This window comes from Castellaniella sp. WN (assembly GCF_054457555.1).
Genome location: NZ_JBTKZC010000002.1, coordinates 565,950 through 617,330, shown reverse-complemented (window position 1 = coordinate 617,330; position 51,381 = coordinate 565,950). Strand labels below are relative to the sequence as shown.

Annotated in this window: 64 protein-coding genes, 1 tRNA gene, 1 riboswitch and 1 other annotated feature (2 of these 67 running past the window's edge); of the genes, 54 read left to right on the top strand and 11 right to left on the bottom strand. The window is 62.7% G+C overall.

The genetic code is table 11. The features are described from left to right. From ACTPOE_RS16810 to ACTPOE_RS16665, 30 genes are all read left to right on the top strand, one after another. A protein-coding gene (locus ACTPOE_RS16810) for a DNA methyltransferase (protein ID WP_458873361.1) crosses the window boundary here: on the top strand, positions 1-2,166 show its 3' portion. The gene continues 348 nt to the left of window position 1, outside the view; only the last 2,166 of its 2,514 coding nucleotides appear in the window; the start codon falls outside the window, past its left edge; the stop codon is at positions 2,164-2,166. Next, positions 2,163-2,690 (top strand): hypothetical protein, encoded by a 528-nt coding sequence (locus tag ACTPOE_RS16805; protein ID WP_458873360.1) that lies wholly within the window; start codon positions 2,163-2,165, stop codon positions 2,688-2,690. Before ACTPOE_RS16810 ends, ACTPOE_RS16805 begins: the two co-directional genes overlap by 4 nt. Further along, positions 2,690-3,367, top strand: coding sequence for an endonuclease domain-containing protein (locus ACTPOE_RS16800; protein WP_458873359.1), 678 nt, complete (start codon positions 2,690-2,692; stop codon positions 3,365-3,367). The genes ACTPOE_RS16805 and ACTPOE_RS16800 overlap by 1 nt, the downstream gene beginning before the upstream one ends. Then, the gene (locus ACTPOE_RS16795) at positions 3,367-4,173 is read left to right on the top strand and encodes a hypothetical protein (RefSeq protein ID WP_458873358.1); all 807 of its coding nucleotides are present in this window, start codon (positions 3,367-3,369) and stop codon (positions 4,171-4,173) included. The genes ACTPOE_RS16800 and ACTPOE_RS16795 overlap by 1 nt, the downstream gene beginning before the upstream one ends. Beyond that, positions 4,170-5,534, top strand: a complete 1,365-nt coding sequence (locus tag ACTPOE_RS16790; RefSeq protein WP_458873357.1) for a replicative DNA helicase — start codon at positions 4,170-4,172, stop codon at positions 5,532-5,534. The genes ACTPOE_RS16795 and ACTPOE_RS16790 overlap by 4 nt, the downstream gene beginning before the upstream one ends. Further along, positions 5,527-5,769, top strand: a complete 243-nt coding sequence (locus tag ACTPOE_RS16785) for a hypothetical protein (RefSeq protein WP_458873356.1) — start codon at positions 5,527-5,529, stop codon at positions 5,767-5,769. Before ACTPOE_RS16790 ends, ACTPOE_RS16785 begins: the two co-directional genes overlap by 8 nt. Then, positions 5,766-6,143 (top strand): hypothetical protein, encoded by a 378-nt coding sequence (locus ACTPOE_RS16780; protein ID WP_458873355.1) that lies wholly within the window; start codon positions 5,766-5,768, stop codon positions 6,141-6,143. The genes ACTPOE_RS16785 and ACTPOE_RS16780 overlap by 4 nt, the downstream gene beginning before the upstream one ends. Continuing rightward, positions 6,140-6,490: a hypothetical protein gene (locus ACTPOE_RS16775; protein ID WP_458873354.1), complete on the top strand. Its 351-nt coding sequence runs from the start codon at positions 6,140-6,142 to the stop codon at positions 6,488-6,490. Before ACTPOE_RS16780 ends, ACTPOE_RS16775 begins: the two co-directional genes overlap by 4 nt. Further along, positions 6,490-6,948: a hypothetical protein gene (locus ACTPOE_RS16770; protein ID WP_458873353.1), complete on the top strand. Its 459-nt coding sequence runs from the start codon at positions 6,490-6,492 to the stop codon at positions 6,946-6,948. The genes ACTPOE_RS16775 and ACTPOE_RS16770 overlap by 1 nt, the downstream gene beginning before the upstream one ends. A gap of 566 nt (positions 6,949-7,514) precedes the next feature. Beyond that, a complete protein-coding gene (locus ACTPOE_RS16765) occupies positions 7,515-7,685 on the top strand; it encodes a hypothetical protein (RefSeq protein ID WP_458873352.1) in 171 nt (56 codons plus the stop codon). 340 nt (positions 7,686-8,025) lie between these two features. Further along, positions 8,026-8,457, top strand: coding sequence for a terminase small subunit-like protein (locus ACTPOE_RS16760; RefSeq protein WP_458873351.1), 432 nt, complete (start codon positions 8,026-8,028; stop codon positions 8,455-8,457). Next, positions 8,454-9,788 carry a terminase large subunit domain-containing protein gene (locus ACTPOE_RS16755; RefSeq protein ID WP_458873350.1) on the top strand — a complete coding sequence of 445 codons (1,335 nt, stop codon included), beginning with the start codon at positions 8,454-8,456 and terminating at the stop codon, positions 9,786-9,788. The genes ACTPOE_RS16760 and ACTPOE_RS16755 overlap by 4 nt, the downstream gene beginning before the upstream one ends. Beyond that, the gene (locus ACTPOE_RS16750; protein WP_458873349.1) at positions 9,788-11,155 is read left to right on the top strand and encodes a DUF4055 domain-containing protein; all 1,368 of its coding nucleotides are present in this window, start codon (positions 9,788-9,790) and stop codon (positions 11,153-11,155) included. Before ACTPOE_RS16755 ends, ACTPOE_RS16750 begins: the two co-directional genes overlap by 1 nt. Beyond that, positions 11,155-12,231: a hypothetical protein gene (locus ACTPOE_RS16745; RefSeq protein ID WP_458873348.1), complete on the top strand. Its 1,077-nt coding sequence runs from the start codon at positions 11,155-11,157 to the stop codon at positions 12,229-12,231. The genes ACTPOE_RS16750 and ACTPOE_RS16745 overlap by 1 nt, the downstream gene beginning before the upstream one ends. Before the next feature lie 4 nt (positions 12,232-12,235). Next, a complete protein-coding gene (locus ACTPOE_RS16740) occupies positions 12,236-12,493 on the top strand; it encodes a hypothetical protein (RefSeq protein WP_458873347.1) in 258 nt (85 codons plus the stop codon). Between the two features lie 297 nt (positions 12,494-12,790). Continuing rightward, on the top strand, positions 12,791-13,570 hold the full coding sequence (locus ACTPOE_RS16735; RefSeq protein WP_458873346.1) for a hypothetical protein: 780 nt from the start codon (positions 12,791-12,793) through the stop codon (positions 13,568-13,570). Between the two features lie 23 nt (positions 13,571-13,593). Further along, on the top strand, positions 13,594-14,586 hold the full coding sequence (locus ACTPOE_RS16730) for a major capsid protein (protein WP_458873345.1): 993 nt from the start codon (positions 13,594-13,596) through the stop codon (positions 14,584-14,586). Then, entirely contained in the window at positions 14,586-15,620 is a 1,035-nt protein-coding gene (locus ACTPOE_RS16725; RefSeq protein ID WP_458873344.1) for a hypothetical protein, read from the top strand. The genes ACTPOE_RS16730 and ACTPOE_RS16725 overlap by 1 nt, the downstream gene beginning before the upstream one ends. A gap of 3 nt (positions 15,621-15,623) precedes the next feature. Further along, positions 15,624-16,040, top strand: coding sequence for a DnaT-like ssDNA-binding protein (locus ACTPOE_RS16720; protein ID WP_458873343.1), 417 nt, complete (start codon positions 15,624-15,626; stop codon positions 16,038-16,040). Continuing rightward, positions 16,040-16,255, top strand: a complete 216-nt coding sequence (locus ACTPOE_RS16715) for a hypothetical protein (protein ID WP_458873342.1) — start codon at positions 16,040-16,042, stop codon at positions 16,253-16,255. Before ACTPOE_RS16720 ends, ACTPOE_RS16715 begins: the two co-directional genes overlap by 1 nt. Next, entirely contained in the window at positions 16,252-16,626 is a 375-nt protein-coding gene (locus ACTPOE_RS16710) for a ParB N-terminal domain-containing protein (protein ID WP_458873341.1), read from the top strand. Before ACTPOE_RS16715 ends, ACTPOE_RS16710 begins: the two co-directional genes overlap by 4 nt. A 1-nt stretch (position 16,627) precedes the next feature. Further along, on the top strand, positions 16,628-17,002 hold the full coding sequence (locus ACTPOE_RS16705) for a hypothetical protein (protein ID WP_458873340.1): 375 nt from the start codon (positions 16,628-16,630) through the stop codon (positions 17,000-17,002). Continuing rightward, on the top strand, positions 16,999-17,400 hold the full coding sequence (locus tag ACTPOE_RS16700) for an HK97 gp10 family phage protein (protein WP_458873339.1): 402 nt from the start codon (positions 16,999-17,001) through the stop codon (positions 17,398-17,400). Before ACTPOE_RS16705 ends, ACTPOE_RS16700 begins: the two co-directional genes overlap by 4 nt. Then, entirely contained in the window at positions 17,397-17,807 is a 411-nt protein-coding gene (locus ACTPOE_RS16695; protein WP_458873338.1) for a phage tail terminator-like protein, read from the top strand. The genes ACTPOE_RS16700 and ACTPOE_RS16695 overlap by 4 nt, the downstream gene beginning before the upstream one ends. Before the next feature lie 140 nt (positions 17,808-17,947). Continuing rightward, positions 17,948-18,673, top strand: coding sequence for a KilA-N domain-containing protein (locus tag ACTPOE_RS16690; protein ID WP_458873337.1), 726 nt, complete (start codon positions 17,948-17,950; stop codon positions 18,671-18,673). Beyond that, positions 18,673-19,125: a hypothetical protein gene (locus ACTPOE_RS16685; RefSeq protein ID WP_458873336.1), complete on the top strand. Its 453-nt coding sequence runs from the start codon at positions 18,673-18,675 to the stop codon at positions 19,123-19,125. Before ACTPOE_RS16690 ends, ACTPOE_RS16685 begins: the two co-directional genes overlap by 1 nt. A gap of 65 nt (positions 19,126-19,190) precedes the next feature. Continuing rightward, positions 19,191-19,850, top strand: a complete 660-nt coding sequence (locus ACTPOE_RS16680) for a phage tail tube protein (protein ID WP_458873335.1) — start codon at positions 19,191-19,193, stop codon at positions 19,848-19,850. A 9-nt stretch (positions 19,851-19,859) separates the two neighbouring features. After that, on the top strand, positions 19,860-20,168 hold the full coding sequence (locus ACTPOE_RS16675; protein WP_458873334.1) for a phage tail assembly chaperone: 309 nt from the start codon (positions 19,860-19,862) through the stop codon (positions 20,166-20,168). Beyond that, positions 20,165-20,473, top strand: a complete 309-nt coding sequence (locus ACTPOE_RS16670) for a DUF1799 domain-containing protein (protein ID WP_458873521.1) — start codon at positions 20,165-20,167, stop codon at positions 20,471-20,473. The genes ACTPOE_RS16675 and ACTPOE_RS16670 overlap by 4 nt, the downstream gene beginning before the upstream one ends. A 40-nt stretch (positions 20,474-20,513) precedes the next feature. Next, positions 20,514-20,831, top strand: a complete 318-nt coding sequence (locus ACTPOE_RS16665; RefSeq protein WP_458873333.1) for a hypothetical protein — start codon at positions 20,514-20,516, stop codon at positions 20,829-20,831. 13 nt (positions 20,832-20,844) lie between these two features. Here ACTPOE_RS16665 and ACTPOE_RS16660 read toward each other — a convergent pair whose 3' ends face one another. After that, a complete protein-coding gene (locus tag ACTPOE_RS16660; RefSeq protein ID WP_458873332.1) occupies positions 20,845-21,444 on the bottom strand; it encodes an Arc family DNA-binding protein in 600 nt (199 codons plus the stop codon). 147 nt (positions 21,445-21,591) lie between these two features. Between ACTPOE_RS16660 and ACTPOE_RS16655 the strand changes: the two genes are divergently transcribed. From ACTPOE_RS16655 to ACTPOE_RS16640, 4 genes are read left to right on the top strand one after another with little or no spacing between them, the layout of a single operon-like run. After that, the gene (locus ACTPOE_RS16655) at positions 21,592-22,356 is read left to right on the top strand and encodes a BRO-N domain-containing protein (protein WP_458873331.1); all 765 of its coding nucleotides are present in this window, start codon (positions 21,592-21,594) and stop codon (positions 22,354-22,356) included. After that, positions 22,356-22,565 (top strand): Arc family DNA-binding protein, encoded by a 210-nt coding sequence (locus ACTPOE_RS16650; RefSeq protein ID WP_458873330.1) that lies wholly within the window; start codon positions 22,356-22,358, stop codon positions 22,563-22,565. The genes ACTPOE_RS16655 and ACTPOE_RS16650 overlap by 1 nt, the downstream gene beginning before the upstream one ends. 26 nt (positions 22,566-22,591) lie before the next feature. After that, complete coding sequence (locus tag ACTPOE_RS16645) at positions 22,592-23,299, top strand: hypothetical protein (protein WP_458873329.1); 708 nt, start codon at positions 22,592-22,594, stop codon at positions 23,297-23,299. Next, positions 23,296-24,087, top strand: a complete 792-nt coding sequence (locus ACTPOE_RS16640) for a phage antirepressor KilAC domain-containing protein (protein ID WP_458873328.1) — start codon at positions 23,296-23,298, stop codon at positions 24,085-24,087. The genes ACTPOE_RS16645 and ACTPOE_RS16640 overlap by 4 nt, the downstream gene beginning before the upstream one ends. A 144-nt stretch (positions 24,088-24,231) precedes the next feature. Here ACTPOE_RS16640 and ACTPOE_RS16635 read toward each other — a convergent pair whose 3' ends face one another. After that, complete coding sequence (locus ACTPOE_RS16635; RefSeq protein ID WP_458873327.1) at positions 24,232-24,405, bottom strand: hypothetical protein; 174 nt, start codon at positions 24,403-24,405, stop codon at positions 24,232-24,234. A 128-nt stretch (positions 24,406-24,533) separates the two neighbouring features. Between ACTPOE_RS16635 and ACTPOE_RS16630 the strand changes: the two genes are divergently transcribed. From ACTPOE_RS16630 to ACTPOE_RS16605, 6 genes are read left to right on the top strand one after another with little or no spacing between them, the layout of a single operon-like run. Continuing rightward, positions 24,534-26,963, top strand: a complete 2,430-nt coding sequence (locus tag ACTPOE_RS16630; RefSeq protein WP_458873326.1) for a phage tail tape measure protein — start codon at positions 24,534-24,536, stop codon at positions 26,961-26,963. Beyond that, a complete protein-coding gene (locus ACTPOE_RS16625) occupies positions 26,963-27,316 on the top strand; it encodes a hypothetical protein (RefSeq protein ID WP_458873325.1) in 354 nt (117 codons plus the stop codon). Before ACTPOE_RS16630 ends, ACTPOE_RS16625 begins: the two co-directional genes overlap by 1 nt. A 39-nt stretch (positions 27,317-27,355) precedes the next feature. Next, the gene (locus ACTPOE_RS16620) at positions 27,356-27,832 is read left to right on the top strand and encodes a DUF1833 family protein (protein ID WP_458873324.1); all 477 of its coding nucleotides are present in this window, start codon (positions 27,356-27,358) and stop codon (positions 27,830-27,832) included. Positions 27,833-27,891: 59 nt separating this feature from the next. Next, the gene (locus ACTPOE_RS16615; RefSeq protein ID WP_458873323.1) at positions 27,892-28,227 is read left to right on the top strand and encodes a hypothetical protein; all 336 of its coding nucleotides are present in this window, start codon (positions 27,892-27,894) and stop codon (positions 28,225-28,227) included. Then, a complete protein-coding gene (locus ACTPOE_RS16610) occupies positions 28,209-31,811 on the top strand; it encodes a TipJ family phage tail tip protein (RefSeq protein ID WP_458873322.1) in 3,603 nt (1,200 codons plus the stop codon). Before ACTPOE_RS16615 ends, ACTPOE_RS16610 begins: the two co-directional genes overlap by 19 nt. Before the next feature lie 57 nt (positions 31,812-31,868). Beyond that, complete coding sequence (locus ACTPOE_RS16605) at positions 31,869-32,780, top strand: hypothetical protein (protein ID WP_458873321.1); 912 nt, start codon at positions 31,869-31,871, stop codon at positions 32,778-32,780. A gap of 392 nt (positions 32,781-33,172) precedes the next feature. On the opposite strand, the gene ACTPOE_RS16600 is transcribed toward ACTPOE_RS16605, so the two are convergent. Further along, positions 33,173-34,201 carry an RNA-guided endonuclease InsQ/TnpB family protein gene (locus ACTPOE_RS16600; protein ID WP_458873520.1) on the bottom strand — a complete coding sequence of 343 codons (1,029 nt, stop codon included), beginning with the start codon at positions 34,199-34,201 and terminating at the stop codon, positions 33,173-33,175. 42 nt (positions 34,202-34,243) lie between these two features. Between ACTPOE_RS16600 and ACTPOE_RS16595 the strand changes: the two genes are divergently transcribed. Further along, a protein-coding gene (locus tag ACTPOE_RS16595; RefSeq protein WP_458870381.1) for an IS3 family transposase occupies positions 34,244-35,481 on the top strand; the annotation gives its coding sequence in 2 pieces (ribosomal slippage) (positions 34,244-34,526 and positions 34,526-35,481; 1,239 coding nt in all). Further along, positions 34,525-34,641: a sequence feature (AL1L pseudoknot), on the top strand. It overlaps the preceding gene by 117 nt. Positions 35,482-35,540: 59 nt before the next feature. Here ACTPOE_RS16595 and ACTPOE_RS16590 read toward each other — a convergent pair. Then, a complete protein-coding gene (locus ACTPOE_RS16590; protein WP_458873320.1) occupies positions 35,541-35,672 on the bottom strand; it encodes a ribbon-helix-helix protein, CopG family in 132 nt (43 codons plus the stop codon). A 95-nt stretch (positions 35,673-35,767) separates the two neighbouring features. On the opposite strand from ACTPOE_RS16590, the gene ACTPOE_RS16585 reads away from it, so the two are divergent. The 5 genes from ACTPOE_RS16585 to ACTPOE_RS16565 are packed head-to-tail and all read left to right on the top strand — an operon-like array spanning position 35,768 to position 38,180. Continuing rightward, entirely contained in the window at positions 35,768-36,478 is a 711-nt protein-coding gene (locus ACTPOE_RS16585) for a DUF4376 domain-containing protein (RefSeq protein ID WP_458873319.1), read from the top strand. A gap of 56 nt (positions 36,479-36,534) precedes the next feature. Then, positions 36,535-36,906, top strand: coding sequence for a putative holin (locus tag ACTPOE_RS16580; protein WP_458873318.1), 372 nt, complete (start codon positions 36,535-36,537; stop codon positions 36,904-36,906). A gap of 1 nt (position 36,907) precedes the next feature. Beyond that, positions 36,908-37,168, top strand: coding sequence for a phage holin family protein (locus ACTPOE_RS16575; protein ID WP_417252786.1), 261 nt, complete (start codon positions 36,908-36,910; stop codon positions 37,166-37,168). After that, entirely contained in the window at positions 37,165-37,695 is a 531-nt protein-coding gene (locus ACTPOE_RS16570) for a hypothetical protein (protein WP_458873317.1), read from the top strand. Before ACTPOE_RS16575 ends, ACTPOE_RS16570 begins: the two co-directional genes overlap by 4 nt. After that, entirely contained in the window at positions 37,692-38,180 is a 489-nt protein-coding gene (locus ACTPOE_RS16565) for a hypothetical protein (protein ID WP_458873316.1), read from the top strand. Before ACTPOE_RS16570 ends, ACTPOE_RS16565 begins: the two co-directional genes overlap by 4 nt. Positions 38,181-38,480: 300 nt before the next feature. On the opposite strand, the gene ACTPOE_RS16560 is transcribed toward ACTPOE_RS16565, so the two are convergent. The 3 genes from ACTPOE_RS16560 to ACTPOE_RS16550 all read right to left on the bottom strand — a co-directional run bounded on the left by ACTPOE_RS16560 (position 38,481) and on the right by ACTPOE_RS16550 (position 40,620). Then, on the bottom strand, positions 38,481-38,660 hold the full coding sequence (locus ACTPOE_RS16560) for a hypothetical protein (RefSeq protein WP_458873315.1): 180 nt from the start codon (positions 38,658-38,660) through the stop codon (positions 38,481-38,483). 501 nt (positions 38,661-39,161) lie between these two features. Beyond that, positions 39,162-39,235, bottom strand: a tRNA-Cys gene (locus ACTPOE_RS16555). A 56-nt stretch (positions 39,236-39,291) separates the two neighbouring features. After that, positions 39,292-40,620: a ferredoxin reductase family protein gene (locus tag ACTPOE_RS16550; RefSeq protein WP_458873314.1), complete on the bottom strand. Its 1,329-nt coding sequence runs from the start codon at positions 40,618-40,620 to the stop codon at positions 39,292-39,294. Positions 40,621-40,854: 234 nt separating this feature from the next. Here ACTPOE_RS16550 and ACTPOE_RS16545 point away from each other — a divergent pair, with 234 nt between their 5' ends. The 4 genes from ACTPOE_RS16545 to ACTPOE_RS16530 all read left to right on the top strand — a co-directional run bounded on the left by ACTPOE_RS16545 (position 40,855) and on the right by ACTPOE_RS16530 (position 44,450). Then, positions 40,855-42,066 (top strand): S8 family serine peptidase, encoded by a 1,212-nt coding sequence (locus tag ACTPOE_RS16545; RefSeq protein WP_458873313.1) that lies wholly within the window; start codon positions 40,855-40,857, stop codon positions 42,064-42,066. Between the two features lies 1 nt (position 42,067). Next, positions 42,068-42,295: a hypothetical protein gene (locus tag ACTPOE_RS16540; protein WP_458873312.1), complete on the top strand. Its 228-nt coding sequence runs from the start codon at positions 42,068-42,070 to the stop codon at positions 42,293-42,295. A gap of 107 nt (positions 42,296-42,402) precedes the next feature. Next, entirely contained in the window at positions 42,403-43,542 is a 1,140-nt protein-coding gene (locus tag ACTPOE_RS16535) for a metallophosphoesterase (RefSeq protein ID WP_458873311.1), read from the top strand. Between the two features lie 158 nt (positions 43,543-43,700). Further along, positions 43,701-44,450 carry a sulfite exporter TauE/SafE family protein gene (locus tag ACTPOE_RS16530; RefSeq protein WP_458873310.1) on the top strand — a complete coding sequence of 250 codons (750 nt, stop codon included), beginning with the start codon at positions 43,701-43,703 and terminating at the stop codon, positions 44,448-44,450. Positions 44,451-44,500: 50 nt separating this feature from the next. Here the strand turns inward: ACTPOE_RS16530 and ACTPOE_RS16525 are convergent, their stop codons facing one another. After that, positions 44,501-46,354 (bottom strand): ABC transporter ATP-binding protein, encoded by a 1,854-nt coding sequence (locus tag ACTPOE_RS16525; protein ID WP_458873309.1) that lies wholly within the window; start codon positions 46,352-46,354, stop codon positions 44,501-44,503. Between the two features lie 128 nt (positions 46,355-46,482). Further along, the gene (locus tag ACTPOE_RS16520; RefSeq protein ID WP_458873308.1) at positions 46,483-47,319 is read right to left on the bottom strand and encodes a universal stress protein; all 837 of its coding nucleotides are present in this window, start codon (positions 47,317-47,319) and stop codon (positions 46,483-46,485) included. 363 nt (positions 47,320-47,682) lie between these two features. On the opposite strand from ACTPOE_RS16520, the gene ACTPOE_RS16515 reads away from it, so the two are divergent. Beyond that, the gene (locus ACTPOE_RS16515; protein ID WP_458873307.1) at positions 47,683-48,396 is read left to right on the top strand and encodes a TerC family protein; all 714 of its coding nucleotides are present in this window, start codon (positions 47,683-47,685) and stop codon (positions 48,394-48,396) included. 57 nt (positions 48,397-48,453) lie between these two features. Here ACTPOE_RS16515 and ACTPOE_RS16510 read toward each other — a convergent pair whose 3' ends face one another. Beyond that, the gene (locus ACTPOE_RS16510) at positions 48,454-48,774 is read right to left on the bottom strand and encodes a DUF190 domain-containing protein (protein WP_458873306.1); all 321 of its coding nucleotides are present in this window, start codon (positions 48,772-48,774) and stop codon (positions 48,454-48,456) included. 33 nt (positions 48,775-48,807) lie between these two features. Next, positions 48,808-49,194: a fluoride efflux transporter CrcB gene (gene crcB / locus ACTPOE_RS16505; RefSeq protein WP_458873305.1), complete on the bottom strand. Its 387-nt coding sequence runs from the start codon at positions 49,192-49,194 to the stop codon at positions 48,808-48,810. Positions 49,195-49,245: 51 nt separating this feature from the next. Then, positions 49,246-49,313: riboswitch (Fluoride riboswitch) on the bottom strand. Between the two features lie 102 nt (positions 49,314-49,415). Here crcB and ACTPOE_RS16500 point away from each other — a divergent pair. From ACTPOE_RS16500 to ACTPOE_RS16490, 3 genes are all read left to right on the top strand, one after another. Next, entirely contained in the window at positions 49,416-50,198 is a 783-nt protein-coding gene (locus tag ACTPOE_RS16500) for a 3-hydroxybutyrate dehydrogenase (RefSeq protein ID WP_458873304.1), read from the top strand. Between the two features lie 16 nt (positions 50,199-50,214). Beyond that, positions 50,215-50,988 carry a peroxide stress protein YaaA gene (gene yaaA, locus ACTPOE_RS16495; protein WP_458873303.1) on the top strand — a complete coding sequence of 258 codons (774 nt, stop codon included), beginning with the start codon at positions 50,215-50,217 and terminating at the stop codon, positions 50,986-50,988. Between the two features lie 122 nt (positions 50,989-51,110). Beyond that, a protein-coding gene (locus tag ACTPOE_RS16490) for a GntR family transcriptional regulator (RefSeq protein ID WP_458873302.1) crosses the window boundary here: on the top strand, positions 51,111-51,381 show its 5' portion. The gene runs 452 nt beyond the window's last position; 271 of the gene's 723 nt are visible here — the first part of the coding sequence; the start codon lies at positions 51,111-51,113; its stop codon lies beyond the right edge, outside the window.

Genomic DNA, 51,381 nt, shown 5'->3' with positions numbered 1-51,381 from the left:
ATCACGAATTACGAGTCGGTGCGAGACGGCAAGCTGACGCCCGCGCAATTCACCGCGGTCAGCCTGGATGAGGCGTCGGTGCTGCGCAGCTTCGGCAGCAAGACCTATCAAGAGTTCCTGCCGCTGTTCGCCGGCGTGCGCTTCAAGTTGGTCAACACCGCCACGCCAAGCCCGAATCGCTACAAGGAATTGATCCACTACGCGGCGTTCCTGGGGCAGATGGACTCTGGTCAGGCGCTCACTCGATTCTTCAAGCGCGATTCCAGCAAGGCCGGAAACCTACAGCTGTACCCGCACAAGGAACAAGAGTTCTGGCTGTGGGTATCCAGCTGGGCCGTGTTCATCCAAAAGCCTTCCGATCTGGGCTTTTCCGATGAAGGCTATGACCTGCCCGAACTGGATGTGCAGTTTCACGAGGTGCCGACAGACTACGCGACGGCCGGCGCCGATAAATGGGGCCAGGGTTTGCTGGTACCGGATACCGCCCTGGGCCTATCGGCTGCCGCCCATGAAAAGAAAAACAGCCTGGATGCCAGAGTGGCAAAGGCCGTCGATCTGGTCAATGAATCTCCAGATGATCATTTTGTCATCTGGCATGACCTGGAAATCGAGCGCCACGCCATCCAGAAGGCCATCCCGGACGCTGTCAGCGTCTGGGGGTCGCAAGACCTGGACGAACGTGAAGACCGGATTATCGGGTTCGGTGATGGCGTGTTTCGCATCCTGTCCACAAAGCCCGTGATCGCCGGCAGCGGCTGCAATTTCCAGCGCCACTGCCACCGGGAGATCTTCTTGGGCATCGGCTTCAAATTCAACGATTTCATTCAGGCCGTCCACCGCGTCCAGCGTTTCGGCCAGGCCCACCGCTGCCGGGTGGACATCATTTATTCCGAGGCCGAGCAAGACATCCTGAAAACGCTCATGGAGAAATGGCATCGGCACGATTCTATGGTGAAGAAGATGACGGAAATCATCAAGAAATACGGATTGAACCAGCTGGCCATGCAAGAGGCGCTGGCCCGCTCAATCGGCGTCGAGCGCATTGAGGTCGCCTCCGAATTGTTCACGGTCGCCAATAACGACTGTGTGGACGAGGCAAAGCGCCAACCAGAGAACCATGTCGATCTGATCGTCACCAGCATTCCGTTCGCCAATCACTACGAATACAGCCCTTCATACAACGACTTCGGCCACACGGAAAACAATGATCATTTCTGGGGTCAGATGGATTACCTGACCCCGGAACTGTTGCGCATCTTGAGGCCCGGTCGCATCTACGCCTGCCACGTCAAGGACAGGATCCTGTTTGGCAACGTCACCGGCGCCGGCGCGCCGACCGTCAGCCCCTTTCACTGCGAAGCCATCATGCATGGCCGCAAGCATGGATTCGACTACATGGGCATGGTGACGGTCGTAACCGACGTGGTCCGCGAGAACAACCAGACCTACAGGCTGGGCTGGTCCGAACAGTGCAAAGACGGCACGAAGATGGGTGTTGGCAGCCCCGAATACATCATCCTGTTTCGCAAGCCTCAGACCGACCGCAGCAAAGGCTATGCCGATGTGCGTGTCGCCAAAAGCAAAACGGAATACACCCGGGCCCGCTGGCAGGTGGACGCTCATGCGTTCTGGCGATCCGGCGGCAACCGGCAGATCACGGCGCAAGAAATGGCCCAGTTGGGGCCGGCCAAACTTGCCAAGCTCTTTACCGACTACAGCCTGCAGAACGTCTATGACTATGAGTTCCACATCAAGATCGGCGAGGAACTGGAAGCCATGTCGGCGCTGCCATCCGAATTCATGAGCCTGGCGCCTGGCAGCAATCACCCGGATGTCTGGCATGACGTGAATCGCATGCTGACCCTGAATGGAGACCAGCAAAAGCGCGCCGTCGAGATGCACGTATGCCCATTGCAGTTCGACATCGTGGACCGGCTGATCGAGCGCTACAGCAACAAGGGCGAATTGGTCTATGACCCGTTTTGTGGCCTGGGAACCGTTCCGTATCGCGCTATCAAGGCCGGTCGGCGCGGGCAGGGCAGCGAACTGAATGCCGGCTACTTTTTCGATTCGATCCACTACCTGAAGGCAGCCGAGGCTGAGGCCACGATGCCCACGCTGTTCGATCTGGAAGAAATGGACCAGGCGCAAGAGGCCGTCGCATGACCCTCTGGAACTCCACCTTCAAATCCGCCGGCAAGCCGATGCAGCGCAAGACGCCGATGAAGGCGACCAAGCCGATGGGGCGCGGCTCGAAAAAGCGCGGGCCCGGGCTGGCTCAACGTGTCGCGGAGTCGCAAGGCACGGTCATCAGGCCCTTTCGCAGGCCGGAAAGGTCATTCCGTAGCGTCGAGCACCGGCGGGCCGTCGCCAGCTTGCCGTGCGCCAGGTGCGGGGTCGTGGGGTTCTCCCAGGCCGCCCATGCAAACGCGGGGAAAGGGCTGGGCCTGAAAACATCGGATGCCCTGACATTTCCGCTGTGCTGCAGTCGCCCCGGCGTTGTCGGCTGCCATGTCCTGCATGACCAGGGCGGCATTTACACACGCCAGGAACGCGCCAGGGTCGAATGGGAGTCCGTGGACGCCACACGCGCCACGCTGATCCGCCAGAACAAATGGCCGGCCTACGTGGAATCGGCCTATCTGAAAGCCATCGTGCCGCTGGCGCGCATGGTGCATGGGGACGATTGATGAGTTTGCACACGGCTAGGGTCATTCCCGAAAAGCGGTTTTCCTGCCCGCCTGCCGCCGTGCATCTTGCAGGAGTCGAAAAGGAAATCGACATGGGTAGCAACCTTGATGAGATGGCGGCAGCGGAACTGTCCGACGATGTCGTGAGGTTCGTTGGCAAGGCCGCCAAGCGCAAAGCAAAAATGGAGGAACAGCGTTTCCGTGAGGATACCTTGCTCCACTTCCTTGAGGGAAACACGAAGTCGCCGATTGAGCAAATGTTTTATTGCGCCTTCCTTATCGTCGCCGAGCATCAATATGAAGAGATCAACCAGGAACCCTATTGGGGCATAAAGGAAAAAGACTGGATTCTTCCGCCTGGGGTTTATATCTCCGAGCAGATGAAGATCGGGAAATATAGAGCTGACTTTGTTGTGAGCCAACGGGCGCACGACAAATCTAGGGAATCGTTGCCGGTAGTGGTGGAGCTTGACGGGCATCAGTTTCATGACAGAAACAAGGAGCAGCGGTCGTACGAGAAGGCGAGAGATCGGTTCTTTACGCGGCAAGGGTATCGGGTAGTCCACTTCACCGGAAGCGACATTGTCAAAGATCCGTACGCGGCGGCATGGGAAGTGTTGGGCATGCTTGGCGGCGATCCGATGGACAGCTACCAGTCGTTCGTCGAGGCGTCGTAATGGCTGGCGAATGGCTCAAATTCGAGGTCAGCACACTGGATAAACCAGAGGTGCTGGCGATCACCGTAGCCATGGGGTGGGACGATCCTGATTTGACGGTTGGGAAGTTGCTGCGGGTGTGGCGATGGTTCGACCAGCAAACAATAGACGGTAACGCTCCCGGCGTTACCACGGCGTTACTTGATCGTTTGATCGGCGTTACTGGATTGTGCGCGGCGATGGAGGCGGTTGGCTGGCTGGATGTCTATGACGGTGGTTTGATGCTGCCGAACTTTGACCGGCACAACGGAAAGACGGCAAAAAACCGAGCATTGACCGCGAAAAGAGTTGCAAACCACAAAACTAACGCCATTGGTAACGATGGCGGTAACGCTGGCATCGTTAGTGATGCGTTACCTAGAGAAGAGAAGAAAAGAAAAGATAAAACACCCCCTAACCCCCAAGGGGGTGAAAGCCCGCCCAAACCAAAACGTGAACCCCGCATCCAACTGAAAACTTTCATCGACCAGTGCGTGCAGGCCGGGGAAAAGCCCATCAGCGGCTACCAACCTCTGCTGGACTACGTTGAGTCCACTGGCCTGCCCATGGAGTTCGTGCAGATCGCCTGGGATGTTTTCAAGCGCGAATTTCTGCCGCCGGGACAACATGCGCATCGACTGCAGGCCCGGTGGAGACAGCATTTCCTGAACTACGTCGAGAAGGGCTACTACCGGCTCTGGTATGCGAAGCAGACCGATGATGGGCCGGTGTACGAACTGTCAACCCAGGGCATTCAAGCCCAGGCGTCATTGCGGGAGATTGCATGAACGCGCCCTACGAGCTCGCGGCGCTACCGCAAAGCAAAGATGCAGAACAGGCTGTCCTGGGCGGCCTGCTGCTGGACAACGAAGCAATTGACCGCATCGGCGACCTGAGCCGGGACCGGTTCTACGTTCACGCCAACGGGGTCATTTTCGACCACATCCAGCGCCTGATCGCCCAGCAGAAGCCGGCCGATGTGGTGACCGTGTTCGATTCGCTCAAGGCCGCTGGTGAAGAGGCTGATCTTCGTCATCTGAACGACTTGATGATCAACACGCCGAGCGCGGCAAACATCGGGCGGTATGCCGACATCGTGCGCGAGAAGGCCCTGCTGCGCGGCATGCTCAAGGCTGCTCACACGGTCCACGAGATCGTCCAGGGACCATTACCGGCCGCTGAGAAGCTGGACGCCGCCCAGGCGGAATTCGGCAAGCTGGCAGAAACCACGACGCGCCGGGAGCCGGCCAGCATCCGGGAGGCGCTGGGTCGGTATGTCGGGTTGCTCGAAGATCGCGTGCACGGACAAGGGCCGAACCCCGGAATCTCCACCGGCCTGACCGACCTGGACGAGATCCTGAATGGCGGCATCCGGCGTGGCGCCCTGGTGACCCTGGGTGCGAGGCCGGGCATGGGCAAGTCCGCCCTGGGGGAGACTATCGCCTTGAACGCCGCCCTGGCCGAGCAAAGTGTCCTGTTCCTGTCCATGGAAATGCCGGAGTCTGAGGTGACCGAGCGGGCCGTGGCCAGCGTTGGAAAAGTCTCTGCCACGGTCCTGGCAAGAGCTGGTGACGCCCTGAATCGCGGGGATGGATGGGATCGAATCACCCATGCCGTCACGCAGTTGGAAAAGGTGTCGCTGTTCATCGACGACGAGCCCGGGTTGTCCCTGCTGCAGGTTGTCACGAAGGCGCGGGCCGTGAAGCGCAAATCCGGCTTGGACCTGCTGGTTGTCGACTATCTGCAACTCATGACCGGCACCGAGGAAAAGCGGTACCTGCAGATCGAGGCCATCACCAAGGGCCTGAAGATCCTCGCCAAGACGCTGAACGTCGGAATCCTGGCCTTGAGCCAGTTGAACCGTGAGGTCGAGAAGCGCACGAACAAGCGGCCGATCCCGGCGGACTTCAGAGACGGGGGGTCCATCGAACAGGACAGCGACATCCTGCTGGGCCTGTACCGGGAAGAGCAGGACAACCCGGACACGCCCAACAAGGGATTCGCTGAGTTGTTCGTCATGAAGAACCGCCAGGGCAAGACCGGCAAGGTGCCGCTGACCTACCTGGGCGAACAGATGCGGTTCGAGAACTGCACTTGGGTGCCGCCCGAGGCCCCCGCAAAGCCGCAGCGCCGGGGGTTCCGTGACTGATCACGTCAACTGCGTCGACTGCATTCATTTCGACCTGCGCGCAGTGCCGGCTATGGCAAAGCAGGGCTACGGCACTTGTGCAAAGGACGGCCGGGCAGGCCGCTACGAGAGCGCCACATTCAACCGTATATGCCGGATGTTCCAGGCCGCGCCGACCGAAACATCGCAAAAGCGCCGGGCTTGGCTGGAGGCCGAGCAGCAACGATTCACCGCAAATATCATGAGGACCGCATGACCCTGGACCATATCACCATCATGCTGCCCTGGCCGCATCCCATGCTATTCCCGAACAATCGGCGCGGCAGCTACCACCGCTTCCAGCCGCACATCGAGGCGGCACGCCACACCGGATTCTACGCGGCCAAGCAGGCCCTGGGCGCAAACACCGTCAGCCTTTCGGATCGGTCTCCGGTCAAGATCACATTCGCCAAGCCGAACCGCATCCGCCGCGACCTGGATGGCATGCTGGGTGCCATCAAACACGGCCTGGACGGCATCGCCCGCGCTCTGGGTGTGGATGACTCGATCTTCCGGCCGGTGCTGCTGGATGACTGCCTGGACGCGAAGAAAGAAGGGTTCGTCATGGTCGAAATCGGGGACGTCCAATGAGCACCTATCTGTCTCGCGCATCCCACATCCACGCCCGCGCCAGGGAGGCGTTGCGCAAGGCTGGACATAAGGGGTCGCTCACCCGCATCGACGCCCTGGTCTACGCCATCGAGGTCGAGACCGGCCGCGCATGCGTGGGCGATCAAACCGAATTCATCCGCGCCTGGCTGGATTCCTTGCCGGTCGTGGGCCGCCGGACGCCACCGGAGTTCAGGCCACTGACGATCAAGCCTTTGTCCATGATGCGTCACAACCTGGACCGCGCCGCGCTGGCGGAACCCAAGATGCAGGCGACCGCCGGCAGGGCGGGGAATGGGAACGAGAATTCACCCGTGTGGAGGCGCTGATGGAATACCCGTCTTTCGTCCGAGCCGAGATCGAGAACTGGATTGCCTGGTGCTGGGCTGGCGAATCGCCGGAACCCAGGGAGCCAAGACGCTGCTATTCCGCTGAGCGCGGCTGGCAAGCCCCAGACTGGGAGTCTGAATCGGACGACGTGCCGCCCAAGATCATCTTCAACGTCGAGCGGGCTGAGCGCGTCCAGGCCATCTTCGATCGGCTGCCGACCCTGACGCGCTGCGTCCTGCGCTACGAATACACCCAGCGCTCCAGGTTCGACCAGTACGAGCGCAGCGTGGAGATGCACGAAGGCGAGATGCGGCCGGTCTGGATCCGCGTCGGCAACACTCGCCGGCAGCGCGCCAGGAACGACCTGAAGATCACCAGGGACCAGTATCTGGCCTGCCTGGACGAATTCAAGATCGAGATTTTCAAGGAGTTTGAAGAAGATGAAGTATGCGCCTGAAATCCTGGGCCTGATGCGGCCGTACCCGGGCAGGGCGTTCCGGATGGCGCAGCTGGTGCATGAGGCATCGGGCGGCCGGACGCTGACGCCCAGGCAGATGGAGGCCGTGCGAAAGGGGGTCAAGCGCGTCCTGGATCACTTGATCGACACTGGGCACGTGGAGCGAGTCGGCGGAACCACCAGGGCCGCCCTGTATGCCTGGCGCCTATTGGGACATGAAGTTTCCCGAAATGCTGGATTATTGGGACACTGTAAGGGACAATACGGGCAGGACAGTTGCGTCCTGTGAAAACGTATCCGCCCATCGAGGCGGGTTCTTCATTTCCGGCCCTTCGTGGGTGCGGCGCAAGTCCTGCATTGCAGGCCGCCTGGGTTGATCGCCTGGCGTTAGATTATGCGGTACTGGCAGGCTGGTCAGATTAGATCCTGGGGCCTGCAAACAAAGAGCCTTTGACCTGGTGGCGCCAGGTTGCCGCAACCTTGTCTCCTCCCGAGGTGTCGCAGCCTCGTTTCGCGCCCCGCTGAGTCGAGAGATTCGCGGGGCGCGGTTCTTTTCGGGGTCTGATATGCGAGACTTCCTGATCGGTATCGCCATCGTGGCGGCCGGCGTTCACCTGGCAGTCTGGCCGACCGTCGCCGCGTGGATGCTGCTGCGTCCGGCACCGTCGATCACCGTGGATCTCGGTGAGTATTCTTGCGCGACCGACGGAAAGACGGTGGAGTGTGTGAGGAAGTAGGGCTATTACGACTGGGCCAAGCCGTTTGAAGGTGGCATGCTGTAGCTTCTTATTACATGGGAGGCGGTATGCAGAGGAAGATTGTTCAGTTGGTTGCGTCGCAGTCGGCCGATCCGCAAGGCAGGGCGATCCGAACGCTGTACGCGCTCGATGATGATGGCATCGCGTGGGTAATTGACCCCTACGATAGTCGGGCGCAGTGGAGTGAATTGTCTTCCTTGCCAGATAAACCCAGAGGAAAGAGTATTTCGGAAATCCTCTAGTCTCTGAGTGGCCGCCTTCGGGCGGCTTTTCATTTCCATCACAAAGGAGTGCGCCATAGGCGTCTCGAAGGCGCGTTATGGCCAGACCATCAAGGTACACGCTAAAGACGGCAGACCAGATCTGCGAGCGGCTGGCGGAAGGCGAAAGCCTGCGGCGGATATGCCGAGATGAGGACATGCCGAACAAGGCGACCGTTTTCAGGTGGTTGAGTCTGCATGCCTCCTTCCGCGACCAGTACGCGCGCGCGCGGGAAGCGCAAGCAGATGCCCTGGCAGACGAGATTCTGGACATCGCCGATGATGGCCTGAACGATAGCTATGAGGACGAGGACGGCAACCGGCGTACCGACCATGATGTGATCGCACGCTCAAAGCTTCGGGTGGATGCCAGAAAATGGATCGCGTCGAAGCTCAAACCGAAGGTCTACGGCGACAGGGCCGATGCTGAGCCACCGAAGGATGGTTTGCAAAAGATCTTGTCTGACCTGATCGAAAAGCTGCCGTCATGAGCACCGGCAATTTGATTCTGGATCGCCAGCTTGCCCGCTGGTATCCGCTGATTGATCACGCGGTCCAGTTGGCTCTAGTGCAGGCTGTGCCGAGCGGCATTCGGTTCCCGCTGGTGCCCGCTGGGCGCCGTAGCGGGAAGACCGAGCGATTCAAGCGGTTCCTGGTGAAGCAGGCCAATCGCGTGCCGGGGCCGTACTTCGCGGCAGCGCCTACGCACGATCAGGCCAAGAAGATTTTCTGGGATGACCTGAAGGCCTTCACGCTGTCGGCGCTGCACACAAAGCGCCCGAGCGAGTCTGACCGCATCATTTTCATGCCCAACGGCAGCGAGATCCACGTCATCGGCCTGGACAAGCCGCAGCGCATCGAGGGCATCCCGTGGAAGGGTGGCGGCATCGACGAATTCGCCGATGTGAAGCCGTCAGCTTGGGAAGCGAACATCCTGCCGGCGCTGAACACGGTCAACCCGCTGGACCCGGAATACAGGGCCTGGTGCTGGCTGTTGGGTGTGCCCGACGGCCTGAACCACTATTACGACCTGTGCAGCGCCGCAGAGACCGGGCAAAACCCGGACTTCGCGGTGTTTCACTGGAAGTCGGCGGAGATCCTGCCGACCGATGTGATCGCCGCGATGAAGCGGGCGATGTCGGCCAAGCAGTTCCGCCAGGAGTTCGAGGCGAGTTTCGAGACCGCGACCGGTCGGATCTATGAGGACTACAGCAAGGCGAACCACACGACGGCCAGGATCGAGCCGCATGAGCAGTTGATGTGGATGCATGATCAGAACTACACGCCGCTATCGAGTGCTATTGGCGTTCGGCGCGGTGATGGCAATAACGACCTGTATCTGCTCGATGAGATCGTGCTGACCAGTGCGGTATCGAAGCAGTCAGCCGTCGAGTTCGTCGAGAAGTTCAAGGATCACAAAAACCGGCATGTCCTGATCTACGGTGATCCGGCAGGGCAGGCGGGCGAAAAGCACGGACACGCATCGGACTACACCGACATCGAGGGCGTTCTGAAGGCCAATGGCTGGACGTACACGCGCCGGGTCAAGCCAGCGCACCCGGCCATTAAGGATCGGCAGAACGCGGTCCGGGCCAAGATCAAGACGGCGGACGGGCATATCAGTCTGTTCGTGAATCCGGTGACTGCCAAGTGGTGCGATAAGGGCCTGGCGACCGTGCAACTGAAAGATGGGTCGGCCTTCCAGGAAGACCAGAAAAACCAATACCAGCACATCACGACCGCAATCGGGTATTGCGTGGATCGTGAGTGGCCGATTGTGAAGAGCATCGTGCAGTTGCGCCAAATTCGAGGATTAGGCTGATGCCTGTTACCACCACACACCCTGAGTACGATAAGAATGCCCCGCTGTGGCGCATGATCGACCAGGCGCTCGATGGTGAGCGGGCGGTGAAGGCCGATCCCGCGAACCTGCCGAAAACATCCGGCATGGTCGAGGCTGAGCGCCAGGACAAGGAAAACGCCTATCTGTACAGGGCCTATGTCGCGCGCGCTCAGTACGAAGGCTGGGTGGGCGATTCTCTGCGTGCCATGATGGGGCTGGTTTCGCGCCTGAAACCGGAAGTCGAGCTACCAAGCGCACTGGCCGGCATCGAAGCGTCCGCCACGAACGACGGATTTAGCCTCACGCAGCTATTCTTGCGCGTTTGCCGCCAGACCATCGCCTTTGGCCGCTCTCCGCTGCTGGTCAATGTGGACGATCAGGGGCGCCCCTACATCGATCTGTACCGGCCAGAATCCGCGATCAACTGGAAAACCGCAAGCGTGGCCGGGCGAGACGATCTGGTGCTGGCTGTGCTGATTGAGTCCCGGCCCGACCCCAAGGCCGATGAATTTGCGCATGACGCCATCACTGTATACCGAGTCTTTAGGCTGCGTGACGGGGTGTGTTCGAGCGTCGTTATGGACGGCGACGAAAATGTAATTGAGCCTGAGCGCACGCTGGGGCGTGTCGATTCTCGCGGCGAGGTTGTCGCGGGCGTGGGATATATCCCAATCGTTTTCAGTGGCTCGACGGACAACACGCCGGCGGTGGATGAAATCCCGATGCTCACCATGGCGCGCGCGGCGCTGAAGTCCTACCAACTCTCAGCTGACTACTTCGGCAGCATGCACCAGACGAGCCACCCGCAGCCGTGGGTGTCCGGCATTGATGAATCGAAGTCGCTGACCGTCACCGGGCCGTCTGCGGCATGGGATCTGGGCCGGGAAGGAAAGTGCGGCTACCTGGAATTCCAGGGCGCAGGCATCGAGGCTGTGCGCCAGGCTATGGCTGACCAGAAGAACGCGGCCCTGGAGGCTGGCGCCAAGGTTATGGACGCGCAGGGCACTGAGTCCGGCGAGGCCAGGAAGGCCCGCCAGAATGACCAGCACGCGACCCTGCACTCGATTGTCATGGCGGCGGCCGAGGGTATCGAGCAGGCGCTGAAGTACTGCGCCGAATGGGTGGGCGCGAACCCGGGCGAGGTCAGCTTCACCGTGAAGCCAGACTTCACGACCGGTCAGGTGGATGCGCAGATTCTTGCGCAGTTGCAGACCGCTGTCGTTGCGGGGGGGGTGTCCTGGCGGTCCTACTGGCAGTACCTGACCGCCGGCAAGCTGCCCGACCGGTCCTACGACGATGAGCGCGGGGAGCTGGAGGCTACTGGGCCTGGGCTTGGAGCCTTGTAATGGCATCCCTTCCGAGCGGCGTCCTGGATGCGCTGACCCGCCACCAGATCGACCTGACGCACTACAGCAATGGAGAAATCCGGCGCATCATCCAACTGCTCAATCGAGCCGACGCCGCGCTGTTTGAGAAACTGTCAGCGGCGCTGGACCGGCTGCCGGCAGGATCCGCCACGTTGGATCAGATCGAATCCGTGCTGCGCTCCGTCCGTGAGGTGAATGCGGCGGCGTACAGCCAAGTGCATGACGGGATTGCCGCCAGCATGAAGGCCCTGGCGCCGATTGAGGCCGTCTGGTGGGACAAGCTCTACCAACACGCAGCGCCTGAGATCGATTTCGCGGGCGTGACTGCTGGGCAGGCGAGGGCGGCGGCCATGAGCCGACCATTTCAGGGGCGATTGCTCAAGGATTGGGCACACGGCATCGAAGCCACCCGCATGGCCCGCATCCGCGACACCGTGCGCATCGGCTACCTGGGGGGCGAGACCACCAGCGAGATCGTGCGCCGGATTCGCGGCACCAAGGCAAATGGGTACGCCGATGGGCTGCTGGAAATCGACCGGCGCGGCGCTGAGAGCTTGGTGCGCACGGCGCTGAGCCACACGGCAGCATCGGCCCGTGAGGCGTTCTTCGAGGAAAACGACGACATCCTGGGTGATGAAATCTGGACCTCGACGCTGGACGGGAGGACGTCAAGCATCTGCATCCTGAGGTCTGGCCTCGCATACGACAAGGAACACCGCCCGGTAGGCCACAAAATGCCGTACCTGGGCGGCCCCGGGCGCGCACACTGGAATTGCCGATCGACCGGCATCAGGATGCTCAAGGGCCAGACGCAGTTCTTTGGCACGCAATCGTCGGCTGATGGCTATGTGGACGCGAACATGCGTTACAGCCAGTGGCTGAAAGGCCAGCCGGCCAGCGTTCAGGATGACGTGCTGGGCAAGACGCGGGCCGCGCTGTATCGCCGTGGCGGTCTGGATATTCAGGCCTTTGCGAATGACAAGGGCCGATGGTTGAGCCTGGATGAATTGCAGGCGAGAAATCACGCTGCTTTCGAGCGGGCGGGGATAGAATGACCCGATGCTCTACATCGTCCCGCCTGCCGCGCCCGATGAGAAGGAAAAGACGCGCCGCAGGATCCGCCGCATGGATCGCCCGGATGGTCTTCTGCAGTGCAATCGCTGTGGGGGCCGCGCCGCCGCGACTATCGAGGCTGGCACATCCGTTCACAACGGCCGCCGAACGCGCGGCACAGTGATTCACAAGGACGTCTGCGCCGAGTGCTACAAGCGCGGGCTGATTGTCCCGATGTTGACCGAGTTGGAGATTGCCAAGTGAATGCGTATCCGCAGCAAGAGCCAAACGAAGGCGCGCTGATTTGTTTTGTGGCTGCAGGCGGCCTGCGAGCAGGCAGGTATTCCAAAGGCTACGTGACAGGCGAAGGCCTCCCTGATGGGTATATGGGCATGCTGCCGGGGACCAGGTGGACAGAGTTGCCATCATGGATGGACCCAGATAAGAAATAGATTTCTGACCCGCTTCGGCGGGTTTCTGCTTTCTGAGGCTCCGTTAGGCGGGGCCTTTTTCATTGTCGGCCAAGCCGGCGCCCACACCATCCCAAGGGGATACACCACCATGTTTGACGATCTCGATCTGGCCGCGCTTGGCCTGGACCTGGACGAAGAGAAAGCCGCCGCGCTGAAGACCGCCCTCACCGCCAAAGGCAAGGACGCGATCGACGCCGCTGTTGCTGGTCTGAAGTCCAAGAACTCGGAGTTGCTGGGCAACTTGAAGACGCAAAAGTCCGAACTGGACAGCCTCAAGGGCCAATTCGATGGCCTGGACATCGAGGCGGTCAAAGGTCTGCTGAAGAAGGCCGGCGAAGACGAGGAAACGCGCCTCATTGCCGAAGGCAAGATCGAGGACGTGCTCGCCAAGCGTACCGAGCGGCTGCGCGCCGATCTGGACAAGCAACTGAAAACGGAGAAGGAGCGGGCTGACAAGTCCCAGGCATTCGCCGACCGATTCCGCGAGAAGGTGCTGTCCGATTCGATCCGCGAGGCCGCAACCAAGGCCGGGGCATTGCCCGAGGCGACCGACGACATCATTCTGCGGGCGCGAAGCACCTTCAGGCTGAACGACGACGGCGAGCCTGTGGCGATGAACGGCGAGGAGGTCGTCTTTGGCAAGGATGGCAAAACCCCTCTGTCTCCGCTCGAATGGGCGGAATCCCTGAAGGAAGCAGCACCACACCTATGGCCCAGGGCCGTGGGGGCCGGCCAGACCGGCGACAAGGGCACCAAGGGTGTCACGAAGAAGGCGTCGGAGATGAGCGCCGCCGAAAAGGCGCAATTCATCAGCGAGAACGGCCTGGCCAAATGGCAGGACAAACTCGCTGCCGACTACAGCAATTAATCCCTTTATAGGACACCATCATCATGAGTATCGGCAAAGCATCCAACTTCAAGGTCTATCAGAACGAGCTGCGCGGCGGCATCGTGGAAACGCTGATGCAGGCCTCCAACTACTTCAACGCGGCGGGCGGCGCGATTGCGCTCACCACCGTTTCCCGGCGCGGCGACTACGCGAAGGAATCGTTCTTCACGAACATCGCCAATCTCGTGACCCGGCGCGACACCACGTCCACCTCGAATGCCACCGACCTGCTGCTGGCGATGGACGAGATCATCAGCGTGAAGCTGAACCGTAAGATCGGGCCGGTCAACCAGACCTATGACGCCTTCGCCAAGATCGCCATGGACATGACGCCCGAGGCATTCTCGGTGCTGCTGGGCAACATGATCGGCAAGGCCATGCAGGTGGAAATGCTGAATTCCGGCCTGCGCTCGGCCCGGTCCTCGCTGGTGAACAACGCCGAAACCTCGCACACGGTCGCCACCAACGGCACCATGACCACCTCTGACCTGGTGACCGGTCTGTCGAAGTTCGGTGATGCCTCCAGCGGTATCGTCGCGTGGGTCATGCACTCCAAGGTTTGGTTTGACCTGGTGCAGCACCAGATCGGCAGCTCCGGCAATGGCGATGTCGTGTCCGGCATCGTGGTGCAGGCCGCAACGCCCCTGTCGCTCAACCGCCCGGTCATCGTGACCGACTCGGACGCACTGATCGTCACCGGCGGCGCCGGCTCGACGGCCTACAGCGATTACCACACGCTGGGACTGACCGCGCAAGGCATCGTGCTGGAAAACAGCGAGTCCGAGCGCGTGGTGCTGGACGAAGTGACCGGCCTGGAGAACCTGGTCGTGCGCCTGCAGGGCGAATACGCCTACAACGCCGGCGTCAAGGGCTTCAAGTGGGACACCACCAAGGGCGCAAACCCCAACGACGCAACGCTGGGGACCGGCGCGAACTGGATCAAGTCCGTGAGCGATAAGAAGTCACTCGCCGGCGTGGTCGTGAAGAGCCGGTAATGAAGTGGGGCGTCTACGCGCGTGACGCCTTCCCAGGAGGCCAGGCCTTTGTGGATGGCCTCCTGGTGAATGGCCACAATGCGGTGTTGCGATCCGCGCCTGATTGGGGGGTGGGCTGCGTCGAGGACTTTGATGTGGTCGCCATCTACGGCCTGCAGGGCAAGGGCCAAACGATTTTCAATGAATACCGGGCCGCAGGCGTGCCGGTGTACATCATCGATTACGGTTACCTGCGCCGCGCGAACCACGCTCACGACTGGAAGGTCGGTCACTGGCAGGTGTCGCTGAACGGCCTGGGCGTCATCCCGGCAGTTGAATGCCCGCCTGATCGCTTCGATGCGCTGGGGTTGGAAATCAAGGCCGAGGGCGGCGATCCGAAGGGCTACACGCTGCTGTGCCCGCAAACGCCGGGGGACATGTCGCATGGCATGGGCCTGGATGTGCTGCGGGCATGGTGCCACGAGCAGGCCGGCCAATATCCGAATCTGGTCATCCGTCCGCATCCTCTTTTTGATGAGGATTATGGGCTGCCGCGCTGCGAGGCCGAATCCTTGGAAGACGCCTTGGTCGGCGCCCGGCTGGTCGTGACAGCCAACAGCAACGTCGGTCACGATGCGCTGCTGGTCGGCGTGCCCGTGATCGGCACGCTGCCCGCGCCCTGGTCTGCCCTGGCTGGTGAGTCTCTGCCTTCCGTGGATACCCGCCGGGCGTATTTCAATCGGGCGGCCTATGGTCAGTGGACCTGGGACGAAATGCGCGCTGGCGAGCCTCAGGAGTTCTTGGGCAAGTGTGTGCGGCCAGGCGCACCGATTGCAGCCGCTGATCCGGTCGTTCAGGCTGATGATGCGGCAGCCCAGCGCGAGGCTGACGGCAAGATCCCCGAGGCGCAAGAGCGCACCTTGCTGATCGCCGATCTGACCGAGCGCGGCATCGAGTTCGATGAGGTCATGGGCTTGGACGAACTGCGCTCGCTCACGATCACGCCCCAGGAGGCGCCCAAGCGCCGGGGGCGCAAGCCGAAAACCGAGGGGTAAGACATGGCTCTCATCGTGGCGCCTGCTGACGGGTTCGACAGCTACATCACCATCGCGCAAGCTGAAGCCTACATCGCTGACATGGGGCGCTCCGGCTGGCCGGCGGATGAGGCGGCGCAAGAAGCGGCGCTGCGCCAGGCCACGCAGTACATTCGCCTGCGCTATGCCCCGCAAGGGCAGCACATCGACCCGCCGCACCCGAACTTGGTAGCGGCGACCACCGAGGCGGCGCTGCGGGCGGGAAAGCTCTTTGCCGACGTCGATCCGCGCGCCATCACGCAGCAGACCGTGGGGCCGATCACGACCGCCTACGCCGATCCGGTCAACGGCGGTCAGGTGCGCTTTGCGCTCATTGATGCGCTGATGGCTGGAATCGGGGCGGATGCCCGCTCTGGCGTGTTTATGTTGAAGAGGGTGTGATGGACAGAGGGCAGATTCACATCGTGAGCGATGGCACTGCGCAGGGCACGAAAGTGACCGGCCCGGATGGCAAGCCGCTTCCTGGCGTCGTGAAGATTGAGCTTTACCCGATCCAGTACGGCGATTCGGTGACTTCCGTTGTGACCTTCGGCAATGTGGCGCTTGGGCCGCCCGTTGTGGAAATCGCCGGGCGGCCGATTGGAGACGATGCATGACCAAACCGCCGAGACTCGAATTCGCCCGAATCGCCCCGCTGCAGGACTACTACGACGACGGCTACGGCAACCGCTACAGCGTAGCCAAGCTGCTGGATGACGCCAAGGATTTGCCGGTGTTCGACTGCCCGCTGGCGGCGCTGGACCTGCAGGGCGAGATTTGGCAGGGCAGCAATATGTTTCGCCTCGCGTGGCACGTAAAGAAGTGCATGAAGGCTGATCTGGATGCCCCGATCTTGCTGGACTGGAATGGCTGCATTGCCGATGGCCGTCACCGCGTCATCAAGGCGATAGCGCTGGGCAAGCGGACGATCCCGGCCCGTCGCATGACGTGGCGGCCGGATCCGGACAGCACCGGGCACAAGGACTGACATGGCCATCGACTACCCCCAGATCGCCGAGAGCGCCCATGCCGCCATCCTGGATGCGGGCGGCCCGGTCACGTTGATTCAGCCTGGCGGCGAGCCGGAATACATCCCCGGTGTCGGCATGGTCGAAAAGCCTGATGTCGAGACGACCGGGGCAGGCGTTGTGCTGGGCTACAAACAGGCCGACATCGACGGCACGCTCATCCAGACGGGCGACCAGCAGGTATACCTGTCTGTCGAGGCTGAGAACGGATCTATGCCGCAGCCCGCGACGGGCGACAAGATCATGGTGGGGGAGGAAGTCTGGGCCGTGGTGAGGGCTGAGCGCATCGCGCCTGCCGGAATCGCTGTGCTCTACATCGTGCAGGTACGCAAGTGAGCGGCGCTGTAGACCTGTCCCGTCTGGTCGAGAAAGCCAATGGGAACATCGACAAGGCCGTGCGCCAGGCGCTGATTCTGGCGGCCCAGGGCGTGGTGATGAACAGCCCTGTGTTGACAGGGCGCCTGCGGTCGTCCTGGGACTTCGGCGTCAGCATGCCCAAGAACGGGCCGACCGACACGACCGACAAGGCTGGCGGCGCCACGCTGACGAAGATCGCTCAGGCGATCAAGGGGCAGGAGGCCGGCCCGAAGTTCTATATCACCACTGCGCTGGCCTACGCCAGGCGCATCGAATATGAGGGCTGGTCGCACACCAAGGCGCCGGCCGGCATGGTGCGGATCACCATCGCCAACCTGCCCAACGCCATCCGTGAATACGTCCGAGGCCTGAAATGAAGTCGATCATCCGCGCCGCCTTCGAGAAGACGCTGGCCGACTGGGCCGCCGCGCAGACGCCCGCGATCCCCGTGGCCTACGAGAATGTGGCGTTCAAGCCGCCGGCCTCCGGACCGTACCTGCGCTGCTCCCTGCTGCCGGCCGACACGGTCGACAACACCATGGCCGGGCAGTTGAGCGAATACCGAGGGCTGTTCCAGGTCAATGTGGTTTGTCCTGCCGGCACCGGCCCGACCGCAGCGGAGGCGCTGACCGCAGCGATCACCGCGCTGTACCCGGCCAAGGCCCGAATGACCTTTGCTGGGTTCACTGTGATGGTGGCGACGCCCATGCGTGAGCGACCGGCCATGCAGGACACCAGCACCTACACGATCCCGATGGACTGCCGGTATATGGCTGTCCAGTAACCCGTTCATCAATCAATTTCAGGCCGTCCGGTTGGGCGGCTTTTGTTTTTGCGCGACCTAGGTTAGCTACCGAAAGGGCCGGGACCGCCTCCGGCTTTGGTCGCGCAATCCTATTCACTGAGGCGGCATGGAGTAGCGGCATGAGCAACATCATCAAGTACGACTTTCAGGGCGACCTCTACAGCTTTCGGGCTGATGGTTGGTTTAATGCGACCGAGGCGGCTGAAAGGTTTGGGAAGGCCCCGAACGAATGGCTTCGACTTCCAGGGACAGCGTCGTATTTGGCGGCGTTCAGGCGCAAATACGGGAATATCCCGCATTTGAGAACCAAGCGAGGCGTGGGCGGTGGCACTTGGCTTCATCCGAAGCTGGCTGTCAGATTTGCCCAATGGCTCAGTGACGATTTCGCGGTTTGGTGCGACGAGCAGATCGACGCCATCATCCGCAATGGCATCCGCGCCGAGGGCAGCGTCAATCTGCTTCCGATGTTCCTGCGGGAGTCTGCGGCGGCTTGGGAATTGCGCTTTCCGCCGTCCTACTACCACGCGCTGGCCCGCATGACGAACACGCGCTACATGGGCCATGCCGCAGGCACGCCGATGCAGTACGCGCAAATCACGGATCTCTGGGTCTATGGCTGCATCCTGCCCGCTGACGTTCACGCCGAATTGAAGGTGCGTCGCCACCAATCGGAAAAGATGCACCAATGGCTGACCAACGGCGGGCAAGACGTCTTGGATCGTCAGATCGCCCTGGTGACAGCCATTGCAGCCTCGTCTGCTGATTACCAGGACTTCAAGGCCCGCATGATGGCTGTGTCAGGTCGTGGCGGACAGCTTGGGTTCGTGTTTCCGAGGGCCGCGTGATGGAAGGATTCGCCGTGGCAACGCTGTGCAAAGCTCTGTCGCTTGCGATTCTGGCAGATGGCAAGAGCATGTCACCCGGATGCATTTCTGACCTGCTACGAAGCGCAGCAAAAGAAAACGGCGCTCCGGTGGACGGCGAGACCCTGTCGATTGGCACGATGTTCCTGATCTTCTCTGACTTCAGCGACAGGCTAGGGCAGACTCTGGGACACAGCATAGAACCTGACGGCTTTGCCCTGGACTGGGCCGGCGACTATCCGCATCTTCGCAAGGCGTGTGCGCAGATACAGGTGCTCGTGGTTGGCGCCATGAGCAATGCCAGCAGACAGTTTCGAGCAATCAACGGTTTCGGTATGGAAGATGTTTTCAGCCGCATGATGTCAGACGAAACCACACCAGAAGTCGCAGCCGCTCAGCTTGAGCGAGAGCGGCAGCATCACACCATCCACTGACCCGGCCCCGCGCCGGGTTTTTATCTGTGCCGCCATGTGCGGCTTTTCTTTTTTGGAGCTACATCATGGCTGGAGAAACCCTCCCCGACGGCGCCCGCCTGTACCTGGGTTCGGCGCTGGCGACCGAAGTCAGCATCACTGCAATCACCAACGCCAACCCTGCCGTCGCCAGCGCTGTCGCTCACGGCTACACCGATGGCGATTACATCGCCATGACGTCGCCCTGGGCGCAACTGGACGGCATGATTCTGCGGGTTGAAGGATCGACCACCGACGCCTTCGATCTGGGCGGGTTCGACACCACCAACACCACCAACTTCCCGGCGGCGACCAATACCGCCAAGGCCAAGAAGGTCACGACCTGGCTGGAAATCCCGAAGATCACTCAGCCGGCGATGAACGGCGGTGATCAGCAGTTCTACCAGTTCCAGTACCTGGCCGAACGGATCCAGCGGCAGATCCCGACCGTGAAAAACGCCAAGAGCCTGTCCATGCAGTTGACAGACGAAGGTGGCGACACGGCCATCTTCGCTGCCCTGGTGGCCGCTGATGCCTCGCTCAAGCCCCAGCCCATCAAGTTGGTTCTGGCAGGCGGCGCCGAGATCGTCTACATGATGTATGTGGGCTTCGACAAGCAGCCGTCCTTGACCCAGGGCCAGATCATGACGAACGCGCTGGTGTTGACCATGGCCGCGCCGGATTTCATGCGCTACAAGCCGCTGTAAGGGGGATTCATGGCTATCAAACTGACGCCGAACCCCACCTTCCGGGCCAAGGTCACGATCCAGCCTCCCGGAGACGGCAAGCCCTTCGACATCGACTGCGAGTTTCGGCACAAGACTGCTGCCGAGCGCGAAGCCTTTCTGACCGCCCACAAGTTCGACCTGGATGCCGTCCAAGAGGTTCTGGTCGGCTGGCAGGACAAGGATGTCGAATACTCCGATGAAACGCTGGCCGTCCTGTTGGACAACTACCCCGGCGCGGCGTCCGAGTTCCTGACCGTCTACCTGCGGGAGCTGGCCGGGGCCCGTCGGGGAAACTGAAGGCGGTCGCCGCGTTTCTGTACGGGAAAGAGCCCGGCGGGAGCGCAGCGGCCGCTTTCGGCATTGCTGCATCGGACTATCCGCGTGATGTGCCGCTATGGCCGGAGAACGTGCAGGCAGTGGCGCTGTTCTCCCGGCTTTCGTCGCAGTGGCGTGTCGGCGTCTCTGGCGTGGTAGGGCTGGACTACAACGTGCTCTTTCACGAAATGGACCGCATGGATCTGGATCGTGAAGCATACGACCGGCTCTTTGAGGACATCAGGACGATGGAGGCGGCGGCGCTGGAGGAAATGCGACGGGAGTGACGGTTATGATGGGCGTATCGAATTGATACGGAGAATAGGCATGAGGGCGATTGTTTTGGTTTGCTTGCTGGGCCTGACCGGTTTTGCGCACGCTGGCGACGACAAGCCGAAGAAGTCGATGGTTGATGATCCTTGTCGGGTGGTTGCTGACATCGCTGGCAACGTCATGCGGATGCGGCAGAGCGGTTTACCGATCACGGAAGCGATGGATGGGGCAGGAGACAGCAAGATTGTCCAGTTGCTGGTGATGCAGGCGTATGAAATGCCAAAGTTCAGCAGGCCAGAAAACAGGGAAGAATCGGCTGTGGAGTTTTCTAATCACTCATACTTGGATTGCAGGAAACGAATAGCCAAGTGATGCATTCCGCCGCCTACGGGCGGCTATTTTTTTGGACGCTGGAAGGGAGGTCTTCGTACCGCGACAAAGCGGATAGGCCCTGTTTGATGTCGTTCAGCAAGAGGGTTTCTCGTTCAACGTTCTCTGTAAAAGACATACCAAGAAGATTGTCTAGAGATAGCTCTTCCTTCGAGGATGCGCGCAGAAGCTCGTTTATCGTTTCTGCGGCTTTAAGGATTAAGACGTGCGATTCCGCAGCAGACTTCGGCTGATAGGATGCAGCAAACTTTGTGACGGTACTGAGAAGGCTGTCGTAAGGAACACCAAGATCATCCGGGTGGATACCATTTTCAAACAACTTGTTGCAAGCAACAATGAAGAAGTGAGATAACGCTAGAAGCCGCACCTCTATATCTTGTTTTTCAGCCTCACAAATCCCTAATTTGGCTTCTAAACGAGTAATGACATTCATCGCTGCGGCGGGGTCGGGGGACTTAAGCCTTTCGATTATTTCTGCATTCATGGAACGATCATTCTTTTCGGCATCGGCCTTGATCTGGTCGCGCATGCCGTCTGGAAAGCGAACGACGAATTTGTCGGCCTTATCGGATGGGAATTCTTTCTGGTCGGACATGGACATTGCTCCATAGTGGTTGGCTATTGTAGTAGCGAATCGCCATAGAAATAAATCATAGCGAATCGCCATCACTCATCTTGCATTGAATGTGTCGAATCGCTATCATTTATTTGTGGCGATTCGCTACTATTCCATGAGGTCAATATGAACATCATCCCGTTCCAGTCCCCCGACTTCTCTGTCCGGGTCGTTGAAATCGACGGCGACCCGTGGTTCGTCGGCAAAGATGTGGCCGAGGCTTTGGGCTACGAAGAGCCTGGCAATGCCATCCGGCAACATTGCCGTGGGGGTGTGAAATACACCCCCATCCTGGACAGCCTGGGCCGCAAACAAGAAACCCGCATCATCAGCGAACCCGACCTGTTCCGCCTGGTGGTGAACAGCCAGCTTCCGTCGGCCGAGAAGTTCGAGCGCTGGGTATTCGAGGAAGTCCTGCCCTCCATCCGCAAGACCGGCGGCTACCAGATCGGCGGCGAACCTGTGAAACAGGCGATGGAGGCCTTCAAGCTCGCTCCGGCTGCCGTCCGCTCGGCCCGCGCCCTGGGCCTGGACAAGAACGCGGCAGCTATCAGCGCCAATCAGTACGTTCGCAAGCTGACGGGCGTCGATTTGCTGGAAGGGTTCGGCGCCACGCATTTGGTTGCCGAGAACCAGGAGGCCCAATACTTCACGGCCTCCGAATTGGGCAAGATGCTCGAAGGCGCTCCGTCCGCCCGCCGGGTGAATCTCTTGCTGGCCGAAGCCGGAATGCAGGCCAAGCGTGGCGATGTGTGGGAAGTGCTGGACGCCGGGCGCGAATTTGCGCGGATCTACGACACCGGCAAGCGACACGGCTCCGGCGTTCCGATCCAGCAAATCAAATGGGCTGCGACTGTCCTGCCTCTGCTGAAACAGGAAGAGGTGGCGTGATGTCCGATGAGAAAAAATATCCGTCAGAGCGCGGCGACAAGTTCATTGTCCGGTTTCCTGAAGGCAACTTGCGCCAGGAGCTGAAAGCCCGCGCCGCCCTGAATCGCCGCAGCATGAACGCCGAAATCCTGTGCCTGATCGAGGCTGGATTGAAGTCAGCAAAAGAAAACGCACCAGAAGCGGGAACTTCTGATGCGTTGGTTCAGTAACCCCTTGATGAGAAAAGGAAACTGATATGAGTCAATTTAACTCATCCATCGAGAATCCGCAATCCTGCGGTGACGATGTGGCAGAAAACTTGCTATGGGAGCCTCAAGGCCCGGCGCCGCGAGTCATGAACAATGGCGCTCGTCGCCCTGTCCTGGTAATCAGCAGCGACGAACTGGCGCTGTGGTTGGGCTATGACAAGGAACTCATGGGGCGGCTGGTCCTGTTCCACTCCTTCTGGATGAACAAAAAGCAGGCGCAAGGCGTCCAGTACCTGACCACCATCTACCGGCCGAGGACGGGAGAGTGCACCCATGTGTACTGGCTGAAGCATCGCGCCGCGCTGCGGTTGTGCAAGATGCTCCAGTCCGCCGCTGTGCCGGCCTTGCAAGCCGTCTTCGCGGCGTATCGAAAGAGGGCGGCACTGCCAGGGCTGGAGGTCCGCGAGATTGATTATTCAAGCTGCATCCGCTATGCGGTCGGCAATGCTACTTACCATGGCGCGGACCGCGTGATTGAGGCTTTCGGCCATGATCTGGCTTGCGACGCGGAAAAGCATGCGGACAGGCTCGCCGGCGGTCGACCGATGTCGGCGCAGATGGTGGGCGACGTGCTGGAAATCCGCATCTATGACGCGAGGGATTTCTCGCAGCACAAAGAACGGGCGTTGTTGCAACTCAAGCGCCTGATCCGGTCGGCGTTGTCGATTCACGAACTGGGCGGGGTGGCGGCATGAGCAACATCATCAACATGAACGCCATGAGCATGACCAGCCAGGAAATCGCGGATCTGGTCGAGTCCCGGCATGACAATGTGCGGCGCACCATTGAGCGTTTGAGCAAAGCGGGCGTGATTGTTCTTCCTCCAATGGAGGAAGTTAAGAATAATCAATCACTTAGCCCGAATAGCAAAACGGCTGTCTACGTCTTCACCGGCGAACAGGGAAAGCGCGACAGCATCATCGTCGTGGCGCAACTCTCGCCCGAGTTCACGGCCCGGCTGGTGGACCGCTGGCAGGAACTGGAACAGCAGGTCGAACGGCGCGACCCCATGGAAATGTTGAACGATCCGGTTGTGCTGCGGCAGGCTCTGCTGGGCTACAGCGAGAAAGTGATGGCGCTGGAAACCAAGGTCGAGGAAATGGCCCCGAAGGCTGAGGCCCACGACCGGATCGCAGGCGCCGAAGGCAGCATCACCATCCGCGAGGCGGCGAACACACTGCGTTTCCCCGAACGAAAGTTCGTGCAGTGGCTGCTGATGAATGACTGGTGCTATCGACGGGCAGGCCACAAGTCGCTGCTGGCCTACGCCGATAAGGTGAAGGCCGGGTATCTGTACCTGAAGCAGACGCCGATCCAGGACATCCACACCGGCGAGGAACGGCTGAGCGAACAGGTCCGCATCACGCCTTCAGGGCTGACTGCGCTGGCGCGGCGGCTGAGCAGGGAAGGGCGACAGGTTGAAGTCCCCGCAGGCATCTTGGTCGAGGTTCCGACCAGCTACAGAGAAACGAGGTCATTATGAGAGAGAGCACACAGAAACAAGTAACCGATGCGCTGATCGTTGGCCTGGCTCACACACTGAGCCAGGAAGCGCGCCGCGATCTATACGATATGGACGGCAATCTCATCGGGTCTGATGACGAGATTGCCGAGCGAGAGGCGGCGGTTATTCGTCGGGTGACTTCGATTGCTGCAAAGATTGAATCTTCGCTTCAAGGCGCTTGATGGTCTGCGCCTGCTTGGCTTGCCCATCGACCAAGGTTGCGAGCAGCTTTCGCAACGGGTTGACGTTGATTCCTTGCTGCGACAATGGGATAACGGCTTCGTCAATTGAAGTCATAGCTTTCTCCGGTAAGTTACAGGTGTAGGAACCAGTAACATACCACCCCGCCCGCCAGAACCCCAAGTTTTGGCGGGCATCTTATTTCCGGCTCTGCTTAGGCAGGGCCTTTTTATTGGGCGCAAGAAATGGCAGATGACATCGTAAGCTTTGGCCTTGAGGTTGATAGCTCTCAGGCCCGTAAAGCCAAGGAGGACCTGAACGACCTTGCCAAGTCTGGCCCGGCTGTCGAGGCAGCACTGAACCGGCTGAAGTCGGCGGGGACTGCTGGCGCGGCTGGCGTGACCGCCGTCGGGGCGGCTGCAGCAAGGGTCAAGGCAGAAACCGACAGGATGCGTCAGGCGGTGGTCATGGCGAATTCGTCCCTTGGCACCTTGATGCGCGGTCTAGGAAGTCTTGGCGCAATCGCCGGCATCGGCGGCACGCTGTCGCTGGGCGCGATCTTCGGCAAATTCATCAGCGAGACGAAGAACGCGCAGATGGAGCAGGCGCAGCTGGCCGCCGTGCTGAAGTCCACGGGAATGGCCGCTGGCTTCACCCGGGCTGAGCTGAACGCGATGGCCTCCGACATGGCAGCCATGTCCACTTTCACGGCGGGCGAGATCAACCAAGCGCAGACGCGACTGCTGTCCTACTCGAACATCGCGCATGAAATGTTTCCGCGTGCGATGCAGGCGGTGATCGATACGTCGATCCGCATGGGCATGAGCGTCACCCAGGCCGCAGAGACCGTCGGGCGGGCGCTGGACATTCCGAGCGAGGGCCTTGCTTCGCTGTCGCGTCAGGGCTTCCGGTTCACAGACGATCAGAAGAAGATGGCCAAGGCGCTGGAGGACACTGGCCGCATTGCTGAAGCCCAGGGCATCGTCATAGAGGCGCTGGAATCGTCCTACGGCGGCGCTGCTGCTGCGGCACGGAACACGCTGGGCGGCGCGATGCAGGCCTTGCAAAACCAGATCAGCGATCTGATGACGGGTGGTGATGGTTCGATTGATGGGTTGACATCAGACATCAATTCTCTGACCGCCAGCCTGGGGTCGGAAGAAACCCGACGGTCCTTTCAAGAGTTCGTCGGGCTGCTGGCGAATGTGGCTGAAGAGGTTGTCAACCTGGCAAATCAGTTCGCCATTGGGATGCGCTATTCCGACGGGTTCTTTGACGCGCTCGGGAAGTATGGTCTGACGAATCCGGCCAAAACCGCCGCGCAGCAGCTTGCCGAGGTCAATGCGCAGATCGAGCAGCTACAGAAGTCGCGCAACGTGGCGATCAGCGAGGCATCAAAACCGTACTTACAAGGATATGATGCGCTCTCGGATGAGAAAGCGCAGAAGATCCAAGGAGAGCGCCTCCGGTCGCTAATTCAGCAACAGGCCTATTGGTCGTCCATGGTCGGCCGTGAGCGCGACAAGGCTCTGCGTGGGCTGAACGATGCGTTCGACATGCCCTTGTTCGATCCGCCGCAGCTTGCCCCTGTTACGGTAAAGCCGTCCGGCGGCAGCAAATCCGGCAAAGGCTCGAAACGCAAGATCCTGTACGACAGCATCGAGGACTGGATGGGCTCCGCCGATGGCATGGCCCGGTTGGCGGATGTGGAAAAACGGTACGGTCAGATCGGCGATCTGATCGAGAACCGCCTGACCATCGCGCAGACGAAATACAACCGCGAGCTCGAAGCCATGGGGCAGGGCAACTGGGCGCGGCGGGTCAATGAGTCGCTGCAGGAAATCCGCGACAAGTATCAAGATTTGCTTGAACAGCGGCGCAACTCCTCCGTTGGCCTGTCCGAACAAGACGAAGCCGCGCTCAGGGCCGCGATGGAGCGCGAAGAGCAGATGGCGGTGGACTTCTACGCCCGACTGAAGGAGAAGCAAGGCGACTGGTTGTTGGGCGCGAAAGATGCGCTGATCAACTATCACGATGAGTCGGCAAACGTCTACGCCTCTATCGGAAACATGGTCAACGGCGCCTTCCGGGGCATGGAAGATGCCCTAACCACGTTCGTCACCACCGGCAAACTCTCCTTCAAGGACTTGGCCGATTCGATCATCAGTGACATGGTGCGCATCGCTATTCAGCAGTCCATTACCGGGCCGCTGGCCGGGGCTTTGGGTGGCGCGCTTCGCATGTTTGGCGCTGAGACGGCTGCCAATATGTCCAGCGATCCAATCGGCTCGTTGATCAGCTCTCTGGGCGGCCCCGAGTACAGCGCGAAGGGAAACGTTTACACCTCGCCAGATCTGTCCCGCTACTCGGGCGGAATTTACGACCGTCCGACACTTTTCCAGTTCGCCAAGGGTGCCGGGATCTTCGGCGAAGCCGGCCCCGAGGCCATCATGCCGCTCAAGCGTGGGCCGGACGGACGTCTGGGGGTGTCAACGCATGGCGGGGGTGGATCTGGCGATGTGACGGTGAACGTCATCAACAACAGCAGTCAGCCGGTGACGGCCAGCCAGCCGAAGATAAGCATGGACTCGATGGGGCGCATGGTGGTGGAGGTCATGATCGCTGACCTGCAGCGCAACGGCCCGTACGCCCGGCAGTTGAAAGGGGCGCTGTGATGGCGACATGGCCCACCTATGCAAAGCTCGTCGTCGCCGGCTACGGCGAGGAAGCCGACTACGGCGTCCTGCGCACCGAGATGGACGGCGGCATCGCCAAGCAGCGCGCGCGGTTCTCCATGCCCATCGTCACGAGGGACGCCACGGTCATCGTGAAGAGCCTCACGGACAAGCAATCCATGGATGCCTGGATCAAAGACGACCTGAGCGGTGGGGCGGCCTGGTTCACCTGGATTGAGCCGCTGACCGGCAACAGCGTCCAGGCCCGGCTCGTTTCCGGCAAATGGAAGTGGGGCGAACCGCAGGGGACTGTTTGGCAGGCCACCTGCCAGATCGAGACCCTCGGCCGATAGCCCGCACAACTCAACGATCGCCCGCGAGGCGGTTTTTTCATGCCCAATACCTACACCCCCGCCGGACGCAGGAATCTCCTGGCCACGTCCGCCGATGAGCCGTTTCTGGTCCTGCTGGAAGTCACGCATCCCGATCTGGAAGTCCCGGTGCGCGTGGTCAATGACACGGTGAACGTGGTTGCTCGAGGAAACGAGTTCATCGCCTGCCCATTCCAGATCACGCTGCCTGATGACGTGGCCGAGCAGGTGCCCAAAGCCACGCTGTCGGTGGACAACATTGGACGGGAGCTTACGCAATGGCTGGAATACAGCCGGGGCGGCAAGGGCGCGAAGTGCCGGATCATCCAATGCTTGCGCTCCGATCCGGACGTATTCGAGTACGACATGACCCTGGATATGACGAGCATGGCGATCGACAACCAGACGGTCTCGTCAGATCTGGGATTCCAGAACACGCTGATGCTGCCGGCCGTGGCGGTTCGCTACGATCCGAAAACGACGCCAGGGGCGTTCTGATGGCGCATTGGTCTGATCGATATATCGGGGAGCCATACATCCCTGGCGTGGCCGACTGCATGAATCTGGCCGAGCGCGTGGCAAACGAGGTGCTGGGCATCTATCCCGACATCCCGACATCGCACGAAACAAGCCTGCGCGGCCAGGCCAAGCAGCTGGCCGAACTGAAGTGGAACTACGCCCGCCGCGTGGATGCACCCATTGAGGCCCAGCCGGTGCTGTTCGTGGCGCGGGGGCGGTTCTTTCATTGCGGCGTGGCTGCAATCGTCAGCGGGGAAACGTGGGTGCTGCACGCTGATTCCATGATTGGAATGGTGGTCTGTCAGCGCCTGCGAGATATGACGCGCTGGACCTATCAGCTTGAAGGATTCTATTCGTGGATCGCAACGAAGTAACGCCGCTGGTCGTCCAGCCGCACCCGTTCACGCCCGAAGGCCGCACGTTTACCGTTGCGGCCTTTTTGATGGGCGAAACCCTGGGCGCGTATGTCGAACGTAACGGCATTGCCCTGCCGCGCTCAGAGTTTCGCGTGCTGCACAACGGCTGCGTGGTCCCGCATCATCTGTGGCAGCGCCTTATCCCGCGCACGGGTGACCAGATCGTGATTCATGCGATGGCGCACGGTGGCGGCGGTGGCGGCAAGGTGTTGCGGTCCGTAGCGATGATCGCGCTCGTGGTGGCGTCAATCACGATTCCGGGGGCGGGCATTGCCGGCCTGTACTCTGGCTTTGGCTTGACTGGCACATCTCTGGCGTTGGCATCTGCCGGCATCATGATCGGCGGTTCCATGCTGATCAACGCGCTGTTGCCCCCGCCGGCGCCGCCTGACCTTGGATCGGACAGCAAATACGGATCCAGCCCCACCTATCAGCTATCTGGTGGTCGCAACCGTCTGCGCCCCTGGGAGCCGATGACACTGATCTTCGGGCGACACAAAGTCGTGCCCGATCTGGGGGCTACTCCATATTCCGACTGGGCCGGAGCGGATCAGTACTTCAACCAGGTATTCCACTTCGGCCTGCAGGGCGGCGAGATCGAGTTCTCAGATTTCAAAATCGGCCAGACGCCAGTGCTGAATTACAGCGGCGTGTCGATCGTGCAGTCTGACGCCAGCGGATCTTTGCCTGGCTTTGCTGAGAACGTCGTCACGCTGCAGGGTTTCGAGGCCAAACAATATGTCGTGAATTCGCGCACGACCCCGGAGCGCACTACGCGGATCGTGATCAATCTGGCCGCTGTGGCCTTTCTGACCAAGGGCAACGGCGACGGGCGATATCGCACGGCAAGCTGGACGGCCAGATACCGTCTGGTGGGCGGCGCTGACTGGATCACCGAAAGCGGGTCTGCCGCAAATGATCGGCCGGTGACGATGTATCGCACCGTGGCCTGGAATGTTCCTGAAGGTCAGTACGAGGTCGAGTTCACCAAAACCTCGGAGGACATGGAGGGCAATGAGCCCGACGAAGATAACGACGTCTCCGTCAATAAAATCACGGTCTCACAGATCCAGTGCATGCAGCCGCCTGGCGCGGTCAGCTACGAAGGCCAGCAACGCGTGGGGATGCGCATCAAGGCTTCGGGCCAGCTTAACGGCATTGTGGATGAGTTCTCGGCCGTGGCGTTTGCCAAATGCCCAGCGTGGAACGGATCCGCGTGGGTCGTGACGACGACGCGCAACCCGGCCTGGTGGTTCCTGTGGTTTGCGCGCGGCAAGACCGTGGCCGGCCGCGGGCGTATCTATGGCGCCGGCATGGCGGATGCGCAGATCGACATCGATGCGATCAAGGCATGGGCGGCCTGGTGTGACGCCAAGCAGCTGACGTTCGACTACGTGCTGGACCGCAAAGTCAGCTGCGCTCAGATGCTGCAGACCATCGCCCGGGCTGGCCGCGCCTCGCCGACCTGGCAGACGGGCAAGCTAGGTGTGGTGTGGGATGTTGCGAATCAGCCGGTGTCGGCGATGTTCGGGCCGTTCAACATCAAGGCCGGATCGTTCAGAATCGATTACGTCAATGGCGACACGCCCGACGAAATCATCCTGAATTTTGCCAACGAGGAAAACGGCTATCAAATGGATGAGGTGCGGGTTGCGGTGCCCGGCGCCGCGACAACGAACAATCCCCTGCAGCTGGATCTGGACGGGTGCACGGTTAAGGACATGGCCGGCCGCGAAGCCAATCTGATCGCCGCCTCCCAGGTCTGGCATCGCCGGCGCACGACATGGGAAACCGACATCGAGGGGTGGGTTGCCAGCCGCGGCGACGTCGTCCAGATCAGCCACGACCTGACCGTCTGGGGGTACTCCGGGCGTCTGGTGGGGCGTTCCGGCAATCAGATCGCGCTGTCGCAGTCGATCCCTATCGGATCGGGCACGATGATGCTGAGAGATCCAGAGGGCAACATGAAGACCGTCTCTGTGGTTGGTGCGACCGAGGAGACAGACCTCGTCACGATCACGACCGACATGACGGGGTTCCCACTGCCCGGTGATGCTGGATTCGAGGATGTCCCGGCGCTGGACTGGGCGTGGTTTTTCGATCCGCTGGCGACGCCTGGACGCCGCTTTAAGATCGTGGACGTGCAGCCTGCCGAGGATGGTGTGCGGTTTCAGGCCGTGGATGACGATCCCGAATACTACGCCAGCGAGACCGACCCTTACGACTACACGCCACCGCGAGATGGAAGCCTGCTGATGGGCATCGTGTTTGGCGTCAATGTGTCAGAGTCGATCGTCAACATCGTTGCCGACCTGAACCTGGTCCAGATCAGCTGGGCGATCTCAGCACCGATGCCGGCGGAGGTGGTGATATCTGTCAACGGGCAGGCGCAGTCCGCACAGCGCGTGATCGACAATCGAACGTCGATACAAGCTCAGACCGGAGACGTGTTGGACATCACTGTGACGCCGATCAGCGTCAATGGTCGCGGTCAGCCGTACAGCAGGTCATACATTGTGCAGGGCCTGCGCTCCGCGCTGCCGGCGGTTACGGGCCTGACTAGCGTGTTTCGAGACGGCCTGACGGTACTGACATGGAACCGTGTGACCGATGTCCGTCAGCCGGACTACGAAATTCGGATCGGCGAATCCTGGGCGAATTCGCGCACGGTAGCGGTGACGCCCATGCTCGAATCCCTGACCGCAGGCAACGGTCTGTATTGGGTCGCAGCCCGCTACGTCTACAAGGGACAGGCAATCTATGGCCCGCCCGATAGTCTGCTGGTGTCGGGCGCTGTGCTGGTGCGCAATGTCCTGTTGACTGAAGTCGAAGACCCTCAGTGGGATGGGGCGCTGACCGAGGGCGCCTACGCTTGGGATGGCTTGCTGACGCTGGTGGGGGCCGGCGACGTTCTCGCTGAAACCGACATCCTGGCCGTGCGCGATGTGCTGTGGCTCGGCGGTGCTCAGCCGCGAGGGGTGTATACGTCTGCACAGACTGTCGATATCGGGTTCGTTGCCCCTGTGCGGCTGGACTTCCATATCGACGCCTACGCCCTGAATTTCGGCGAGGACGTGTTGGGCATGGCCGATGTCCTGTCCAGCCCGGACATTCTGAACGCATCGAACGCGCAGCACTGGAAGGCCACGCCGCAGTATCGGACCGCCGGCGACGACGGCATCTACGGGCCGTGGATCAACTACACACCGGGACTGGTCAACATCCGGTATATCCAGGTCCGCATCGTGATTGAGACTGACGAGCCGCTGATTGTGCCCTTCGTCGAGCATTTCACGTGGATCGTGGACGTGCCGGATCTGACCCAAAAGGCCGAAGGCATCACGGTGCCTACTACCGGCCTGCGGATCGAATACGAAAAGATCTTCCACGCCGTGCCGAACGTCCAGATCGCACTGTTCGATGCCGTGGACGGCGACCGCTACGTGCTGACGAACTCGGACGAGACTGGATTCGACATCCAGATCCTCAACGCATCCACACCCAAGGCTGCCGTCATCAACTGGCTTTCGCAAGGCTACTGAGCTTCTTTCGCATCAACCCAGGCCCGCCGCACGCGGGCCTTTTGTTTTGGAGTCACGATGTCTCAAGATAATCCGCAAATCAGCACGACGCCGCCGCTTCCCGGGCTGCAACTCGTGCAAGACCTGAACAAGGCATTGCAGGCCCTGGCCACCGATTTTTCCGGGGCAACTGACCCGGCCGCGATGGCGTGGCCGTACTCGACTTGGGCCGACGCTGGCACGGGTACGCTCAAACGCCGCAATGCCGCAAACAGCGCCTGGGTGATCGAAGGCAAGCTGTTTGCCAAGCCCTTGTACGGTGCCACCTTCGCCGAAGTCGACGCCCTGACAGCCGACGAGGGCCCGATCATCGTCACCGACATGGGCTGCATGCCCTGGGTTTGGACGAATACCGCGTATTTCACTGGCTACCGCAATCCGCTGTGCGCCACTATTCCGCAGCATTTCGCGGCTACGGCCCGGGCGTGGGAAATGCCGGTCACGGGCGGAGTTTGGTCGGAGTCCGATCCGAAGCAGCGGCGGCTGATTGCCTGGTTCCGCGAGCAGGGTCTGACCGTTGCTTCAGGATCCTGGGCGAAGGGCTGGGGGCGAATCGCTGACCTCGGCAGCGGCGACTGGAAAGCCCCCGATTTGCAGGACGTTTTTCTGCGGATGGCCGGAACTGACGCTGACACTGCGAATCCACGTGTCGTGGGGGCATATCAAGCTGATGCACTACAAAACTTCAGCGGCAGTGTGGGCTGGCGGCGACTAAATGACGGTAACAGTCTCGTGGGAAATTCAGGGGTTGATGGAGGGTTCTCTTTTAGCGCCGGCGCGCGCGGTCCGTCACCGAGACTGGTATCCGGCACTGATCCAGCCACCCTCGCTGACGATAAATTGTCGTTCGGCCCGGCGGCTGCTGGTGCCCGCACATCCACCGAGACGCGCGGACCTAGCACGGCCGTCCTTCCCTGCATCCTGGTCTGACGCCACCGCTGCGAACGCGAGAGCGTCAGGTCAGTATCAAGCAAGCCGCTCAAATAACTTGACGTTGGTCGAGTCGAGCTGCTGGCCGCGTCTCGCTCGAAGTGCGGGAGCCGGGGGAGTCTGACGCGTCAAAAATAAGGTTAAGCAAGCCAGCCTCTGGCGCGGCTGACCCGGACGACACGTTCCCCAGTTGAGTCTTTCTAAAAGCTCCTGATGAGATGTTTGTTGAGGCGGTTGGCACGGTCCCTGAGATGCCGCCGATGATGTTTTTGCAGCGCATCTGGTTGATAAAAGCCCGGCCCCGTCGCGTTCGCAGTCACGCAGTCACTTTTCCTTTTTCAAACCCTTTGCCCCGCTGGTCGGGGCTGGAGTCGTTTTGACGTCCTCCCGCCCTAAAGGGCGGAGATTCCCACTGCTGGCGCTCGACGTCCCGAGCGGAGAATGTTTAACGCAGCATTTACGTCACGATCATGGACCGCTCCGCACTCACTACATACCCATTCTCTTATTCCAAGGCCTGCGATACCTTTCGGCCTCGACTCGGGCAATGCGCCACAAGCCGAGCAGGTTTGGGAGGAAAACGCTTCATTCACTTCTTCATACCATGCGCCATTCGCAACCGACTTGTACGCAAGCATCGTTTTGAAGGAATGCCAAGATGCGTCGTAGACGCTTTTCGCCATCTTGGTTTTGGCGAGTTTCGAGGGCGCCACGTTGCCGACCGCGATGTAATCGAAGTCACGCACGATTTGCGTGGAAGCCTTGTGCAAAAAATCGGCGCGACTATTCGCAATCTTCGCATTGATGTTGGCGGCCTGCTTTTTCTTTCTCGCCCGCTGCGCGACGGCAAGCTGTTTTTCAAGCCTTCGATAGTGGCGAGGATGTTCGATCTTCTGTCCATTGGACAGCGTAGCCAAGTCAGCCAAGCCAAGGTCAATGCCAACGCCACGAACCGGCTTTCTGGTTTCAGCGTCAGCGACTTCAACGACGATGTTCAAAAACCAGTTGCCGCGTCGGTCTTGAGCAAAGCAGGTTCCATCCTTGATCTTGCCTTCCGGCAGCGGGCGGGAATTAAACACGCGAAACGTATGGCCCACGAACCGGAAAGCATCGCCGTGACGCTTCAAGTTGCGGCCCTTCATCGGCACCCAGCCAAGCGAGCGTTTGCCGCGATAGCGAAGGAATGGCCGGTTGAACTGCTTGCGAGACTTCGCGTATCGCTCGCATACGGCATTGATCGTGCCGGAGTGGATGCCAAGCTCCTTGCTGCTACCGGTCGTCAAGACGTTCAGATCAAACCCGGTGGGCCAGCGCTTGTGCCACTTCAGAGCGTGTTTCTGCGTGTCGTTGCAAAAGTTCCAGACGAAGTTAACCGCCCGCGCTTGTTTGTTCAGCAAGCCGCTCAACGACTTCTGAATCACCCCGGGTTTTGAGGAGGCTCCAAGCTTTGAGAGAATGGAGCCATGGTCAACAATCAAACCAAATTTTCACCTGAGATCCGTGAACGGGCCGTGCGCCTGCTCCTGGAACACCGCGACGAGTACGCGTCGCAGTGGGCTGCCGTCACATCGATTGCACCCAAGATTGGCTGCTCGCCGCATTCGCTGCTCAAATGGGTTCGGGCCCAGGAGGTGGAGACGGGTGTACGTGCCGGTATCCCGCAGGCCGAGCAGGAACGCATCAAGGCGCTGGAGCGCGAGGTCAAGGAGCTGCGCCGAGCCAACGAGATTCTAAAGACGGCCAGCGCTTTTTTCGCCCAGGCGGAGCTCGACCGCGTCCTGAAGAAATAAACGCCTACATCGATCAGCACCGAGACTTGTACGGGGTCGAGCCGATCTGCAAGGTATTGCAGGTCGCCCCGTCAGCCTACAGGCGCCATGCCGCCCGGTGTCGCAATCCAGATCTACGCAGCCACCGGGCCAAACGGGACGAGCAGCGCATGGTCGACATCTACCGCGTCTGGGATCAGAACTTCCAAGTCTACGGCGCGCGCAAGATCTGGCGCCAGATGCATCGGGAGAACATGCCCATTGCCCGCTGTACGGTCGAGCGACTCATGGGCCGCCTGGGGATCGAGGGAGTGCGCCGGGGCAAGCGGATACGCACGACGGTTCCCGATGCCTCCAAACCCTGCCCGCGCGATCTGGTGCGTCGGGCCTTCCATGCTGATCGACCCAATCGCCTGTGGGTGGCTGACTTCACCTACGTATCCACTTGGCAGGGATGGATGTACGTGGCCTTCGTCATCGATGCGTATGCCAAGCGCATCGTGGGCTGGCGCACGAGCTCGCGGATGACCACAGACTTCGTGCTCGATGCCCTGGAGCAGGCGCTCTACGACCGGCACCCCGATCCGGCCGCAGGCCTTGTCCATCATTCGGATCGCGGTTCGCAGTACGTGTCGATCCGTTATTCCGAACGGCTGGGCGAGGCGGGTATCAGCCCTTCGGTGGGGGCCACGGGCGACGCCTATGACAACGCCCTGGCCGAGACCATCAACGGCCTGTACAAGGCAGAACTGATTCATCAGCGTGGCCCCTGGAAGACCAAGGCTGCCGTGGAATTAGCCACCTTGGAATGGGTGGCCTGGTTCAATCATCAGCGGCTGCTGGAATCGATTGGCGACATCCCCCCCGCCGAGGCCGAACAACGGTACTATCAAGTGCTTGCAACACCCGCTGCTGAGGCGGTTTTACTTTAACCAAACAGCCTCCGCGATTCCCGGGGTGATTCACTTCACACGGTAGCGGAAAACCTTAATCATCTCTGGCGCTTCAGGTACGCGTCAATGGCGCGCCGAATGTGCTCGGCAACTGAAAGTCCGGTCTTTTCAGACAAGGCTTTCAATGCTGATAACACAGACTCAGGCAGAAATATATGTGTGCGCTTCATGCACACATTATACCTGTTTTTTTAGACAGTAGTTCAGATATAAAACCCCTGTTTTATGGCCGGCTTTAGGCCTGAAACAATTCGGAGAAATCGTTATGCAAACCGTTTATCAACTCGATGACCAGGGCCTGCTGCTGCATGAGCGGCAGGCGCCCAGCAAAGGTCATCTGCAGGTGCTGGTCGCGCCGCCGGTGGTGCCGACCGGTCACGTCGCCCGCTGGGTGACCGCGCTGCATCCCGTGATCGATACCAAGGCCTACGGCGATCCCGGCACCGGGGCATGGGAAGTCATCGAGGACCACCGCAAAGCCCCGCTCTGGATCGCCCACGGCAAGCCCTACACCCTGGGCGATGATCACGAGGGCCAGACCTACGACGGCTTGGGGCCAATCCCCGCGTGGCTGCACACGGAAGAACCCGCAGCGCCTGAGCCGACATCGGCTGAGCTGCGCGAATCCAAACAGGCCGCAGCCACAGCAAAACGCTGGGAGGTCATGACGGGCGGCATTACGCTGCCCTCAGGCGTCGTTGTGGGCACCACCATCGACGACCAGAACCGGATCACGTCAGTCGTCGCAAACGCTGCTCTGGCGGTCCTGTCTGATACCGACGAGGTGGATTTCAAGGCGGCCTCTGGTTGGGTGCGTATCACGATTGGCGACATCAAGCAGATTTCGGGCGCCATCGGGCAGTTTGTGCAGGACTGCTACACGGCCGAGCGCACGCATCACGACGCCATTGCGGCGTTGCCTGATGATCGGGCTGCGATCGAGGCTTATGACGTGTCGGTCGACTGGCCGGCGTAATCGCGATCTGATCTATCAACCGCCCGCCCTGCGCGGGTATTTTTTTGGAGCAAAGCATGGCAGAGCCTGCATCGAGCATCGCTACGGCCGGCGTGGTTGCGGCAACTGTGGCACTGGCGGCATGGCTGTCGCAGTTGGACCCGGGCGCAGTAGCCGGGGCCTTCGCGGGGGCGGTGACATTCGCGCTGACGGCAAAGGACACGGCCCGCGTGCCGCGCATCATCTACGCGCTGGTTTCGCTGGTCGTCGGATATGCGGCGGTTCCCGACGTGGCTGCACTCTCGCCGATCAAGTCGCCGTTCCTGGCGGCGTTTCTCGTGTCCGCGCTGGTGGTGCAGGCAACGATCACGGCGCTCGATCGGATCAAGACCGCGAGCATCAAGAGCGTCTGGGACGCCGTGGCGTCGACGTTCCGCAAGGGAGGCTGACATGGCTGCGCACATCATTTTGCTGGCAAATCTGATCTCTGTGGCTGTGCTGATGTGCTATCGGCGCGGCGACAGTCGATACAAGCCGTGGATCTCGATCCTGGCGTACTTGTTGCTGGTGTCCTTGGGCGGACAGGCGATCGACGTGTCGCTCAACGCCGGCGGCGCGTCAGCATGGGACGCTGCAGTGTCGACGCTGATCGCTGTCGTGGTCGTGCGGGCGCGCGGGAATGTGGCAGCCATGGCGAGGTGTGGGCTATGACGAATCGACTGTTGGATCTGCCGATCACGCCCCATGATTTCGTCGGCCAGATCATGGAGCCCGCCCTGGACTTGCTGCCCGCACGCATGGGCTCGATCGAGGCCCGCGTGATGCTGCTGGCCATCGCTCTGCAGGAGTCCGGCTTGGTGCACCGCTGGCAGATCGTGGACCTCAGGAGGCCGGCGATCAAGGGGCCGGCGCGCGGACTGATGCAGTTTGAAAAGGGTGGGGGCGTCAAGGGCGTGCTGACGCATGCAGCCAGCCGGGACTATGCCGCCGACGTGTGCCTCGCGCGCGGGGTTGTGGCCGCGCCGGCGCAGGTCTATGACGCCCTGGACCAGGATGACGTCCTGGCTGTGGCGCTGGGCCGGCTGCTGCTTTGGACGGATCCGCGGGCGCTGCCGGCGGCTGACGATGTGCTGGGCGGCTGGAATCTCTATCAGCGTGTCTGGCGGCCCGGCAAGCCGCATCCGGAGAAATGGGCGGGGAATCACGCGGTCGCGCGCGCCGCGCTGGGGGCTGCATGATCGCCGCTGCTATCTGGGCCGTCGCCAAGGCCTACTGGCGCCCGCTGGCCGTGGCTGCCATCCTGCTGGTCATTGCTGCCGCCGGCATCGTTTGGTATGGGCACACACAGTATCGGGCCGGCTACACGGCGGCCGAAACCAAAGCAAAGCTGGCCGCCATCGCAATTGAACAGGGGATGCAATATGAGCGTGATCGAGCGGATGCCGAACACCGTGGGGCCGTGCTGGCCCGCGAGGCTGCGGCGCGTGATCTTGTCGCTATGCGCGGCAGGCTTGATGAGTGGGTGCGCCGATACGGTCGTGATCCCGCGAATCCCCGAGCCGGCCGCCGACCTGATGCAGCCGGTCCCGACTGGATCGGAGGTTTTGCAGCGTGCTACGGGGAATATGCAGACCTGGCAGCAGATGCTGCACGATGGGCCGACCAGGTGAACGGGCTGCAGGGGTATGTGCGGGCGGTGAGGGCGAAGAAGAGCCGCCCGTAGGCGGCTGGTAGCGCAGATGAGGGAAGGATTGCTGAGCCTTCCTTCAGTAGCCTTTTGGCTACCGTTACTTTTTCGGCGCTTGATCCCTGTGCTCATGCCCAGTGGGTTCCTGAGGTCCGCCCTTGGGGTCGGACTTCGGTTGCAACTCATCCTTCTTCTGGTTGGCGGAAGGGGTATTGAGGGGTCTGATTTGTTCCATGGTGTGCTCCGATATTTCGGTTGCCATTGCCCAAAATTGGTCGATGACATGGTTGTTAGGTTGGGAGTTGAGCAGTACCGCTGCGTGGCCGGATTGCAGGTTTAGTAGGGCAATCCAGGGAATTTTTCTTTCATCAGCTTGAGAAAATGGGCACGGTGCTTAATGCGCCGCCTGTTGCGTTCGAGCTCGTCAAACGGGGAGGGGGGCGACGGCGGGCAATCCATGTCCGCTGCCTTCAGTTTCGGGGCGAAAACGCCAGCGGGCGAGAGGTAGAGGATCATGAGGGCTCCAAGTAGCCTGGCCGGTTTGTTATGCACATCTGCGCCAGGGTTGCCCATCGCGAAACGTTCCGATTTCGACGAAATCAGTGTGCAAGGGGCCGCACGCGCTAAGCATGCGATTTTTATAGAGGCGTTGGCACAATCTGTTAGATTAGTTATCGGCCTTGAGTTACTGCTGCCTCGTTTTATTCAGTCTGGGACTTATAGATATGGATAGCTAGCTTTACTTTGTATCAGTTGTCTCTGTGTCGCTTAGCATTGTGGAGATGTGTTTTCATCGGACGTGGCTTTGCTTTGCCACCCGCACCTCAAACCAAGCCTCCGTCTCCCCCATGGCCTGGAACGCATCGCCCCGGGCCCGGCCAGCCGCCGCGATCCAGCGCTTGGCCAGCGCCACATTCCCGGATTCCAGACGCAAAAATGCCCGCGCTGTGGCGGGCTGTTCAGAATTGCTATGTCAATTTTTCCCCACATAGCCGGAGGGTAAATCGTCGTAAACCCTGGAGGCGCAAGCCGGAATCGAACCGACGTACACGGATTTGCAATCCGCTGCATCACCACTCTGCCATTGCGCCGGTGATGTCCGATGCCCGAATTGTTCCGGGCCAAGTCCGACATTATACGATATTTTTCATCGCATCTCGAACGCCTCCCGGCGCACCGGTACGTCTCCGAGCCCCAGGGACTGCAGACCGGACTCCAGGCTTCGGGCCAGCCCCGCCGGGCCGCAGAACCAGACATCCATTGCGCCGCCGGTCCGGGCATGTTCGCGCCGCAGGGCCTCGGCGTCCAGATGCTGGCCGGCGCCGGCGTCGTGAACGTGCAGGGTGACCCCGGGCAACGCGGCGCACAGGGTTTGCAGGCGCTCGACGAAGGGGTCGTGCGCGGCATTCCGGATGCAGTAGTGCAGGTCGGCTCGCGGAGCCCGTTCCGGATGGTCCTGGAGCGATTCGAGCCAGGCTAGGAACGGCGTGATTCCGATGCCGCCCGCGATCCAGGTCTGGCGAGGTCCGCCGCGCCGGTGGTCGAAGCGTCCGTAGGGGCCTTCGACCCGCACCGGCTGGCCCGGGCGCAGGCGCTGCGCCAGCCCGTTCGTGTAGTCGCCCAGGGCCTTGATCTGGAAGCGCAGGCGCCGTTCCCGGGGCTGGTCGGCGCTGGCGATCGTGAAGGGGTGGGCGCCTTCGCCGGTGTCGAAGGTGACGAAGGCGAACTGGCCCGCCCGGTGGCCGGGCCAGCCGGCGTCCATTGCACATTCGACTTCGGTGACGCCCGAGGGCAGCGCGCGCACGGATTCGATCCGGCCAGGATGGCGGCGGCGGGTGCCGATGCGCTGGCGCAGGGCCATGACCGCCGCCACGCTGCCGCCCAGCATCAGCGCGCCCATGATCAGGCCCAGGGGCTGGAGCCACCAGTTGGCCGGAGTCAGGGCGGCGGTGTGGAACACCAGGGCGAGATACAGGGCGGGCATCGCGCGGTGCAGGAGACGCCAGGATTTATAGGGAAAGGCCTTCCACAGCGTGATCACCAGCGAGATGATGAGTGCGTAGATCACCCATTCGCCGACATCCTTGGCCAGTCCGTGGCCGGGCTGCAGGAAATCCAGCGCGGGAAACTTCACCGGTTTGTGGATCGCGGCGCCGATCAGGTCCTTCATCACGCCCTTGCTCAGTTTGACGAGCCAGTGCGCCACACCCAGGCCGATGGCCAGGATGCCGGCCCATTTGTGCAGGAGGTAGATGCGGTCCATGCCGCCCAGGGCCGGTTCGAGCCAGGCGGGGCGCGTGGCCAGGATCATGACCAAGGACATCAGGCCCATGGACCAGACGCCGGTCAGGTAGATCGCCTGGGTGCGGACGACCCAGGGGGTGTCGCCGGCGATGGGGTTCAGGAAGAAGGCGTCCCAGGACCACGCCAGGGTCAGGGCGCCGAGGAATGCGAGCAGAATATGCCGGGTTTTCATGAGAGGTTCCATCATTCGCATGGCCGATGTGGATCGGCGATGAAGCCAGTATGGGATCCGGCGCCTGAATCCTCCGTGAAGCCGGCGTTCATCCGGCGTTCATGCCCGGTGGGCGGTGCGGAGGATGGGGCCATGGCAGGATCTGTCATGTTGAAAAAACGCGTTTCCGGCGTCGGGCCGGCGGCGCGCGGCGTGCTAAGGTGGGGCATCCCGTAAGCAGACAGCGAGGATGACATGCCCAGCACACAGTCCACGGTCCAGGCGATGCAGCGCTATCTCGTCCTGTTGCGCACGGATGATCCCGCGGAGGGCGTCCGGGTGCTCGCCGAACTGGCCCAGGTTTCCGTGATCAGTCGTTCGAGCGGCACGGCCGCCGCGCGCCGAGCCCCTTGCGCCCTGGTCTTCGATCGCATCGGCGCCGCACGCGTGCACTGCACCGCGCAGACCCGGCAGCGCCTGGCCGACGCGGCGGCGTCCGGGAGCAGCGCCATCCTGGCCATCGAGCCCGAGCGCACCGTCTACGCCATCGCCGCCGGGTATCGCGTGCCGGCCCCCGCGCGCGGGCAGGTCGGGCACGGGCAAGCCGGGTCCGACGCGACCTGGGGCGTGCATGCGGTCGGCGCGGATGCTTCGCCCTATACGGGCAAGGGCATCCGCATCGCGGTGCTGGATACCGGCCTGGATCTGTTCCATCCGGATTTCGCCGGTCGCGCCATCGTGTCGCATTCCTTCGTGGACGGCCAGCCCGTCCAGGACGGCAACGGCCACGGCACGCATTGCGCGGGCATCGCGGCCGGCCCGGCGGCGCCCGCTTCGCAGCCTCGCTACGGTGTGGCCGGCGAGGCGGAGCTGTACGTGGGCAAGGTCCTGGGCGACGAGGGCAGCGGCGGCGACGGCGGCATCCTGGAAGGCATCGACTGGGCTGTCGAGCACGGCTGCCACATCGTCTCCATGTCGCTGGGCAGCCCGGTGGAGCCGGGGCAGGGCCATTCGGCCGTGTTCGAGGAAGTCGCCCGGCGCGCGTTGGCGGCCGGCACGCTCATCATGGCGGCGGCGGGCAACGAGAGCCGCCGCCCGGAATCCGTCGCGCCGGTCGGCCATCCAGCCAACTGCCCTTCGATCCTGGCCGTGGCCGCCGTGGACTCGAACCTGCGTGTGGCGCCGTTTTCCTGCGCGGGTCTGGAAGGCGACGGTGGCGAGGTGAATGTCGCTGCTCCGGGCGTCGACATCCTGTCGGCCTGGCCCGCGCCGGAACTGCATCGCAGCATCAGCGGCACCAGCATGGCCACACCGTTCGTGGCGGGCGTGGCCGCGCTGCATGCGCAGGCCGATCCTTCGGCCCGGGCCGCCCGCCTGGGCGAGCGGCTGGCGCAGTCCGCCCAGGCGCTGCGGGATCCCGCGCGCGACGTGGGCGCCGGCCTGGCGCGGGTGCCGTCGGGGACATGACATGGCCCGGATCCGCCTGACGGTCCTGGTGCGCGACGCCTGGCGCGACCGCTATCCCCTGGTCGTGGAACATTGCCGGCAGGCGGGGCTGGCGGTGGAGCGGGAGCTCGTCGCGGTCGGCGTCATCGTCGGCAGCGTCGAGGAAGAACTGCTCGCCGCCGTTGCGGAGGTCGAGGGCGTGTCGGCCGTGGAGCCGGAGCGCATCAACCGGACCTTCGGGAACGCCTGAATACGTCCCCGCGCCGCATGCGTCCGCGGATTCGGAAGGCCCGGCCGGGACCGGACGGGGAAGCGTTGTTGTTAAGATGACGCCTTTCACCGTGTCCGTTTCGATCCATGGGTACCCTGCTGCCGTTCATTACCGGCGCCATCTGGCTGTACGTGCTGGGGCGCTTCGTCTGGCCCCTGCCGTATGGAACCCGCACACGGGTCGTCCTGGCGGCCGTGACCTTCCTGGTGGCCCAGTATCACTGGTTCACCAGCCAGTTCTTCGGCTCGCTGGCCTCTCCGGAACTGCCTCAGGGCGTTCTCATCGGCCTGGCCTGGGCCTTTGGCGCATTCCTGCTGCTGGCGATGCTCCTGGTGCTGCGCGACGTGGCGGGGGTGCTGGCGTTCATGATTTCGCGCGGGGCGGGAAATGCCGTCATGGGCGGGCGGGCGCTGCATCTGTCGCTGGGGGCGCTGGCGCTGGCCCTGTCGGCCATCGGCACCTGGCAGGCGGTCCGGGTGCCCGGTGTCAAGACCGTGGAACTGGCCTTGCCCGGTCTGCCGCCGGCCTTCGACGGCTACCGCGTCGTGCAGCTGACCGACCTGCACGCGAGCCGCCTGCTGCCCGGATCCTGGGTGGCCGCCGTGGTGGCGAAGACCAATGCCCTGGATGCCGATCTGGTCGTGATCACGGGCGACCTGGCCGATGGCTTGCCCGAGGCCCGGGAGGCCGACGTGCGTCCCTTGCGCGACCTGCGGGCGCGCGACGGCGTTCTGGCGATCCCCGGAAACCACGAGTACTACGCCGACTACCGGCGCTGGATGGCCGCCTACCGGGCACTGGGCCTGGACATGCTGGAGAATGCCCACGTCGTCATCCGGCGCGGCGACGCGGCGCTGACGGTGGCGGGGATCACGGACCGCCAGGCGGCGTCGTTCGGCCAGCCGCGCCCCGACCTGGACGCGGCGCTGAGGGGGGCGCCGCCGGATGCGCCGGTGATCCTGCTGGCCCACCGCCCGGGAGGGGCGGTGCGGCACGCGCAGGCCGGGGTGGCGCTGCAACTGTCCGGGCACACGCATGGCGGGCAGATCCTCGGACCGCACCTGCTGACGCAGTGGGTCAATGAGGGCTTCGTCTCCGGGCTGTACCGGGTCGGCGCCATGCGGCTGTACGTCAGCAACGGCACGGGCCTGTGGAACGGACTGGCGATCCGCCTGGGACGGCCGTCCGAAATCACCCGGATCGTGCTGCGCTCCGGAAGCCGGTAGCGGCGGGCTTGCGGGGCGGTGGGAGCGAACAGTAGTACTCTGGCGGAATGGAGTCGCGCCGATCGCACCGGCATTCCGTCCGGGACGAGCGCGGCGGCTCGTCCCGGAGACCTCCCCATGCCCCTTGCCGCCTCTCCCGATCGTTGCGCTTTCGCCCGATGGATTCCCTGATCCTGGTCGCGGGCGCGGGTGTGGCGGCCGGCGCCATGAACGCCCTGGCCGGCGGCGGCTCGTTCGTCAGCCTGCCCGCCCTGATCGCCGCCGGCGTGCCGCCGGTGCTGGCCAATACGTCCAGCACCGTCGCGCTGTATCCCGGGGGCATGGCCAGCGCCTGGGCCTATCGCGACGGGCTGACCGGGGTAGGCGACGTGGCCCTGCGGCCGCTGCTGGCAGTGACGCTGCTGGGCGGCGTCGCGGGCGCCTTCCTGTTGTTGCATACCTCCACGCGGGCCTTCGACGTCGTGCTGCCCTGGCTGCTGCTGGTCGCAGCCTTCGCCCTGGGGTTCGGGCGCCGTGTCGGAGAATGGATGCGCGCGCGCTGGCGCGTGCGCCCGGCCGCGGTGCTGGTCCTGCAGTTCGGGCTGGGTGTCTATGGCGGCTATTTCGGGGGCGCGGTCGGCATTATGATGATGGCGGTGTGGGGCCTGCTGGGTTCGCACGACATCAAGAGCATGCATCCGCCGCGCACCCTGATGGTGACCGCCGCCAACACCATGGCGGTGCTGATCTTCATCGCGGCCGGCGCGGTGCAGTGGCGCGAGACCCTGGTCATGCTGATCGCGGCCGTCCTGGGCGGCTACAGCGGCGCGCTGCTTGGCAAGCGCATCCCGGCCCCGCTCGTCCGGGCCGGCACGCTGCTGCTGACCGCCTGCATCACCGTGGCGTTCTTCGTGCGGGCGTATGGCTGAATCCGCGCTGTCCCGGCAAGGGACGCGGTGCGCGCCCCGCCGGCGCGGCTTCACGATACCGCGAGGGCCTCGCCAGTCTCCTGCGCCAGGAATCCGCCGCTCTGGTGGCGCCACAGGCGCGCGTATACGCCGTCCCTCGCCAGCAGCTCCATGTGGCTGCCCTGTTCGATGATGCGGCCTTCGTCCAGGACGACGAGCCGGTCCATGGCGGCGATGGTGGACAGGCGATGGGCGATCGCGATCACCGTCTTGCCTCGCATGATCTCGTCCAGGCTTTCCTGGATGGCCGCCTCGACCTCCGAATCGAGGGCGCTGGTGGCCTCGTCCAGCAGCAGGATCGGCGCGTTCTTGAGCATGACGCGGGCGATGGCGATGCGTTGGCGCTGGCCGCCCGACAGTTTCACGCCGCGCTCGCCCACCAGCGTGTCGTAGCCCTTGCGGCCCCCGGGGTCGCCCAGTTGCCGGATGAACTCGTCGGCCTGGGCGCGGACCGCCGCCGCCCGGATGTCCTCGTCGCTGGCGTCGGGGCGCCCGTAGACAATGTTGTCGCGGATCGAACGGTGCAGCAGCGAGGTGTCCTGTGTCACCATGCCGATGGCGGCGCGCAGGCTGTCCTGCGTCACTCGGGCGATGTCCTGGCCGTCGATGAGGATCCGGCCGCCGTCCACGTCGTAGAAGCGCAGCAGCAGGTTGATCAGCGTGGACTTGCCGGCGCCGGAACGCCCGACCAGGCCGATCTTCTCGCCGGCGCGCACGGCCAGGTCGAGCCCGTCGAACACCTGCCGCTCGCCGTTGTAGTTGAAGGACACCCGCTCGAAGACCACCTCGCCGCGGCTGACTTCCAGAGGCCGCGCATCCGGTGCGTCCACCACCTTCGGCGGGTGGGTCAGGGTGGCGATGCCGTCCTGCACGGTACCGATGTTCTCGAAGAGCGAGGCCATCTGCCACATGATCCAGTGCGACATGCCGTTGACCCGCAGAGCCATGGCCGTGACCGCGGCGACCGCGCCGGTGCCGACGTGCCCGCCTTGCCAGAGCCACAGGGCGTAGCCGCCCGCCGACAGGATCAGGCACGCCACCAGCGCCTGGTTGACGATCTCGAACCGGCTGACCAGACGCATCTGGCGGTAGCCCGTGTCCTGGAAGTCCTCCATCGCGGCGCGGGCGAAGCGGGCCTCGCGCCGGGTGTGCGAGAACAGCTTGACGGTGATGATGTTGGCGTAGGCGTCGGTGACGCGCCCGGTCATCGAGGAGCGGGCGTGGGCCTGTTCCTGCCCGACCCTGCCCAGGCGCGGCACGAAATACGCCATGGCCAGTCCGTACAGGGCGAGCCAGCCGACGAAAGGCAGCATCAGCCGCCAATCGAAGCCGCCCGCGACCGCGATCAGGGTGAAGAAGTACACGCCAATGCCGAGCACGATCTCGCTGAAGGTCAGCAGTACGTCGCGCACCGCCAGGGCGGTCTGCATGACCTTGGTGGTGACCCGGCCCGCGAACTCGTTGGAGAAGAAGGACAGGCTCTGGCGCAGCATCAGCCGGTGGAAGTCCCAGCGCAGGCGCAGCGGCAGGTTGATCGCCAGCACCTGGTGCTGCATCGTGGTGCGCAGCGCCACCAGGCCGATGCTGGCGACGAGCACGATGGCGATGCCCCACAGCACGCGGTGGGCATGCGCGGCGGCCTCCGTTCCCGCCTGCCAGGCCGCCAGCAGGTCGACTACCTGGCCCAGGAAGGCGAACAGCCAGGCCTCGTAGATGGACACGCTCGCGCTCAGCGCCGCCAGCGCGGCGATGTAGCGGCGCGAGCCGCGCGTGCAGGCCCACAGGAAGGGAAACAGGCCCTTGGGCGGCAGCGGCGCGTCCTCGGGCGGAAATGGATCGAGCAGGCTTTCGAACCTGTGCAGCAAATGAGGCTCCGGAAAGTGGGCGGCCCGGCATGGCGAGCCCCCATGGTTCGCCCGCCATGCGGGCTCCCTGCCCCCCAGGAGGGCGCTGATTGCCTTGGGGCGGCCCGGCGCGGCAATCAGGCCGGCGATCAGTTCGCCAGCAGCACGGGCACCGTCATGGTGGACAGCAGGGTGCTGGTGGCGCCGCCCATGATCCACTGGCGCATGCGGCTGTGGCCGTAGGCGCCCATGACGATCAGGTCGGCGTCGGTGTCGGTGGCGGTGTTCAGGATGACGTTGCCGACTCCGTAGCCCTTGCTGTCTTTCAGCAGGTGCCTGGGTTTGGGATAGCCCAGGCTGGTGCAGTAGTCGGAAAAGTCGTCTTCATGAATGTCGCGGTTGTGCATCAGCTTGTCGTCGCGGTCGATTTCCAGGACGGTGAGCGCCTGGCAGTCCCGCAGGAGTGGCGCCGCGTCGGAGAAGGCGCGGGCGGCCTCGCGGCGCTGGTCCCAGCAGAACAGGATGCGCCGGCCGATGGTGTCGACGGGGCCGAAATTGGGTATGAGCAGTACCGGGCGGCCCGAGGCCATGACCACGGCCTCCGGCAGGTTGGGCCGCAGCGCCGACAGGCTGTCGGTCGGATCGGCCTTGCTCATGATGAGCAGATCGCAATAGCGGGCGTGCAGCGTTAGGCCGTCTTCGGCGTCGCCGTGGGGCGCACGCCAATGGGCCCGGACTCCCCGTTCCCGGGCCTCGTCGAGGAACCGGACGCGGGTGGCCTCGCGGTGTTCGTCGCGGCGCTTGCGCAGGGTCGAGCGGATGTCCTGGGGCAGGATGTTCTCGTCCTGCTGGAGGCCGGCGACGCTGGCGGAGGGATAGACGCCGACGATTTCCGCCCCGCGTTCCTTGGCCAGCCGCAGGCCGATGTCCATGCGGCGTTCGCAAACGGTATCGTCGTTCAGGTGGATGGCAATGCGGCCCGGCATACGGAACTCCCTCGTGGTGTGGTGGAATCTGTACTGCGTTCCCGCCATCTTATCCCAGGCCTGGCGTCCTGTGCGGTCCGGCCGCGTTCCCGGCCCGCCGCGGCGCAAGGCGGCGCACGGGCGGAATTCGTCTATAATTCGGCCCTCAAGGGGAGTAGCTCACTTTCCGCGGCATCGTCATGACGGCGTTTCGCGCTCGCGCGCGGCGCCCGGTGCCCGGGCAACCCGCAGGTCCTTCGGACAGGCCCTGGTTGCGAGCAAGACCTTGCCGCCCAGGGCAAGGTTCGTCTTCCCGCCATGCAAATGGCCTGATCCTCCGGGCGGTTCGTACCGAAAATCGACCATTCATCACCGGAGGATCCCATGATCGAATTCCTTGAAACGCTCCATTGGGCGGGCGTTTTCCAGATCATCCTGATCGACATCCTGCTGGGCGGCGATAACGCCGTCGTCATCGCCCTGGCCTGCCGCAATCTGCCGCGCGCCCAGCGCATGCAGGGCATCCTGTGGGGGACCGCCGGGGCCATCGTTTTGCGGGTGGCGCTGATCGCTTTCGCGCTGACGCTGCTCAACATCCCCTTCCTGAAGGTCGTCGGCGCGTTGCTGCTGTTGTGGATCGGCATCAAGCTGCTGCTGCCCGAGGATGGCGGGCACGAAAAGGTCGCCGGGAGCTCCTCGGTCCTGGCCGCGGTCAAGACGATCATCATTGCGGACTTCGTCATGAGCCTGGACAACGTCATTGCCATCGCCGGGGCGGCTCAGGGCGCCGATCCCGATCACCAGCTCGGCCTGGTGGTCTTCGGCCTGCTGGTCAGCGTGCCCATCATCATCTGGGGCAGCACGCTGGTCCTGAAGCTGATCGATCGCTATCCGCTGGTGGTCACTTTCGGAGCCGGGCTGCTGGGCTGGATCGCGGGCGGCATGCTCGTCACCGACGTCGTCGTCGCGGACCATCTGGGCACCCCGTCCACGGCCGTGAAGCTGGCCGTGGAAATCACTGGCGCGCTGCTGGTCATGGCGCTCGGCCGCTGGCTCGCCAGCCGCAAGACGGCCAAGGCCGCCGGGACGGCGGGTTGACCGGACCGGACGGACCCGCGCCGGACGGACCTCCCCCTGCGCGGGTCCGGACCGGCATCAGGCGTCCGAACCCGTGCGGCCGTACTCGACAGGGATCTTCACGTAGAAGACGTCGGCCGCTTCGGTACGGACGGCCGCCAGCAGGCGTGCGCAGGTCGCCTCGTCCACGGCCACGGTGACGCCCACGGGCTGGTCGGCGAGTTCGAAGAAATGCGCGGCATGCAGCCTGCCGTGGTGGCCGAAGCTTTCGTTGGCGGCGAACAGCGTGGCGCCCAGCGCGCCTTGCGCCTTGGCCAGTTCGAGCAGCCATTCGGCCATCGAGGCGCCGTCGTGGCGCCGGTCCTGCTGCGTGTAGAACGTCAGTTGGTAGCCTTTCATGGAACGCTCCTCGTCGGGTGGTCCGGTCGATGATCAATGCGCCGCGCGCGCGGCGGCGACGGTGGCGATGCCCAGCAGGGTCATGGCGAGCGAGCCGCCCACGTGGACGGCGATGGAGATCGCCATCCAGCCGTAGCGCGCCTGTTGCAGCAGGGTGGCCAGTTCTCCGGAAAACGTCGAAAAGGTCGTCAGCCCGCCGCAGAAGCCGGTGATGATGAACAGTCGCCAGTGCGGGGGCAGGGCGGGGTGCCCGCCGAGCCAGGCGATGGCCAGGCCGATGACGTAGCCGCCGATCAGGTTGGCGGCCAGGGTGCCGGGCGGCAGGGTGGGGAACAGGGCATTGAGCGCGTTGCCCAGCCACCATCGGAAGAGGGCGCCCAGCGAGGCGCCGGCGGCGATGGCGAGCAGTGTGTAGGGCATGGCGACTCCGGGTAGAAATGAAAAATGCCTACGGCCCCCGGCGGGGCGCCGGGGGCCGTAGGCATCATCAGCCGCGATGCGCGGCGGTTTCATGGAGGAATGCCATCTCCAGGTGCGGACAATATTAGCAGCGATTTTCCCGGCCGCGCAAGGCGGTGTTCAGCCTCTGCGCGTTACACTGGGCCGGTCGTTTTCCCGAATCTTGCGGAAGGAGTGCATCCATGCTCAAAGGAAAAAAAGCGGTCGTCACCGGTTCCACCAGCGGCATCGGCCTGGCCATCGCCCGTGAACTGGCCCGCCAGGGCGCCGATCTGGTCATCAATGGCTTCGGCGACGCCGACGCCATCGAGCGCGAACGCGCCGGCCTGGAAAAGGATTTCGGCGTCAAGGCCGTGTACCTGAACGCCGACCTGATGGACGGCCAGGCCGCGCGCGACTTCATTGCGCAATCGATTCAGGCGCTGGGCGGCATCGACATCCTGGTCAACAACGCCGGCATCCAGTACACGGCCCTGATCGAGGATTTCCCCGTCGACAAGTGGAACGCCATCCTCGCCCTGAACCTGTCGGCCGTGTTCCACTGCACCGCCGCCGCGCTGCCGGCGATGAAAAAGCAGAAATTCGGCCGCGTCATCAACATCGCCTCGGCGCACGGCCTGGTGGCCTCGGTCCACAAATCGGCCTACGTCGCCGCCAAGCACGGCGTGGTGGGCCTGACCAAGGTCACCGCGCTGGAAAACGCCGGCACCGGCGTGACCTGCAACGCCATCTGCCCGGGCTGGGTGCGCACCCCCCTGGTGGAAAAGCAGATCCAGGCCCTGGCTCAGGAAAAGGGGCTGGACATCGAAGCCGCCGCCAAGGACCTGCTGGCCGAAAAGCAGCCGTCCCTGGAATTCGTCACGCCCGAACAGCTGGGCCAGGCCGCCGTGTTCATCGCCTCGGACGCCGCCGCGCAGATGACCGGCACCACGCTGTCCATCGACGGCGGCTGGACCGCCCGCTGAAGCAGGGGATCGCCGCATGCTGATGGTCCTGTCCCCCGCCAAGAAGCTGGACTACGACTCCCCCGTGCGCACGACCCTGCGGTCGCAGCCGGTGTTCCCCGAGCAGACGCGTGCGCTGATCGGGACGCTGCGCACGCTGTCCGCGGACGACCTGGCGGGCCTGATGGGCCTGTCCGACGCCCTGGCGCGGCTGAACGCCGACCGCTACGCCGCCTGGGTGGACGCGCCCGACGCCCGCCATGCGCGCCAGGCGGTCCTGGCTTTCGACGGCGACGTCTACGAGGGCCTGCGCGCGCCGGAGCTGTCCGACGCCCGGCTGACCTGGGCGCAGGATCACCTGGCCATCCTCAGCGGGCTGTATGGCGTGCTGCGGCCGCTGGACCTGATCCAGCCCCACCGGCTGGAAATGGGCACGCGGCTGCGCACCGCCCGGGGCGCCACCCTGTACGCCTGGTGGGGCGACCGGATTGCCCGCGAACTGAACCGGCGCCTGGACGCGCTGCCCGGCGAGCGCATCTTGCTGAACCTGGCTTCGGGCGAATACTTCAAGTCCGTGGACCGCAAGGCGCTGAATGCGCGCGTGGTCGAATGCGTCTTCCAGGACGAGAAGAACGGCGCCTGGAAGATCATCAGTTTCTACGCCAAACGAGCGCGCGGCCTGATGGCGCGTCACGTCATCGACCACGGCATCGACGCCGTCGCCGGCCTGCGGGATTTCGCGTCCGAAGGCTACGCCTACGCGTCGCGCGAATCCACGGCCGACCGGCTGGTGTTCCGGCGTCCGGCCTGAACGGCCCGGCGCGTCGCGGGGAATCTCAGGGATAACGAGGGTTGCCGGGCTGCCGGCGTCCATGGCACGCTGTCGCTGTAATTATGAATTATTAATTTTCAAGTTCTGCGCAGGAGGCCCCGATGGCGGCCAGGATTGTCCAGAAGATCCTCTACCAGGAAGTCGCCGATCGCCTGCGCGGCATGATCCAGGCCGGGGAACTGCGGGCGGGGGAATGGATCGACGAGGTCAGCCTGACCGCGTCGCTGGGCATTTCCCGCACACCGCTGCGCGAGGCGCTCAAGGTCCTGGTGGCCGAGGGCCTGCTGCGCATCGAGCCGCGTCGGGGCTGTTTCGTCAACGAGCTGTCCGGCCGCGACCTGGAAAACATCTTTCCCCTGATGGCGATGCTCG

Excerpts from the sequence above, each read along its gene's own strand:
- ACTPOE_RS16730 (WP_458873345.1), top strand. The coding sequence starts at position 13,594 with ATGAGTATCGGCAAAGCATCCAACTTCAAGGTCTATCAGAACGAGCTG.
- ACTPOE_RS16680 (WP_458873335.1), top strand. The coding sequence starts at position 19,191 with ATGGCTGGAGAAACCCTCCCCGACGGCGCCCGCCTGTACCTGGGTTCG.
- ACTPOE_RS16550 (WP_458873314.1), bottom strand. The coding sequence starts at position 40,620 with ATGAAAACCCGGCATATTCTGCTCGCATTCCTCGGCGCCCTGACCCTG.
- ACTPOE_RS16660 (WP_458873332.1), bottom strand. The coding sequence starts at position 21,444 with ATGTCCGACCAGAAAGAATTCCCATCCGATAAGGCCGACAAATTCGTC.
- ACTPOE_RS16725 (WP_458873344.1), top strand. The coding sequence starts at position 14,586 with ATGAAGTGGGGCGTCTACGCGCGTGACGCCTTCCCAGGAGGCCAGGCC.
- ACTPOE_RS16685 (WP_458873336.1), top strand. The coding sequence starts at position 18,673 with ATGGAAGGATTCGCCGTGGCAACGCTGTGCAAAGCTCTGTCGCTTGCG.
- ACTPOE_RS16675 (WP_458873334.1), top strand. The coding sequence starts at position 19,860 with ATGGCTATCAAACTGACGCCGAACCCCACCTTCCGGGCCAAGGTCACG.
- ACTPOE_RS16710 (WP_458873341.1), top strand. The coding sequence starts at position 16,252 with ATGACCAAACCGCCGAGACTCGAATTCGCCCGAATCGCCCCGCTGCAG.
- ACTPOE_RS16640 (WP_458873328.1), top strand. The coding sequence starts at position 23,296 with ATGAGCAACATCATCAACATGAACGCCATGAGCATGACCAGCCAGGAA.
- ACTPOE_RS16625 (WP_458873325.1), top strand. The coding sequence starts at position 26,963 with ATGGCGACATGGCCCACCTATGCAAAGCTCGTCGTCGCCGGCTACGGC.
- ACTPOE_RS16545 (WP_458873313.1), top strand. The coding sequence starts at position 40,855 with ATGCCCAGCACACAGTCCACGGTCCAGGCGATGCAGCGCTATCTCGTC.
- ACTPOE_RS16775 (WP_458873354.1), top strand. The coding sequence starts at position 6,140 with ATGAGCACCTATCTGTCTCGCGCATCCCACATCCACGCCCGCGCCAGG.
- ACTPOE_RS16590 (WP_458873320.1), bottom strand. The coding sequence starts at position 35,672 with ATGAAGCGCACACATATATTTCTGCCTGAGTCTGTGTTATCAGCATTG.
- ACTPOE_RS16650 (WP_458873330.1), top strand. The coding sequence starts at position 22,356 with ATGTCCGATGAGAAAAAATATCCGTCAGAGCGCGGCGACAAGTTCATT.
- ACTPOE_RS16620 (WP_458873324.1), top strand. The coding sequence starts at position 27,356 with ATGCCCAATACCTACACCCCCGCCGGACGCAGGAATCTCCTGGCCACG.
- ACTPOE_RS16535 (WP_458873311.1), top strand. The coding sequence starts at position 42,403 with ATGGGTACCCTGCTGCCGTTCATTACCGGCGCCATCTGGCTGTACGTG.
- ACTPOE_RS16705 (WP_458873340.1), top strand. The coding sequence starts at position 16,628 with ATGGCCATCGACTACCCCCAGATCGCCGAGAGCGCCCATGCCGCCATC.
- ACTPOE_RS16695 (WP_458873338.1), top strand. The coding sequence starts at position 17,397 with ATGAAGTCGATCATCCGCGCCGCCTTCGAGAAGACGCTGGCCGACTGG.
- ACTPOE_RS16530 (WP_458873310.1), top strand. The coding sequence starts at position 43,701 with ATGGATTCCCTGATCCTGGTCGCGGGCGCGGGTGTGGCGGCCGGCGCC.
- ACTPOE_RS16605 (WP_458873321.1), top strand. The coding sequence starts at position 31,869 with ATGTCTCAAGATAATCCGCAAATCAGCACGACGCCGCCGCTTCCCGGG.
- ACTPOE_RS16510 (WP_458873306.1), bottom strand. The coding sequence starts at position 48,774 with ATGAAAGGCTACCAACTGACGTTCTACACGCAGCAGGACCGGCGCCAC.
- ACTPOE_RS16715 (WP_458873342.1), top strand. The coding sequence starts at position 16,040 with ATGGACAGAGGGCAGATTCACATCGTGAGCGATGGCACTGCGCAGGGC.
- ACTPOE_RS16520 (WP_458873308.1), bottom strand. The coding sequence starts at position 47,319 with ATGCCGGGCCGCATTGCCATCCACCTGAACGACGATACCGTTTGCGAA.
- ACTPOE_RS16800 (WP_458873359.1), top strand. The coding sequence starts at position 2,690 with ATGAGTTTGCACACGGCTAGGGTCATTCCCGAAAAGCGGTTTTCCTGC.
- ACTPOE_RS16745 (WP_458873348.1), top strand. The coding sequence starts at position 11,155 with ATGGCATCCCTTCCGAGCGGCGTCCTGGATGCGCTGACCCGCCACCAG.
- crcB (WP_458873305.1), bottom strand. The coding sequence starts at position 49,194 with ATGCCCTACACACTGCTCGCCATCGCCGCCGGCGCCTCGCTGGGCGCC.
- ACTPOE_RS16790 (WP_458873357.1), top strand. The coding sequence starts at position 4,170 with ATGAACGCGCCCTACGAGCTCGCGGCGCTACCGCAAAGCAAAGATGCA.
- ACTPOE_RS16630 (WP_458873326.1), top strand. The coding sequence starts at position 24,534 with ATGGCAGATGACATCGTAAGCTTTGGCCTTGAGGTTGATAGCTCTCAG.
- ACTPOE_RS16805 (WP_458873360.1), top strand. The coding sequence starts at position 2,163 with ATGACCCTCTGGAACTCCACCTTCAAATCCGCCGGCAAGCCGATGCAG.
- ACTPOE_RS16540 (WP_458873312.1), top strand. The coding sequence starts at position 42,068 with ATGGCCCGGATCCGCCTGACGGTCCTGGTGCGCGACGCCTGGCGCGAC.
- ACTPOE_RS16690 (WP_458873337.1), top strand. The coding sequence starts at position 17,948 with ATGAGCAACATCATCAAGTACGACTTTCAGGGCGACCTCTACAGCTTT.
- ACTPOE_RS16720 (WP_458873343.1), top strand. The coding sequence starts at position 15,624 with ATGGCTCTCATCGTGGCGCCTGCTGACGGGTTCGACAGCTACATCACC.
- ACTPOE_RS16560 (WP_458873315.1), bottom strand. The coding sequence starts at position 38,660 with ATGATCCTCTACCTCTCGCCCGCTGGCGTTTTCGCCCCGAAACTGAAG.
- ACTPOE_RS16780 (WP_458873355.1), top strand. The coding sequence starts at position 5,766 with ATGACCCTGGACCATATCACCATCATGCTGCCCTGGCCGCATCCCATG.
- ACTPOE_RS16565 (WP_458873316.1), top strand. The coding sequence starts at position 37,692 with ATGATCGCCGCTGCTATCTGGGCCGTCGCCAAGGCCTACTGGCGCCCG.
- ACTPOE_RS16795 (WP_458873358.1), top strand. The coding sequence starts at position 3,367 with ATGGCTGGCGAATGGCTCAAATTCGAGGTCAGCACACTGGATAAACCA.
- ACTPOE_RS16655 (WP_458873331.1), top strand. The coding sequence starts at position 21,592 with ATGAACATCATCCCGTTCCAGTCCCCCGACTTCTCTGTCCGGGTCGTT.
- ACTPOE_RS16740 (WP_458873347.1), top strand. The coding sequence starts at position 12,236 with ATGCTCTACATCGTCCCGCCTGCCGCGCCCGATGAGAAGGAAAAGACG.
- yaaA (WP_458873303.1), top strand. The coding sequence starts at position 50,215 with ATGCTGATGGTCCTGTCCCCCGCCAAGAAGCTGGACTACGACTCCCCC.
- ACTPOE_RS16585 (WP_458873319.1), top strand. The coding sequence starts at position 35,768 with ATGCAAACCGTTTATCAACTCGATGACCAGGGCCTGCTGCTGCATGAG.
- ACTPOE_RS16765 (WP_458873352.1), top strand. The coding sequence starts at position 7,515 with ATGCGAGACTTCCTGATCGGTATCGCCATCGTGGCGGCCGGCGTTCAC.
- ACTPOE_RS16575 (WP_417252786.1), top strand. The coding sequence starts at position 36,908 with ATGGCTGCGCACATCATTTTGCTGGCAAATCTGATCTCTGTGGCTGTG.
- ACTPOE_RS16760 (WP_458873351.1), top strand. The coding sequence starts at position 8,026 with ATGGCCAGACCATCAAGGTACACGCTAAAGACGGCAGACCAGATCTGC.
- ACTPOE_RS16515 (WP_458873307.1), top strand. The coding sequence starts at position 47,683 with ATGATCGAATTCCTTGAAACGCTCCATTGGGCGGGCGTTTTCCAGATC.
- ACTPOE_RS16770 (WP_458873353.1), top strand. The coding sequence starts at position 6,490 with ATGGAATACCCGTCTTTCGTCCGAGCCGAGATCGAGAACTGGATTGCC.
- ACTPOE_RS16645 (WP_458873329.1), top strand. The coding sequence starts at position 22,592 with ATGAGTCAATTTAACTCATCCATCGAGAATCCGCAATCCTGCGGTGAC.
- ACTPOE_RS16755 (WP_458873350.1), top strand. The coding sequence starts at position 8,454 with ATGAGCACCGGCAATTTGATTCTGGATCGCCAGCTTGCCCGCTGGTAT.
- ACTPOE_RS16500 (WP_458873304.1), top strand. The coding sequence starts at position 49,416 with ATGCTCAAAGGAAAAAAAGCGGTCGTCACCGGTTCCACCAGCGGCATC.
- ACTPOE_RS16570 (WP_458873317.1), top strand. The coding sequence starts at position 37,165 with ATGACGAATCGACTGTTGGATCTGCCGATCACGCCCCATGATTTCGTC.
- ACTPOE_RS16635 (WP_458873327.1), bottom strand. The coding sequence starts at position 24,405 with ATGACTTCAATTGACGAAGCCGTTATCCCATTGTCGCAGCAAGGAATC.
- ACTPOE_RS16615 (WP_458873323.1), top strand. The coding sequence starts at position 27,892 with ATGAATCTGGCCGAGCGCGTGGCAAACGAGGTGCTGGGCATCTATCCC.
- ACTPOE_RS16735 (WP_458873346.1), top strand. The coding sequence starts at position 12,791 with ATGTTTGACGATCTCGATCTGGCCGCGCTTGGCCTGGACCTGGACGAA.
- ACTPOE_RS16665 (WP_458873333.1), top strand. The coding sequence starts at position 20,514 with ATGAGGGCGATTGTTTTGGTTTGCTTGCTGGGCCTGACCGGTTTTGCG.
- ACTPOE_RS16750 (WP_458873349.1), top strand. The coding sequence starts at position 9,788 with ATGCCTGTTACCACCACACACCCTGAGTACGATAAGAATGCCCCGCTG.
- ACTPOE_RS16580 (WP_458873318.1), top strand. The coding sequence starts at position 36,535 with ATGGCAGAGCCTGCATCGAGCATCGCTACGGCCGGCGTGGTTGCGGCA.